48 protein-coding genes and 2 tRNA genes are annotated in these 50,059 nt (G+C 58.6%); 25 read left to right on the top strand and 25 right to left on the bottom strand.

Features of this window, described 5'->3' with window-relative positions; translation table 11 throughout:
* A partial coding sequence (locus AC2FPW_RS17535) for a hypothetical protein (protein ID WP_496814769.1) occupies positions 1-247 on the top strand: 247 nt, incomplete at its 5' end.
* 61 nt (positions 248-308) lie between these two features.
* Here AC2FPW_RS17535 and uvrB read toward each other — a convergent pair.
* Positions 309-2,495 (bottom strand): excinuclease ABC subunit UvrB, encoded by a 2,187-nt coding sequence (gene uvrB / locus AC2FPW_RS17540; RefSeq protein ID WP_496814770.1) that lies wholly within the window; start codon positions 2,493-2,495, stop codon positions 309-311.
* A 270-nt stretch (positions 2,496-2,765) separates the two neighbouring features.
* Between uvrB and AC2FPW_RS17545 the strand changes: the two genes are divergently transcribed.
* The 12 genes from AC2FPW_RS17545 (at position 2,766) to AC2FPW_RS17600 (ending at position 13,816) form a co-directional block, all read left to right on the top strand.
* Positions 2,766-3,077 carry an ETC complex I subunit gene (locus AC2FPW_RS17545; RefSeq protein ID WP_496814771.1) on the top strand — a complete coding sequence of 104 codons (312 nt, stop codon included), beginning with the start codon at positions 2,766-2,768 and terminating at the stop codon, positions 3,075-3,077.
* Positions 3,078-3,554, top strand: coding sequence for a GNAT family N-acetyltransferase (locus AC2FPW_RS17550; protein WP_480899323.1), 477 nt, complete (start codon positions 3,078-3,080; stop codon positions 3,552-3,554).
* A 21-nt stretch (positions 3,555-3,575) separates the two neighbouring features.
* Positions 3,576-3,652: transfer RNA gene (locus AC2FPW_RS17555), tRNA-Arg, on the top strand.
* A 388-nt stretch (positions 3,653-4,040) separates the two neighbouring features.
* A complete protein-coding gene (gene iolG / locus AC2FPW_RS17560; RefSeq protein WP_496814772.1) occupies positions 4,041-5,054 on the top strand; it encodes an inositol 2-dehydrogenase in 1,014 nt (337 codons plus the stop codon).
* Between the two features lie 124 nt (positions 5,055-5,178).
* Entirely contained in the window at positions 5,179-6,099 is a 921-nt protein-coding gene (locus AC2FPW_RS17565; RefSeq protein ID WP_496814773.1) for a sugar ABC transporter substrate-binding protein, read from the top strand.
* 68 nt (positions 6,100-6,167) lie between these two features.
* The gene (locus AC2FPW_RS17570; RefSeq protein ID WP_480585733.1) at positions 6,168-7,274 is read left to right on the top strand and encodes an ABC transporter permease; all 1,107 of its coding nucleotides are present in this window, start codon (positions 6,168-6,170) and stop codon (positions 7,272-7,274) included.
* 1 nt (position 7,275) lies between these two features.
* A complete protein-coding gene (locus tag AC2FPW_RS17575) occupies positions 7,276-8,097 on the top strand; it encodes an ATP-binding cassette domain-containing protein (RefSeq protein WP_480475274.1) in 822 nt (273 codons plus the stop codon).
* Between the two features lie 151 nt (positions 8,098-8,248).
* Positions 8,249-10,081, top strand: coding sequence for a 3D-(3,5/4)-trihydroxycyclohexane-1,2-dione acylhydrolase (decyclizing) (gene iolD, locus AC2FPW_RS17580; protein ID WP_496814774.1), 1,833 nt, complete (start codon positions 8,249-8,251; stop codon positions 10,079-10,081).
* Positions 10,078-10,977, top strand: a complete 900-nt coding sequence (gene iolE / locus AC2FPW_RS17585) for a myo-inosose-2 dehydratase (RefSeq protein WP_496814775.1) — start codon at positions 10,078-10,080, stop codon at positions 10,975-10,977. Before iolD ends, iolE begins: the two co-directional genes overlap by 4 nt.
* Before the next feature lie 47 nt (positions 10,978-11,024).
* Positions 11,025-12,206 (top strand): phytanoyl-CoA dioxygenase family protein, encoded by a 1,182-nt coding sequence (locus AC2FPW_RS17590; protein ID WP_496814776.1) that lies wholly within the window; start codon positions 11,025-11,027, stop codon positions 12,204-12,206.
* Positions 12,207-12,254: 48 nt separating this feature from the next.
* Positions 12,255-13,061 carry a 5-deoxy-glucuronate isomerase gene (gene iolB / locus AC2FPW_RS17595; RefSeq protein ID WP_480506798.1) on the top strand — a complete coding sequence of 269 codons (807 nt, stop codon included), beginning with the start codon at positions 12,255-12,257 and terminating at the stop codon, positions 13,059-13,061.
* A complete protein-coding gene (locus AC2FPW_RS17600; protein WP_496814777.1) occupies positions 13,058-13,816 on the top strand; it encodes an SDR family NAD(P)-dependent oxidoreductase in 759 nt (252 codons plus the stop codon). The genes iolB and AC2FPW_RS17600 overlap by 4 nt, the downstream gene beginning before the upstream one ends.
* A 15-nt stretch (positions 13,817-13,831) precedes the next feature.
* Here AC2FPW_RS17600 and AC2FPW_RS17605 read toward each other — a convergent pair whose 3' ends face one another.
* The 3 genes from AC2FPW_RS17605 to iolC are packed head-to-tail and all read right to left on the bottom strand — an operon-like array spanning position 13,832 to position 16,482.
* Positions 13,832-14,671, bottom strand: a complete 840-nt coding sequence (locus AC2FPW_RS17605) for a class II fructose-bisphosphate aldolase (protein ID WP_496814778.1) — start codon at positions 14,669-14,671, stop codon at positions 13,832-13,834.
* Positions 14,668-15,504 (bottom strand): 5-deoxy-glucuronate isomerase, encoded by an 837-nt coding sequence (locus tag AC2FPW_RS17610; RefSeq protein WP_480773277.1) that lies wholly within the window; start codon positions 15,502-15,504, stop codon positions 14,668-14,670. The genes AC2FPW_RS17605 and AC2FPW_RS17610 overlap by 4 nt, the downstream gene beginning before the upstream one ends.
* Positions 15,505-15,513: 9 nt before the next feature.
* Positions 15,514-16,482 carry a 5-dehydro-2-deoxygluconokinase gene (gene iolC / locus AC2FPW_RS17615; RefSeq protein WP_496814795.1) on the bottom strand — a complete coding sequence of 323 codons (969 nt, stop codon included), beginning with the start codon at positions 16,480-16,482 and terminating at the stop codon, positions 15,514-15,516.
* Between the two features lie 124 nt (positions 16,483-16,606).
* On the opposite strand from iolC, the gene AC2FPW_RS17620 reads away from it, so the two are divergent.
* Both AC2FPW_RS17620 and AC2FPW_RS17625 read left to right on the top strand, forming a co-directional pair.
* On the top strand, positions 16,607-17,710 hold the full coding sequence (locus AC2FPW_RS17620; RefSeq protein ID WP_496814779.1) for a Gfo/Idh/MocA family protein: 1,104 nt from the start codon (positions 16,607-16,609) through the stop codon (positions 17,708-17,710).
* Positions 17,711-17,747: 37 nt separating this feature from the next.
* Entirely contained in the window at positions 17,748-18,881 is a 1,134-nt protein-coding gene (locus AC2FPW_RS17625) for a Gfo/Idh/MocA family protein (protein WP_480558922.1), read from the top strand.
* Here the strand turns inward: AC2FPW_RS17625 and AC2FPW_RS17630 are convergent, their stop codons facing one another.
* The 5 genes from AC2FPW_RS17630 to AC2FPW_RS17650 form a co-directional block, all read right to left on the bottom strand.
* Positions 18,882-19,880, bottom strand: a complete 999-nt coding sequence (locus AC2FPW_RS17630) for a LacI family DNA-binding transcriptional regulator (protein ID WP_480585759.1) — start codon at positions 19,878-19,880, stop codon at positions 18,882-18,884.
* 225 nt (positions 19,881-20,105) lie between these two features.
* Entirely contained in the window at positions 20,106-20,888 is a 783-nt protein-coding gene (locus AC2FPW_RS17635; RefSeq protein WP_496814780.1) for a dimethylarginine dimethylaminohydrolase family protein, read from the bottom strand.
* A gap of 3 nt (positions 20,889-20,891) precedes the next feature.
* On the bottom strand, positions 20,892-22,496 hold the full coding sequence (locus AC2FPW_RS17640) for a 5-guanidino-2-oxopentanoate decarboxylase (RefSeq protein WP_496814781.1): 1,605 nt from the start codon (positions 22,494-22,496) through the stop codon (positions 20,892-20,894).
* On the bottom strand, positions 22,493-23,677 hold the full coding sequence (locus AC2FPW_RS17645; protein ID WP_496814782.1) for a pyridoxal phosphate-dependent aminotransferase: 1,185 nt from the start codon (positions 23,675-23,677) through the stop codon (positions 22,493-22,495). Before AC2FPW_RS17645 ends, AC2FPW_RS17640 begins: the two co-directional genes overlap by 4 nt.
* Positions 23,674-24,330: a TetR/AcrR family transcriptional regulator gene (locus AC2FPW_RS17650; RefSeq protein ID WP_480585771.1), complete on the bottom strand. Its 657-nt coding sequence runs from the start codon at positions 24,328-24,330 to the stop codon at positions 23,674-23,676. The genes AC2FPW_RS17645 and AC2FPW_RS17650 overlap by 4 nt, the downstream gene beginning before the upstream one ends.
* A 77-nt stretch (positions 24,331-24,407) precedes the next feature.
* Here AC2FPW_RS17650 and AC2FPW_RS17655 point away from each other — a divergent pair, with 77 nt between their 5' ends.
* Genes AC2FPW_RS17655 through AC2FPW_RS17670 form a run of 4 tightly spaced genes read left to right on the top strand, consistent with a single transcriptional unit; the run spans position 24,408 to position 27,570 of the window.
* Positions 24,408-25,205, top strand: a complete 798-nt coding sequence (locus AC2FPW_RS17655) for an ABC transporter ATP-binding protein (RefSeq protein ID WP_480495549.1) — start codon at positions 24,408-24,410, stop codon at positions 25,203-25,205.
* A gap of 44 nt (positions 25,206-25,249) precedes the next feature.
* Positions 25,250-26,014 carry a transporter substrate-binding domain-containing protein gene (locus AC2FPW_RS17660; protein WP_480475308.1) on the top strand — a complete coding sequence of 255 codons (765 nt, stop codon included), beginning with the start codon at positions 25,250-25,252 and terminating at the stop codon, positions 26,012-26,014.
* Between the two features lie 9 nt (positions 26,015-26,023).
* The gene (locus tag AC2FPW_RS17665; RefSeq protein ID WP_480475310.1) at positions 26,024-26,776 is read left to right on the top strand and encodes an ABC transporter permease; all 753 of its coding nucleotides are present in this window, start codon (positions 26,024-26,026) and stop codon (positions 26,774-26,776) included.
* Complete coding sequence (locus AC2FPW_RS17670) at positions 26,773-27,570, top strand: ABC transporter permease (RefSeq protein WP_480538898.1); 798 nt, start codon at positions 26,773-26,775, stop codon at positions 27,568-27,570. Before AC2FPW_RS17665 ends, AC2FPW_RS17670 begins: the two co-directional genes overlap by 4 nt.
* A 327-nt stretch (positions 27,571-27,897) precedes the next feature.
* On the opposite strand, the gene AC2FPW_RS17675 is transcribed toward AC2FPW_RS17670, so the two are convergent.
* From AC2FPW_RS17675 to AC2FPW_RS17690, 4 genes are all read right to left on the bottom strand, one after another.
* Complete coding sequence (locus tag AC2FPW_RS17675) at positions 27,898-29,313, bottom strand: FAD-binding oxidoreductase (protein WP_496814783.1); 1,416 nt, start codon at positions 29,311-29,313, stop codon at positions 27,898-27,900.
* A gap of 103 nt (positions 29,314-29,416) precedes the next feature.
* A complete protein-coding gene (locus AC2FPW_RS17680) occupies positions 29,417-29,674 on the bottom strand; it encodes a DUF4242 domain-containing protein (RefSeq protein ID WP_209504668.1) in 258 nt (85 codons plus the stop codon).
* A gap of 26 nt (positions 29,675-29,700) precedes the next feature.
* Positions 29,701-33,297 (bottom strand): adenylate/guanylate cyclase domain-containing protein, encoded by a 3,597-nt coding sequence (locus tag AC2FPW_RS17685; RefSeq protein WP_496814784.1) that lies wholly within the window; start codon positions 33,295-33,297, stop codon positions 29,701-29,703.
* Positions 33,298-33,443: 146 nt separating this feature from the next.
* A tRNA-Val gene (locus AC2FPW_RS17690) sits at positions 33,444-33,519 on the bottom strand.
* A 243-nt stretch (positions 33,520-33,762) separates the two neighbouring features.
* Between AC2FPW_RS17690 and modA the strand changes: the two genes are divergently transcribed.
* Genes modA through modC form a run of 3 tightly spaced genes read left to right on the top strand, consistent with a single transcriptional unit; the run spans position 33,763 to position 36,337 of the window.
* Complete coding sequence (gene modA / locus AC2FPW_RS17695) at positions 33,763-34,542, top strand: molybdate ABC transporter substrate-binding protein (protein WP_496814785.1); 780 nt, start codon at positions 33,763-33,765, stop codon at positions 34,540-34,542.
* Between the two features lie 5 nt (positions 34,543-34,547).
* Positions 34,548-35,240, top strand: a complete 693-nt coding sequence (modB, locus tag AC2FPW_RS17700; RefSeq protein WP_209598758.1) for a molybdate ABC transporter permease subunit — start codon at positions 34,548-34,550, stop codon at positions 35,238-35,240.
* Positions 35,237-36,337: a molybdenum ABC transporter ATP-binding protein gene (modC, locus tag AC2FPW_RS17705; protein WP_480832178.1), complete on the top strand. Its 1,101-nt coding sequence runs from the start codon at positions 35,237-35,239 to the stop codon at positions 36,335-36,337. The genes modB and modC overlap by 4 nt, the downstream gene beginning before the upstream one ends.
* Positions 36,338-36,339: 2 nt before the next feature.
* Here the strand turns inward: modC and AC2FPW_RS17710 are convergent, their stop codons facing one another.
* Both AC2FPW_RS17710 and AC2FPW_RS17715 read right to left on the bottom strand, forming a co-directional pair.
* Positions 36,340-37,266, bottom strand: coding sequence for a Hint domain-containing protein (locus AC2FPW_RS17710; protein ID WP_496814786.1), 927 nt, complete (start codon positions 37,264-37,266; stop codon positions 36,340-36,342).
* Positions 37,267-37,779: a toxin-activating lysine-acyltransferase gene (locus tag AC2FPW_RS17715; protein ID WP_496814787.1), complete on the bottom strand. Its 513-nt coding sequence runs from the start codon at positions 37,777-37,779 to the stop codon at positions 37,267-37,269.
* Positions 37,780-37,961: 182 nt separating this feature from the next.
* Between AC2FPW_RS17715 and AC2FPW_RS17720 the strand changes: the two genes are divergently transcribed.
* Positions 37,962-38,369, top strand: coding sequence for a hypothetical protein (locus AC2FPW_RS17720; RefSeq protein ID WP_480585809.1), 408 nt, complete (start codon positions 37,962-37,964; stop codon positions 38,367-38,369).
* Between the two features lie 3 nt (positions 38,370-38,372).
* On the opposite strand, the gene hemF is transcribed toward AC2FPW_RS17720, so the two are convergent.
* Genes hemF through clpS form a run of 4 tightly spaced genes read right to left on the bottom strand, consistent with a single transcriptional unit; the run spans position 38,373 to position 41,452 of the window.
* Positions 38,373-39,257 (bottom strand): oxygen-dependent coproporphyrinogen oxidase, encoded by an 885-nt coding sequence (gene hemF / locus AC2FPW_RS17725; RefSeq protein ID WP_496814788.1) that lies wholly within the window; start codon positions 39,255-39,257, stop codon positions 38,373-38,375.
* A 5-nt stretch (positions 39,258-39,262) separates the two neighbouring features.
* Positions 39,263-40,063, bottom strand: coding sequence for an SDR family NAD(P)-dependent oxidoreductase (locus tag AC2FPW_RS17730; protein WP_480773264.1), 801 nt, complete (start codon positions 40,061-40,063; stop codon positions 39,263-39,265).
* A gap of 37 nt (positions 40,064-40,100) precedes the next feature.
* Complete coding sequence (locus tag AC2FPW_RS17735; RefSeq protein WP_496814789.1) at positions 40,101-41,066, bottom strand: class I SAM-dependent methyltransferase; 966 nt, start codon at positions 41,064-41,066, stop codon at positions 40,101-40,103.
* Positions 41,067-41,110: 44 nt separating this feature from the next.
* The gene (clpS, locus tag AC2FPW_RS17740) at positions 41,111-41,452 is read right to left on the bottom strand and encodes an ATP-dependent Clp protease adapter ClpS (protein WP_209598551.1); all 342 of its coding nucleotides are present in this window, start codon (positions 41,450-41,452) and stop codon (positions 41,111-41,113) included.
* Positions 41,453-41,545: 93 nt separating this feature from the next.
* Here clpS and AC2FPW_RS17745 point away from each other — a divergent pair, with 93 nt between their 5' ends.
* Positions 41,546-42,247, top strand: a complete 702-nt coding sequence (locus AC2FPW_RS17745; protein ID WP_480773262.1) for an HAD family hydrolase — start codon at positions 41,546-41,548, stop codon at positions 42,245-42,247.
* A 279-nt stretch (positions 42,248-42,526) separates the two neighbouring features.
* On the top strand, positions 42,527-43,921 hold the full coding sequence (locus tag AC2FPW_RS17750; RefSeq protein ID WP_480773261.1) for a D-alanyl-D-alanine carboxypeptidase family protein: 1,395 nt from the start codon (positions 42,527-42,529) through the stop codon (positions 43,919-43,921).
* 55 nt (positions 43,922-43,976) lie between these two features.
* On the opposite strand, the gene AC2FPW_RS17755 is transcribed toward AC2FPW_RS17750, so the two are convergent.
* The 6 genes from AC2FPW_RS17755 to AC2FPW_RS17780 form a co-directional block, all read right to left on the bottom strand.
* Positions 43,977-45,224: a hypothetical protein gene (locus AC2FPW_RS17755; protein ID WP_496814790.1), complete on the bottom strand. Its 1,248-nt coding sequence runs from the start codon at positions 45,222-45,224 to the stop codon at positions 43,977-43,979.
* A gap of 472 nt (positions 45,225-45,696) precedes the next feature.
* Entirely contained in the window at positions 45,697-46,710 is a 1,014-nt protein-coding gene (locus tag AC2FPW_RS17760) for an Acg family FMN-binding oxidoreductase (RefSeq protein WP_496814791.1), read from the bottom strand.
* A gap of 297 nt (positions 46,711-47,007) precedes the next feature.
* Positions 47,008-47,769, bottom strand: a complete 762-nt coding sequence (locus tag AC2FPW_RS17765; protein ID WP_480518628.1) for a LamB/YcsF family protein — start codon at positions 47,767-47,769, stop codon at positions 47,008-47,010.
* A 12-nt stretch (positions 47,770-47,781) separates the two neighbouring features.
* On the bottom strand, positions 47,782-48,780 hold the full coding sequence (locus AC2FPW_RS17770) for a 5-oxoprolinase subunit C family protein (RefSeq protein ID WP_496814792.1): 999 nt from the start codon (positions 48,778-48,780) through the stop codon (positions 47,782-47,784).
* Positions 48,777-49,526, bottom strand: coding sequence for a 5-oxoprolinase subunit B family protein (locus tag AC2FPW_RS17775; protein WP_496814793.1), 750 nt, complete (start codon positions 49,524-49,526; stop codon positions 48,777-48,779). The genes AC2FPW_RS17770 and AC2FPW_RS17775 overlap by 4 nt, the downstream gene beginning before the upstream one ends.
* A gap of 326 nt (positions 49,527-49,852) precedes the next feature.
* The coding region (locus AC2FPW_RS17780; protein WP_496814794.1) for a hypothetical protein at positions 49,853-50,059 on the bottom strand (207 nt) is incomplete at its 5' end.

Below are 50,059 nucleotides of genomic sequence, written 5' to 3' on the forward strand. Positions count from 1 at the left end.
GACCAACTGCTCATGCACCATTGCTACCCCACTGGATTCAAACAGGGAATCCCTCACGCCATTTGTGCAACAAAGCCTATTACAATCAAAAAATGCAAATTTTTCAAGCGTAGTAACGTTTGCGAAGACAAGAAACCAGAACGGCTTCCAGTTTAGTATGAAAACAGAAATAGCAACTGAACCGAGAAGTGGGCTTTTGACCCTTTGGGCCCATGCCTCTGAGATGTCTTTCAAAAACTCCATGTAAAACTAATAGACCTTGAGTAACATACGAGAAACCTGTTTGTTTGATAGCCGTCTGACGGCAACTACCTCTTCCGCCTCTTCACATTCCCACCCCGTTGCCCGGGTCGTCCAGCCGTTGACCGACCGCGTGACTTCACGGCGGCTTCCGAGGCTTTCTCGACCGCCCATTGGCGGGCCATGGGGTCGTCGGCGATGGCCAGATCGACCGCTTCCAGACGTTTGATTTCATCGCGGATATTGGCGGCCTCTTCGAATTCCAGATTCTCGGCGGCTTTGCGCATCTGGTCGCGCAGCCCGTTCAGGTGCGCCTCGAGGTTGGCGCCGTGCATCGGTTTGTCGATGGTGGCGGTGACGCGGTTCATGTCGACGTCGCCCTCATACAGCCCGGCCAGAACGTCCTCGACATTCTTTTTCACAGTCGCGGGCGTGATACCGTGTTCCTCGTTATAGGCCATCTGCTTGGCGCGACGGCGGTCGGTTTCGGCCAGCGCGCGTTCCATCGAACCGGTGATCTTGTCGGCATACATGATCACCCGGCCATCGGCGTTGCGCGCGGCGCGGCCGATGGTCTGAACCAACGAGGTCTCGGACCGCAGAAAGCCTTCCTTGTCAGCGTCCAGAATGGCGACCAGCCCGCATTCGGGAATGTCGAGCCCTTCACGCAGCAGGTTGATGCCGACCAGAACGTCAAAGGCGCCCAGACGCAGGTCGCGCAAAATCTCGATCCGTTCCAGCGTGTCGATATCGGAATGCATGTAGCGCACCTTGATACCCTGTTCGTGCAGGTATTCGGTCAGGTCCTCGGCCATGCGTTTGGTCAGTGTCGTGACCAGCGTGCGATAGCCATCGGCGGCGACCTTGCGCACCTCGTCCAGCAGGTCGTCGACCTGCATCGACACGGGGCGGATTTCGACCTGCGGGTCCAGCAGGCCTGTGGGGCGGATCACCTGTTCGGTGAAGACGCCGCCGGTCTGGTCCAGCTCCCACGCGGCGGGGGTGGCCGAGACGAAGACGGATTGCGGGCGCATGGCATCCCATTCCTCGAACTTCAAAGGCCGGTTGTCCATGCAGGACGGCAGGCGGAACCCGTGTTCGGCCAGCGTGAACTTGCGCCGGTAGTCGCCCCGGTACATGCCGCCGATCTGCGGCACGCTGACATGGGATTCGTCGGCAAAGACAATGGCGTTGTCGGGGATGAATTCGAACAGGGTCGGGGGCGGCTCGCCCGGCGCGCGGCCGGTCAGATAGCGCGAATAGTTCTCGATCCCGTTGCAGACGCCGGTGGCCTCGAGCATTTCCAGATCGAAATTGGTGCGCTGTTCCAGCCGCTGCGCTTCCAGAAGTTTGCCTTCGCCGACCAGCTGGTCGAGGCGCATCCGCAGTTCTTTTTTGATCCCGATGATCGCCTGCTGCATCGTCGGTTTCGGCGTCACGTAGTGGGAGTTCGCGTAGACCCGGATATGGTCCATCGTGTCGGTTTTTTCGCCGGTCAGCGGGTCGAATTCGGTGACCTGTTCCAGTTCCTCGCCGAAGAAGGACAATTTCCAGGCGCGGTCTTCAAGGTGGGCGGGCCAGATTTCCAAACTGTCGCCCCGCACCCGGAACGAGCCGCGCTGAAACCCCTGATCGTTGCGGCGGTATTGCTGGGCCACCAGATCGGCCATCACCTGCCGCTGATCGTATTCGTGACCGGCCTTCAGATCCTGCGTCATCGCCCCGTAGGTTTCGACCGAGCCGATACCGTAGATGCAGCTGACCGAGGCGACGATGATCACGTCATCGCGTTCCAGCAACGCCCGCGTGGCCGAGTGGCGCATCCGGTCGATCTGTTCGTTGATCTGGGATTCTTTTTCTATGTAGGTGTCAGAGCGCGGCACATAGGCTTCGGGCTGGTAATAGTCGTAATAGGACACGAAATATTCCACCGAGTTTTCGGGGAAGAAGCCCTTGAATTCACCGTATAGCTGCGCCGCCAGCGTTTTGTTGGGGGCCAGGATGATGGCGGGGCGCTGGGTTTCCTCGATCACCTTGGCCATGGTGAAGGTCTTGCCCGTTCCGGTCGCGCCCAGCAGCACCTGATCGCGTTCCCCGTCCAGCACGCCGCCTGCCAGTTCCTTGATCGCCGTGGGCTGATCGCCCGCCGGGTTGAATTCGGTATGCATCACGAATTGCTTCCCGCCTTCCAGTTTCAGGCGCGCGCGCACGTCTTCGGCGGTCAGTTGGGTCTTGTCGGAATGGGCGTATGGCATAGGCAGGCTCCGGGCGTCAGGCCCTTACATTTGTTCTTATTTTGTCCAACTGCAAGGGCCGATCCGGATTCAATGCCCGCTTTGCGGTCTGAGGCCGTGCGACGGGTGAGTCGTTGTATTGTTCTTGCGTTTGTTTCGCGCGACCTTATCCCAGCCTGATGACAGTTTCTGGCATGAGTTCGAGGGCGAGGGCCGCGACAATTGCAATCTTGCCCCCGGGCGCGCTCTGACGCATAAACGGGCTCAGCCAAGTGAGTACGGAGAGGCGACATGCGCGCACGGATTTACCAGCCCGCAAGAAATGCGATGACCTCGGGGATGGCCAAGACCCGCAAATGGGTTCTGGAATACGCCCCGGCCTCGGCGCGCGAGGTTGATCCGCTGATGGGCTGGACGTCGTCCAGCGACACGCAGGCTCAGGTGCGCCTGAAGTTCGACACGCGGGAAGAGGCGCTGGATTATGCCAAGGCCCACGGTATCGATGCGCAGGTCAGCGAGCCGCACAAGCGCAAACCCAATCTGCGCGCGCGGGGCTATGGCGAGAATTTCGCAACCGACCGGCGCGCCCCCTGGACGCACTGAATGATCGAAATCCGAGAGGCTGACCCGACATCGGACGTATTGCGCCCGATTGTCGATGCGCATTTTGCCCATGGTGAAACTGCGGGACCTGCGGAAAGCAACCACACGATGGACGCTGAAGCCTTGGCTGGGCCGGGGGTGCGGTTCTGGGCCATTTTTGACGGACAGGAGCCATTGGGATGCGGTGCGCTGAAAGCGCTGCCCGATGGAACCGCCGAAGTAAAATCAGTGCATATTCTGGCGCAGGCAAGAGGGCGCGGGCTGGCGCGCGTGCTGATGGTGCATCTGGCTGAACAGGCTGGCGCAGAGGGGTGCGAGGCTTTGGTTCTTGAGACCGGGGCGAGCCATCTTCGCGAATATGATGCCGCCCGCAAGCTGTATGAGTCTCTGGGATATTCCTATTGCGGGCCTATCTTTGGGTATGTTGACGATCCCAACAGCGCATTCATGCGCTTGCCTCTTGAACCCCGCGGGTAAAAACCGCAAGAAGGGCGCAGCGGTCCCTTAGCTCAACTGGATAGAGCAGCTGACTTCTAATCAGCAGGTTGAGGGTTCGAGTCCTTCAGGGATCGCCATTTGCAAACCAGATCAATACCAGACATGCGCCTGCTTTGGTCGGCGCGTCGTGATCTTGTGGCTGTTTGGTGTGGTATGAGGGGCTGGACGAGGGGGTCATGCCAGCCCCTCTAAGGGGGTCACAGAGTGGTAGTATGTGTTCCTTACGTACAATCTAACGTGATTCACCGTGCGGCGATATTGGGGGATTCCCGTAGGTTGGCATTTGCGCGGAAATATGCGTGTCAGGCAGTGCAATCCTGTTGAGATCAGACCGGTTTTTTGCGCGGTATTCGTGTTGAGGTTGCGGGAACCGCTGGCAAATCCGGGGGTGATGCAAAAAATATATTGCAACCGGTTGCAAAGAAAATCATTGTTACGCACAACAACAAGATTCGGGAGAGCTGCATGTTGAGGGTCGGATTGCTGGGTGCCGGGCGTATTGGGCGCGTTCATGCGCAGGCCATATCTTCCCATCCGGGGAGCAGGTTGTGTGCGGTATCCGATGCGCTGCCCGAGGCGGCGAACAGCCTCGCGGATGAATATGGGGCCGAGGCACGCAGTTCAGAAAAAATTATCGCTGATCCCGAGATTGACGCGGTTCTGATTGCAACACCAACGGATACGCATTCCGACCTGATTGAGGCGGCCACGGGCGCTGGCAAAGCCGTTCTGTGCGAAAAGCCCGTCGATCTGAGCCTTCAGAGGGCACAGGACTGTCTGAGCGCCGTAGCGGGGCGCGGCAAACCTGTCATGATCGGGTTTAACCGGCGGTTCGATCCTAATTTTGCGGCTTTGAAGGCCGGTTTGGACGCGGGTGAAATCGGCAAGGCCGAACTGTTGTCGATCACGTCATTTGACCCGGCCCCGCCACCGGTCAGCTATGTAAAAGTGTCCGGAGGACTGTTTCGGGACATGATGATCCACGATTTCGACATGGCGAACTTTCTGATGGGGGATGTGCCCCAGACCGTCACGGCGGTGGGATCGTCGCTTGTGGATGCAGAGATCGGCGCGGCAGGCGATGTGGACACGGCTGTGGTCACAATGACTTACGCAGACGGCCGGATTGCGGTCATCAAGAACTCGCGCCGGGCGGCCTATGGCTATGACCAGCGGGTCGAATTGCTGGGCTCGGAAGGGTTGTTGCAGGCGCATAACATGCTGGAAAACACCGTCGTGAAATCGACGGCAAATGGCGTTGTGGGCGCGAAGCCGACTTATTTCTTTCTGGAACGCTACATGCCGGCTTACCGCGTGGAATGGGCCGCATTTGTTGATGCTGTCGGCGGCGGTTCCGACGTTCCCGTCACGTTGCAGGATGGTGTGGCGGCGCTGGCGATGGCCGAGGCCGCGACCCTGTCAGCGCAGACGGGAATGCCCGTCCGGATGGAGGAACTTTTGAAACCGGTTGCAAAATGACCAAAATTCTTCAAACTAACGACAGCTCGGCCCTGAGCCGCAGCCACTGAGATTCGGCACAGCCGGATGATTGGGGCCGGTACCCCAACAGAAGATCAGACTGAACCAATGGGAGGAAACTGAAATGAAGAAATTCGTTAAAGGTGCACTTGCCGCGGGGGCACTGGCCCTGGCGACGCCCGCTTTTGCGCAGGACATCGTGGTCGTATCGCATGGCCAGGCCAATGACGCATTCTGGAACGTCGTGAAGAACGGTGTTGAACAGGCTGGCAAGGATGTCGGAGTGAATGTGGAATACCGCGCTCCGGAAACTTTCGACATGGTGGCCATGTCGCAGCTGATCGACGCTGCCGTGAACCAGGAGCCCGATGGCCTGATCGTTTCGATCCCGGATGCGGATGCGCTTGGCCCGTCGATCGAACGCGCCGTTGCCGCAGGCATCCCGGTGATCTCGATCAACTCGGGGTCGGATGTGTCGAAACAGCTGGGTGCGTTGCTGCACGTGGGTCAGGACGAGTTTGACGCCGGGAAAGCTGCGGGCGAACAACTGGCTTCGATGGGGGGCAAAACCGCGATCTGTGTGAACCACGAAGTGGGCAACGTTGCGCTGGACCTGCGTTGTGCAGGTTTCGCGGAAGGCTTTGGCGGTAATGTCGAAGTTCTGCCGACCTCGAACGATCCGTCGGAAATCGAGTCGAAGGTCTCGGCTGCTCTGGCTGCTAATGAAGCCGTCGATACGGTTATGGCGCTGGGTGCAAGCTCGGCCGGAGAGCCGACTGTTGCCGCTGTCAAAGCATCGGGCCGTGACGTGAATGTTGCGTCCTTCGACCTGTCGGCCAACTTCCTGCAATCGATTGCGGATGGCGACGCGGCCTTTGCCATCGACCAGCAGCAGTATCTGCAAGGGTACCTGTCGGTGAACTTCATGGGCCTGCACGCCAAATACGGCCTGATGCCCGGCGGTAACGTTCCTTCGGGTCCGAACCTGATTACTCAGGATAAGGCCGCGCAGGTGATCGAGCTGTCCGCGCAGGGCATCCGCTGATCCATACCGCAACCTGAACAAAACGGGGCGGCGCGGTGGCGCCGTTCCCATCCAAGTGGGAGGAAACGATGAGTGACTCAGCGCAAATCGCCGGGGACGAAAGGGTCAAGAAAGAACCTTTCATGACCAAGCTCATGAAACGGCCCGAACTCGGTGCGATGGCGGGCGTCGTTCTGGTGGTCATCTTCTTTGCCATCACAGCAGACGATTCGATGTTTACCCTGGCCGGGGTCATGAACTTCATGACACCTGCGGCACAGCTGGGCATTCTGGCAATCGGTGCGGCCCTTCTGATGATCGGCGGCGAGTTTGATTTGTCCATCGGTTCCATGGTGGCGTTTGCGGGCCTGTTTTTCGGCGTCTGTGTGGTGACATGGCAGTTGCCACTGATCATTGCGATCCCCATGACATTCGTATTCGCGGCATTTGTCGGGGCAGTAAACGGAAATATCGTCATAAGATCCGGCCTGCCGTCCTTTATCGTGACGCTGGCTTTCCTGTTTATTCTGCGCGGTCTGTCGTTGGTTGGCCTCAAGGCGGCGACCGGAGGATCGACCCAGTTGCGCGGGGTGCGTGACGTGGTTGAAAACGACTGGCTGGCACCGTTCTTTTCGGGCGAAGCCTTTGGCAGCCTGTTTACCTGGCTGGCGGCCAACGGCATGATTGACACCTTCAAAAGCGGAGCACCCAAGGTACCCGGCGTACCGGTGGAAATCCTGTGGTTCATCGTGCTGGCATTGGCAGCCACCTACGTGTTGCTGCGGACCCCGGCCGGAAACTGGATATTCGCGGCGGGCGGTGACAGCACTGCGGCATCGAATTCCGGTGTTCCCGTGAGCAAGATCAAGGTGTCCCTGTTCATGCTGACCGCCTGCTGTGCTGCACTTGTTGCCATCATTACGGTGATCGACGCGGGCTCGACCGACGCGCGGCGCGGTTTCCAGAAAGAATTCGAGGCGATCATCGCCGCCGTGATCGGGGGCTGCCTGCTGACGGGCGGATATGGCTCGGCCATCGGGGCGTTCTTTGGGTCGATCATCTTTGGCATGGTTGTCATCGGACTGACCTATACTGATTTCGATCAGGACTGGTTCCAGGTGTTCCTGGGCGCGATGCTGCTGATTGCCGTTCTGTTCAACAACGCGATCCGCAAACGCGTAACCGGGGAGCGCTGATATGACCGAAGATACCAAGTTCCACCACGGCGATGCGGCGGGCGATCAGGCCCCAATCGTGGAAATGAAGGATATCGAAAAGCACTTTGGCAACATCATCGCATTGGCGGGCGTCAGTTTCGACGTCAAACCGGGTGAATGCCACTGTTTGCTGGGCGATAACGGCGCGGGTAAGTCGACCTTCATCAAGACCATGTCCGGGGTGCATAAACCCACCAAGGGCGAAATCTTTTTCGAGGGCAAGCCGCTGCATTTCGACACCCCTCGGGATGCGATGGAGGCAGGCATCGCGACCGTGTTCCAGGATCTGGCGATGATCCCGCTGATGAGCGTCACGCGCAACTTTTTCATGGGGCGCGAGCCGACCAAGGGTAAGGGTCTGCTGAAGCGGTTCGATGTTGAACACGCAAATGAGGTCTGCATGGAAGAGATGCGCAAGATGGGCATCAACCTGCGCGGCCCGGATCAGGCCGTTGGCACCCTGTCTGGGGGGGAACGGCAGACCGTCGCCATTGCCCGCGCCGTGTATTTCGGGGCCAAGATCCTGATCTTGGACGAACCGACCTCGGCCCTTGGTGTGCGCCAGACCTCGAACGTTCTGGCCACCATCGACAAGGTGCGCAGTCAGGGCGTCGGCGTGGTTTTCATCAGCCACAACGTGCGTCACGCGTTGGCGGTGGGCGACAGGTTCACCGTTTTGAACCGGGGCAAGACGCTGGGCACAGCAACGCGTGGCGAGATCACGCCAGAGCAGTTGCAGGACCTGATGGCGGGCGGTCAGGAAATGGCCGAGCTTGAAGGATCGCTGGGCGGCACGGTTTAAAGTTCAGAACTTGGATGCCCCAATGGGGCATCCATCGGGCGGTGGCACGTGACGCCACTCTGTTTTCAGGCTTTGATACAAAAGCTGGCACCTTCGCAAATGAGAAAACCCGCAGGCCGCCAAAGGCGGAGCTGAGTTGAAAGGGATCATGATGAGCAAGACAGTCCGACTGACCGCGGCGCAAGCTCTGGTGCGCTATCTGGGCGCGCAGATGAACGAGGCTGGAGAGCCCTTTATCGCAGGTGTCTGGGCGATTTTCGGCCATGGCAATGTGGCTGGTTTGGGCGAGGCGCTGCACGGTGTGAAAGACAGCCTGCCCACCTATCGCGGTCATAACGAACAAACGATGGCACATTGTGCGATTGCCTATGCCAAGCAGTTGGGGCGCAGGCGGGCGATGGCGGTCACCTCGTCCATCGGGCCGGGGGCCACCAACATGGTTACCGCTGCTGCGCTGGCCCATGTGAACCGCCTGCCGGTTTTGTTGCTGCCCGGTGACGTGTTCGCCACGCGTGGCCCTGACCCGGTTTTGCAGCAACCCGAAGTATTCTCGGACGGAACTATTAGTGCGAATGACTGTTTCAGACCGGTCAGCCGCTATTTCGACCGCATCACCCGGCCGGAGCACCTGTTGACGGCGCTGCCGCGTGCCTTCCGCACCATGACGGACCCGGCTGATTGCGGTCCGGTGACGCTGGCCTTTTGTCAGGATGTGCAGGCCGAGGCTTATGATTATCCCGTAAGCTTTTTTGAGCCGCGCGTCTGGTATCAGCGCCGCATTCGCCCGGATGAGGGTGAATTGGCACGAGCCGTGGCCGCAATCAAGGCAGCCAAGCGCCCTGTGATTGTGGCCGGGGGTGGTGTGCATTATTCGGATGCGACCACCGCGTTGCAGCGCTTTGCCGAAGCGCACAACGTGCCTGTGGCCGAGACGCAGGCCGGTAAGTCCGCGCTGGCCTGGGATCACCCCCTGAACCTTGGTCCGATTGGCGTCACAGGCGGTGAGCCTGCCAATGATATCTGCGCCGAGGCTGATCTGGTGCTGGGCGTCGGCACCCGCTTTCAGGATTTCACCACCGGGTCTTGGGGATTGTTCGCAAACCCCGAGCGGGAGTTGATCAGCCTGAACACCGCCGCCTATGACGCGGCAAAGCACGGCGCGATGCCGCTGCAGGCTGACGCCCGCGTTGGGCTGGGTGACCTGAGCAGTGCGTTGGGCGGTTACCGCGCGCCTGATATGCCCGCGACGCTGAAGTCGGAGTGGTTTGCCAAGGTCGACGCGTTGACCGACGCGCCAGCGGACAGCAATGCGCTGCCCACGGATATGCAGGTGATTGGCGCCGTGCAGCGGGCGGCCAATGAAAACACCGTTGCCATGTGTGCCGCAGGCACGATGCCGGGTGAGCTGCACAAGCTGTGGAAGGCACCGCGCCCCGGTGCTTATCATATGGAATATGGCTTCAGTTGCATGGGGTATGAGATCGCCGGTGCCATGGGCATCAAGATGGCCCAGCCCGACCGCGACGTGATCTGCTTTACCGGCGACGGTACTTACATGATGGCGAATTCCGAAATGGCGACGGCGGCGATGATGGGGATTTCGTTCACCGTTGTGGTCACCGACAATCGCGGCTTTGGCTGCATCAACCGTTTGCAGATGGGAACCGGCGGGGCCGAGTTCAACAACCTGCTGGATCACGCGGTCGGCGGAGAAAATTCGGCGATCGACTTTGCCAAACATGCCGAAGCAATGGGGGCGACCGCGGTCAAGGTCAGCTCGATCGCCGAGCTTGAGGCGGCACTGGCCAAACGCGCCGAGGTCAGAGGCCCTTATGTGGTGGTGATCGACACCGATCCCTACCCATCCACCGAATATGGCGGAACGTGGTGGGACGTGGCGGTGCCCGAGGTCAGCATCCGCCCGGAAGTTAACGAAAAACGTGCGGCCTATGAGGTCGCCATCAAGGAAAGAAACACCAAATGAGCGTGAAGATCGGTATCTCTCCGATTGCCTGGCAGAATGACGATCTGCCGGACCTGACCGCAGCCTACACGATGGAGCAGGCGCTGAAAGAAGCGCGCGAGATCGGCTATACCGGTGTTGAACGGGGTCAGCGGATGCCCGGCGACACCGAAGGGTTGCGCGCCTATCTGGAGGCCAATGACATCGCGCTGTGCGGCGGCTGGTGCTCGGGTAGTACTCTGGTCAATGACCTGGACGCCGAAATCGCTGTCGTGCGTGAACAGGTCGAACAATTTGTTGCGCTGAACAGCCCCTGCATCGTTTACGCCGAGTGTTCCAATACCGTCCAGGGGCAGATCGGAACGCCGGTCAATGACCGCCCGAAGCTGTCCAAAGATGAGGTTCTGGCCTATGCGGCCAAGCTGACCGAGCTTGCCAAATGGATGGCAGATCAGGGTATGCCGATGGCCTATCACCATCACATGGGCACGATCATCGAAAGCGAAGATGAGGTGAACTGGCTGATGCAGGGTTCCGGCCCCGAGCTGAAGCTGTGTTTCGATACGGGCCATCTGCTATTTGGCGGTGGCGACGTGATGGCCACGCTGAACCGTTGGGGCGACCGGGTGCACCATGTCCACTTCAAGGACATCCGCCCGGACAACGTGCAGGACACGCGCGAGAACAATCGCAGCTTTCTGGATGCCGTAATTGCCGGCGCGTTCACCGTGCCGGGTGATGGGTGCATCGACTTTCAGGCCGTAGCCAGCGCGTTGAAAGCAATGGATTACACGGGCTGGATCGTGGTCGAGGCCGAGCAGGACCCCGCCAAGGCGCCGCCCTATGAGTACTCCAAGCTGGGCTATGACCACATCGTCGAGGTTTGCGGCAAGGCAGGGTTGGAGATCACCGTTTAATCACCGCCCCTCGGGGCAACACCGAAGCCATGAAAGAGGAGTTTGTCATGGTACATCAGGAACTTGGATATGTCGGCTATTTTGACCGGGAATCCTGCGATCTGGATGAGTTCAAGGTGTTGACCTCGCAAAACCTGACAGCCGGTGCGGTGCCTCATGCCGCATCGGTGCAAAAGAACGTTCCGATCTATGATATGCGTGCGCTGCGCCCGGCGTTGGAGAAGGCTGATCAAAGAAAAGCGCTGCTGGCGGAATGGGCGTATGTGCTGGACAAGTCGGCGGGCGTGATCGTTCTAAAAGGCGCATTTGCGGATACGTCCGTGATCGACCGGGCGACCGCTGTGTTCCATCAGATCATCGAGGAAGAACGTCAGGGCGGGGCGGGGGAAGGCGACCACTTTGCAGCCTCGGGCGCGAATGACCGGATATGGAACGCGTTACAGAAACAGTGCTTGCGCGATCCCGAGGGCTTTGCGCTCTATTTCGGGAATGTGGCCATTGCAGCGGCTTGCGAGGCGTGGCTGGGGCCGAACTATCAAGTGACCGCGCAGATCAATCAGGTGCGCCCCGGCGGCAAGGCACAGCAGGCGCATCGGGATTACCATCTGGGCTTTCAAACCGCCGACAGCGCCGCCCGGTATCCGGCCCATGCCCATCTGGTGACGGCTTCGCTGACCTTGCAGGGGGCGGTTGCGCATTGCGATATGCCCGTGGAAAGCGGTCCAACCAAATTGTTGCCCTTTTCGCAGCTTTATGCGCCGGGATACCTGGCCTTTCACGATGCGGCACACCGGGCGTTTTTCGAAGAGAACTACATTCAGTTGCCTCTTGAAAAGGGGGATGCCGTTTTCTTCAATCCGGCGCTGTTCCACGCTGCCGGGGAAAACAGCAGTGCGGATATTCAGCGGATGGCGAACCTGTTGCAGGTCTCGTCTGCCTTCGGTCGTGCGATGGAGATGGTTGACCGGCAGTCCATGTCGCAGGCGGTGTTTCCGTCGCTGGTCGCCCTGAAACAACGGGGGGCGCTGAGTGCGGCAGAGCTGAATGCTGCGATTGCCGCAACGGCTGAGGGCTATCCGTTCCCGACCAATCTGGACACCGACCCGCCGATTGGTGGCAACGCGCCTGAAAGCCAGGCCGACATATTGCACCGGGCCGTATCGGAAGGGTGGGCCGAGGCCCGACTGTCTGAGGCGCTTTCGGCCCTGCAAGCACGGCAAGCGGCCTGAGGGCGATACAGGCGGGCCGTTTAGGCCCGCCCAATAAGGAGAACAAGAATGGCAGACCTGCTGAAGAAGCCTATTGGAACCCGTGGCAAGGTACATGACATCACCCCGGACAGTGCCGGATGGCGATATGTGGGTTTTGGGCTGTATCATCTGCAAGCGGGCGACAGGGCGGCCGAGGCGACAGGAGACCGCGAGATCATTCTGGTGATGGTCGAAGGCAAGGCACGGATCACCGGGGCCGGTCAGGACTGGGGTGTATTGGGCGACCGGATGAACGTGTTCGAAAAGACACCGCCGCATAGCCTGTATCTGCCCAACGGAACCGAGTGGGAGGCTGTGGCGGAAACCGACTGCGTTGTGGCGGTGTGCTCGGCCCCGGGCAAGGGCGGCCACAAAGCGCGCCGGATCGGGCCGGATGGCATCACGCTGACCGAACGCGGCAAGGGTGTGAATACGCGGTATATCAACAATATCGCGATGGAGAACGAGGATTATGCCGACAGTCTGCTGGTGACCGAGGTCTTTACGCCCAATGGGCACTGGTCCTCTTACCCCAGTCATCGACATGATGAGGATGATTTTCCCCGCATCACCTATCTGGAAGAGACGTATTACCACCGGCTCAACCCGGCCAACGGGTTCGGAATTCAGCGGGTCTATACCGATGATGGCCAGTTGGATGAGACGATGGCTGTCTCCGATGGCGATGTTGTGATCGTTCCGCGTGGCCATCACCCTTGCGGCGCGCCCTATGGGTTTGAGATGTATTATCTGAACGTCATGGCGGGCCCGCTGCGCAAATGGCGGTTTGCCCTGGCCCCCGAGGTCGAATGGATCATGGAGCGTGACGGATGAGCCAAGACTTCGCCAATTACCCTAGCCTTGCGGGCAAAACGGTTATCATCACCGGCGGGGCCGGGGGAATTGGCGCTGAAACCGTTCGGGCCTTTGCCGACCAAGGGGCAAAGGTCGGCATTCTGGATTTGAATGCAGACGCGGGGCTTGCGTTGCTGTCCGATCTGGATGGTGAGCACGCTTTTGTCCAATGCGACCTGCGCGATATCGTAGCGATGCAAGAGGCTCTGGGGCAACTGGTTGAGGAGTTGGGTGACGCGGATGTGCTGGTCAACAACGCCGCTCATGATGATCGCCACGACTGGCGTGAGGTGACGCCAGAGTATTGGGACGAACGCATGGCGACCAATATCCGCCATATGTTCTTCGCCATTCAGGCGGTGGCCCCCGGCATGATTGCCAAGGGCAAGGGATCAATCGTCAATATCGGCTCGAATTCCTGGTGGGAGGCCGGGGCGGGTTTCCCGGCCTATGCTACAGCCAAATCCGCTGTGCATGGCCTGACCCGAACCATGGCGCGCGAATTGGGCGATCACCGCATTCGCGTGAACACGGTTGTGCCGGGCTGGATCATGACCGACCGCCAAAAAGACCTTTGGGTGACGCCCGAGGCGCTGGCCAAACAGGTGGACCGTCAATGCCTGCCCGATCCGATAGAGCCTGTCTATGTCGCGCGCATGGTTCTGTTTCTGGCCTCAGATGACGCCGCCATGTGCAGCGCGGGCAACTTCATGGTCGAGGGCGGCTCGATCTGAAGGCGAAAGCGCGCGTTAACGTTGCGGTGGTGCGCCAAAGGCACGGATGACCATGCGCGCGGCGGCTTCGACCGGATCATGGGTTTCTTTCAGGATCGTCACGCGGTCAAACCGCTCGGGATCGCGATTGACAGCGTCTCGCAGGGCATTGCCGAAGGCCATGCGCAGCTCGGTCCCGATGTTGAATTTGCAGATTGAGGTTTCGCGGGACAGCTTCACGCGCTGATCTACCGGCACGCCCGACCCGCCATGAATGACCAGAGGCACTGTGGTCATGGCGTCGATCTCGGCGATGCGGGCTTCGTCCAGACCGCCTTCCTTGTTTTGTTGTAGATGGACGTTGCCGACCGATATCGCCATCGCATCCACACCGCTTTCACGTGCGAACCGGGCCGCTTCTGCCGGGTCGGTGCCGTTCGATCCTTCACCGCCCGAGTACCCGACAAAACCAATCTCGCCCTCGCAGGAAATCCCTGCCGCATGGGCCATCTCAGCAATTGCGGCGGTTTCATCGATGTTTTGCTGCAAGGGTTTGCGCGACCCGTCGAACATCAGCGAGGTGAACCCGCTGTCCAGCGCGATCTTGCAGTCCTCGAAGGTATAGCCGTGGTCCAGATGCGCCACGACGGGCACCGAGGCGTTTTCGGCCAGATACCGGAACATCTTGCCCAGGATCGGCAGTGGCGTGTGCTCGCGGCAGCTGGGTCCGGCTTGCAGGATCACGGGCGCATTCTCGGCCTCGGCCGCGGCTACATAGGCGCGCATGTCTTCCCAGCCGAGTGTGACCAGCCCGCCGACGGCATAGCCCTGTTCATACGCGGGTTGCACGACGTCTTTCAGTGTGACGAGGGTCATTTGAATTTCGCAATCATGTCTTTGATGCCGGGAATGGTCTCGATCTGATAGGCATGTGTGGGCTGGAAATACTGCACCAGAGAACGCTGGGTCAGGCCGCCGAGGATGGTGAAATAATACATCTCGTACCCCGGCAAAACGCAGCAGGGGTGATAGCCCTTGTCGATGCAAACGGTCGATCCATCCACGATGTGATAGGCGTCACCCGGCTGGTTATCCTCGCGCTGCAACATCTGAAGGCCCGAGCCCCAGTTGGGTTTGAACCGGAAATTATAGGTCTCATCGTGGCGGGTTTCGTCCGGCAGGCGGTTGGTGTCATGCTTGTGGCTGGGAAAGCCCGACCAGCCGCCCTGACCGACGGTGAACAGCTCGCTCACCAATAGGCGGCCGACCTTGTCGTGTTGCTTTTGGCCAAGGATGTGTTTGATTTTGCGGTGGGTTTTGGTGTCGTCGCTGCCATATTGCACAAGGTCGTGTTCGCGCACATCGAACGGGTCCAGCACCTTGTCGTATTTCGCACCGGCAATGAACACCTCGGTCGCGTCAGAAACGCAGACCATCTGTACCTTTGCGCCGACGGGCACATAGACGCCCTCGGGCTCGCCATCCCAGACATCTTCGCCCCGGTTGCCCAGACTGGGGAAGGAAACGCCTTCGACATCCACATCGACGCTGCCGGTTGCAGGGACGATGCAGGTCTCGTAGCCCGGCACCTGGTATTCGAACGCCTCGCCTTTTTTCAGTTTGACGATGTTGAAATAGTTCAGCGGAACGGTCGGATCACCGGCGTCAACGATGGGCTTGTTCTGATTGTCATAGGGCGCGATATGCATGGGATACTCCTATGTGGTCGGGCCGGGGTGAGAGGCGAGGAACGCGTTTAGTTCGGGGGTCGTCGGCATGGCGGGGGCGCAGCCGGGTTTGGAAACGACAATGGATGCGCAGGCGGAACCGCGCATCACCGAGTCTTTCAGCGAGTGCCCCGCCGCGATCGAAGCCAGAAGCCCTGCCATGAAACTGTCACCAGCCCCGACTGGCTTGATGGCGTCCACTGGGTAGATCCCGGTTCTGATTTCCTGCCCATCCGCCAGCGTCACGGCGCCTTTTTCGCCCATCTTGTAAATGACAACCCGGCCCGGTTTCCTGGCTAGGTCCTGTGCCTTGGCAAAGCCCTTTTCCAGACCTCCGGCCATGAAGCCGAACTCTTCATCATTGCCGACAATCAGGTCACAGGCTTCGCCCGCACGGGACAGAACGTCAGCGGCAATTTCCGGCGAAGGCCAGCTGTAGGGGCGGTAATCAACATCGAAAATGATCGGAAGACCAGCTTTGCGCGCGTTTTCAAACCCTTGGAATGTGGCGCTGCGCGAGGGTTCCGACGCAAAGACGGTGCCAGCCGAGATCAGGGCCGAGAAGGATGAATAGTCAACCCTGTCGACATCCGCGTCAGTAACCTGAAAATCGACCGCACCGTTGCGGTAGATGACATTCTGAAAATTCTCGGTCCGGCTTTCATACAGGGCCAGAGAGGTGCGATACTCACCCCCCAACACGCGGATGTAAGAGGTATCCACCCCGTAATGTTGCAACCGGTTGAGGCAGAACCGACCAATAGCATCGTCCGAGACGGAGGTGATCAAGGATGCCTGACTGCCCAGCTTGACCAGACCGGTGCAGATATTCGCGGACGAGCCGCCAAGATCGGCATGGAACGTATCGGCCTCTTCGCTTTTGACACCGATCGGGTCTGCGTAAAGGTCCATACCCGCACGCCCCAGAACGGCAAAGCGGTTTCCTTTGATACCCTCCATCAAAGCGCTCACGTCATGTCCTCCGGCAAAGTGGGGTGGGCAAAGTTTGGACCTTGCGTTGAATCGATTCACACGATACTGATTTTGCAACCGGTTGCAAACACAATGTGCGAGGCCATAGCAGATGCCTGAAATCGGAGTGGGAATCGTGGGTGGCGGTTATATGGGCAAGGCCCATTCCGTTGCCATGTCGGCCGTCGGTGCGGTGTTCAACACGGCGTTGCGCCCCCGGCTTGAGGTCATCTGCGCGTCGAGCCCGGACAGTGCCGAACGCTACCGGGCGGCCTATGGATTTCAGCGGGCAACCGATGACTGGCGCATGTTGGTTGAAGACCCCAGGGTCGAGGCAATCGTTATCGCCTCGCCTCAGTCAACACATCGTCAGATTGCCGAAGCGGCTTTTGCCTTGGGTAAACCGGTCTTGTGCGAGAAACCATTGGGCGCATCGCTTGAAGACAGTCGGGCGATGGTTGCCGCGGCAGAGGCTTCGGGGGCGGTGAACATGGTGGGGTTCAACTATATCCGCACACCCGCCAGCCAATATGCCCGCCAGTTGATTGCCGATGGCGCGATTGGTGACATCACGTGGTTCCGGGGCGAGCATACCGAGGATTTCTATGCCGATCCGCAGGCCCCGGCCACCTGGCGCACAACCGGTAGGGCCAATGGCACAATCGGCGATCTTGCCCCGCATATGGTCAACGGCGCATTGGCGCTGATCGGGCCCATTGCGCAGGTGATGGCCGATGTTGAGACCGTTCACAAAACCCGCCCCGGTGGTGAGGTAACAAATGACGACCATGCCCAGATGATGTGTCGGTTTGAAAACGGGGTGATGGGAAACCTGTATTTCAGCCGCGTCGCGACGGGTCGGAAAATGGGCTATGCCTATGAAATATCAGGCACAAAAGGTGCCATCCGGTTCGATCAGGAGGACCAGAACGCGCTGTGGTTGTACAAGCGCGAAGGGCCCGAAGCCGCGCGCGGGTTCACCAAGATCCTGACCGGCCCCGCGCACCCGGATTATGAGCCGTTCTGTCAGGGTCCGGGTCATGGAACCGGCTATCAGGACCAGATCATTATCGAGGGCAAGGACTTTCTACAGGCCATCCACACCGGCGAGGCGATCTGGCCCACGTTCCGCGACGGGCATGAAGTCAACCGCGTGCTGGCCGCTGCGCTGGCCTCGTCCGATCAGCGGCAGTGGCAGGACATAAGCGATTTCTGATCGCTCTACGTGACAATTCCAATGAGAGACAATGACCATGGCTAAGTTGAGATGGGGCATGATCGGGGGTGGTGAAGGCAGCCAGATTGGCCCTGCACATCGCCTTGGGGCGCAGGCGGACGGGTTGTTCGAATTTGCAGCTGGCGCGCTGGATCACCGGCCCGACGTGGGCCGCGAATACGCGCAGCGATTGGGTGTTGCTGCCGATCGTGCCTATGGTGACTGGCAAGAGATGCTGGCGGGCGAAAAAGACCGCGAGGATCGGGTTGATCTGGTAACCATCGCGACGCCCAACTCGACCCATTTTGAGATTACCAAGGCGTATCTTGAGGCAGGTTTTAACGTGTTGTGCGAAAAGCCGATGACCATGACGGTGGAAGAGGGCGAAGAGATTGTGCGCGTGGCCGAAGCCTCGGGCAGGATCTGTGCGGTGAACTACTGTTACTCTGCCTATCCGATGGTGCGTCAGGCCCGCGCGATGGTGCGCGCAGGCGATATCGGCAAGGTGCGTCTGGTGGTGACCAATTTCAGCCACGGTCATCATGGCGACGCCACAGATGCGGATAACCCGCGCGTGCGCTGGCGCTATGACCCAGCGATGGCCGGGGTTTCGGGGCAGTTTGCCGATTGCGGTATCCATGCGTTGCACATGGCCAGTTTCATCTGTGACGATCAGGTGAAAACCCTGTCTGCCGACATGGCCTCGACCATCGCCAGCCGTGAGTTGGAAGATGATGCAATGATCAATTTCCGGATGGAGGGCGGCACGGTTGGGCGCCTGTGGACATCATCAGTGGCGATCGGGCGGCAGCATGGCTTTGACATTCAGGTCTTTGGCGAAACCGGTGGGCTGCGCTGGGCATCCGAACAGCCCAACCAGTTGATCTATACTCCGGTCGGGGGGCGTACTCAGATCATCGAAAAGGGTGAGGGCGGTTTGCACGACGAGGTGCAACGCCTGTCGCGTGTCGCCATTGCGCACCCCGAGGGGTTTCCTCTGGCGGTCGCCAACATCTATTGCGATCTGGCGGATGCGATCCGCGGTGAAAGACGCGACGGTCTGCCCGGTGCGGCAGATGGGCTGCGGTCCATTGCGGCCGTTCACGCGGCTGTTGCATCGGGCAAGGCCGATGGCGTGTGGAAGGACGCGCGACCGCCGATGTTTCGCTGATCAGGGGCGGGGCCGCAATGTGCCCCGTTCAATCACGCGGCAGGGGAAAATACGGGCCTCGGGATAGCGCTGAGGCTCTTTCAGCATCTCGACAACCAGATCGACGGATGAGGTGATGATCTGCTTGATCGGCTGGTGGATCGTTGTCAGGTTAACGCTTTCCCAGCGCGACATTTCCATGTCGTTCAGGCCGATGATTCCAATGTCCTGACCCGGTTTCAGCCCGTGATCGGCCAGTGCGGACAATGCGCCAACAGACAGGATGTCATCGCCACAGAAATACGCTTCGGACGGGGTGTTGGCCAACAGGCGCAACATTTCGGCGCGACCGGCTTCGAAGGAATAAGCCCCTGCGAAACAATGGCTTACTTCGATATCGGGATGATCTGCCAACTCCTCCATGAACCCGCGATACCGGTCGAGCGCCGAGGTTGCATCTTCAGGCCCGCCCAAATAGCCGACACGCTTATATCCGCGCGCCAAAAGCTCGCGCGCGGCCATGCGCCCGCATTCGACATTGTCGATTCCCACGACATGCACTTCGGGTGAGGTGGCCGAGCGGCCAAATGTATGCACCACCGGTACGCCCGCATCGTGAAACGCCTTGGCAAAGCTGGGTGGCAGCGTCGATGAGGCAACGATGGCCGCGTCAACCGAATACTGGCGCAGCATGCGGACCGAGTTTGCGGGCTCGGTCTCGTCCGTCAGGTTCACGATCAAAGGGCGTAGCCCGCGTTCCTGCAAGGCGCGGGTGAACTGATCGAACACCTCAAGAAAAATCGGGTTGTGAAAGTTGTTCGAAATCAACCCGATCAACTTGGTGCGCCCGGTGGTCAGGGACGAGGCGAGGGCGTTGGGACTGTAGCCAAGCTCTCGCGCGGCCTTTTCAACTTTGCTGCGTGTTTTCGCAGAGACCGAGGCGCCTTCGGTAAAGGTGCGCGACACCGCGGATCGCGATACACCAGCCAAGGCTGCGACGTCTTTCAGGGTCACGCTCACGCAGTGCGGCTCCGGTCGTTGATGGTCAGAGATATCAAGGTGTTTTGCATCAGAGATTCATTATGCACCATCGCAAAAGTCTTGCAACCGGTTGCAGGTCGCACTAGGCGGACGAGATCATCGGCGGCCACCTATGTTTATGAGCGAATGGCGGGAAAGGAAAGACCGGTACAGGCGACGGTTCTCGCAAGAAACACCAAGGATCGAACGCTACCGGTCACGCCCTTAGAACCTTAACGAAAGGCAGGACATTCCACCATCCAGCTTTGCGCAGTCGGTGTTGTCGATTTCTACGACCTCATACCCTTCGCGATCCAACATCTCAGCGGTGCGTGGGAAGCCGGCGGCCATCAGCACCAGATTGTTGAAGCGGATCGCATTGGCGGCAGCTTCCTCTCCGTCCGCAACATGCAGCACCCGGTAGCCCTCAAAACAGCCCGATGCATCCAACCGTCGGGTCGACAGTATTGTCTCGGCGTCCATCAGCGAACAATCTGTCTTGAAGTGTAGGACGCCCTCGGGCGTGAAAACTTCGCGCAGTTTGTGCCCCCACTCCGAGGTGATTTTCGCCAGCTCGGCGACACCTTCCGCGTCAGTCCGGTCAGACCGGCCCACCAGAATTTCTCGACCGGTAACAAGGATATCTCCACCCTCGACATGGCCGGGTCCCTGAATTTCCAGAACCGTGTCGTAGCAGTCGCGAAGGGTCGGCGCCATTTGAGCCACTTCACCCATCCGCGAAGGTGCGCCGGGCCGCATCAATATCGCACCTTGCGGCAGGCAAAGGGCTGTATCCTCAACAAATTGCGCGTCGGGAAACGCGTTCAGGGGATCCAGTTCGATCACCTCTGCTCCGGTGCTTTTCAGTGCTGCCACATATGCCTTATGCGCCGCTGTCATCCCGTCGAAATCCGGGTTTCCGATATCTTCTGCACGCAACCCGCCTGCAATAGTCGGAGCCGGACGGCGGGTGATGGCGCGGGAAAACTCAAAGGTTGGGTCTGACATGTTTCAATCTTTCTGAGCTGCGAATTTCGGAGCGGTGACTTCGATCATTACCGGCCCGTTCTGGGCGGCAGTTTGGCGCAATGCCTGCGCGACAGCCTGCGGTTCAGCTGGAACCGAAGCGAATGGAATACCGTATGACTTGGCCGTCGCCGAAAAATCAGGAGGCGAGGGATCACATCCTATGACTGTCACGCCCGCATCCTGCATTGACGTGGCAATTTCCTGGTATCCGTGGTTGTTCCAGATCACGAAGGTGATCGGCAGGTCTTCGTCGACCGCGGCCATAATTTCAGGCAGAGAAAACTGCGCGCCCCCATCGCCCGCGATGCATATCACACGTGCCGCGGGATCGGCGACCGAAGCACCGATGGCTGCGGGGATTCCATAGCCCAGCGCGCCGTACCCGGTTGCCGCGTTAAACCAGCCTCCGGCGCGGTCGTGATCGTAGAAAAGATTGCCGGCATAGATCGGTTGGGTGGAGTCTCCGACCATCAGGGTGTTGGGGACCGCAGAACGCATTGCGTTGAGGATTTCCACCTGTTTGCGATAGCCCGGACCAATTTCCGCCCAGGCGGCGTCACGTGTTTTGCCTGCACGTTCCGCGCCATCGCTTTGCTTTGGCTTGTGCGGCAAGGCGTCAACCAGCGCTGATACAGCCAAGTTGACGTCACCTTGAATGATGAGCGCTGCCTCATGTCGCGTCAGTTGCTCGCCGCACTGATCAACCCGTATCAACCCTGACATTTTAGCAATTTGGCCGGTGGCATACATATCATAGTCGGTTGGGCCCAGCTCGGTTCCCAGTGCAAGGACGCAATCGGCGCTTTCTATCAAGCCGCGTACGGCGTTCAGGCTGGGGCTTGCCGGAACAGTCAGTGGATGCCTGTGCATCAGGCCGCGCGCGTTGACCGTTTGCACCACGGGCGCATCGAGAGCTTCGGCCAGAGCCTGCAATCCAGCCTCGGAACGTTTTGCGCCGCCGCCCGCCAGAATGACAACGTTCTTCGCTTTGGCCAGTTGCTGTGCGGCTTGTGTAATCAAAGCCGGGTCATTCGGAGAGGCTGAGACAAGCGGTTCGACCTGTGTTTCCTGATAATCAGCCGCTGCAATATCCAACGGAACTTCGATATGCACCGGTCCGGGTCGACCGTTGGCGAGGGTGTGGAACACGCGGTCCAAGGCCGGGTCCAGAGCGTTGGTGGCGGAAACGTGTTCGGACAACAACGCAACGGTCCTGGCCAGTCCCAACTGATCTGGCAATTCATGCAGATGCCCTAAACCCCTGCCAAGCGACGCGGTTTTGTTGACACCAGACACCACCAGCATTGGTATTGAATCCGCGCGGGCCTGCGCCATCGGCGTCAATGTATTGGTTAATCCGGGCCCGGTGATCACAAAGGCCACACCCGGTTTGCCTGACACGCGCGCATAGCCGTCGGCCATAAACCCTGCACCCTGTTCGTGTCTGGGTGTAACGTGACGAATGCCCGAGCCTGCAAGCCCGCGGTAAAGCTCGACCGTATGAACGCCCGGAATTCCGAAGACGCAGGTCACATCCCTTTGGCGAAGCCTGGCAACCAATGCTTCGCCCACGGTCATTTCACTCATGCAACCTCGCGTGATTTTCTGTTGGCGTGATCGATGATGCGAGAGACCGCAGTGGCAAAGTCGGTATCGCGGATCGTCAGGGCGACCCGCACCCAGTCTTTCAAGCTGTCCCCAAAGGCGGAACCCGGCATGACAGCCACCCCGGTCTGCAACAGGTCCCAGGCATAGGCTTCGCCGTCCAACCCGGTGGCGGAGACGTTGATCATGGCGAACATTCCCGCCTGAGGCCGGTGAACGGTCAGATCCGTTTCTGCTTCGAGGCGATCAGCCAAAAGCGTGGCGCGCGCCGAAAAACGGGCGGCCATGCCGGAGGCAACCTCGGACCCGTCACGGATCGCCTTTTCAGTCATATCCGCGATGAAAGGCTGATTGCCAAAGAGCATGGTCTCGGAATAGGGCAGCAGCGCTTCGCAAAACGCGGCTGGCCCGACACACCAGCCACTGCGGAACCCCGGCGCGGCATGTGATTTCGAGATGGATGATACGCCTATTACACGATCCGCCAGTTCCGGGTCTGCCAGTGGCGACACAAATCTGGCCCCGTCAAAGATCAGTTCTTCATAGACCTCGTCCGAGATAATCCACAAGTCATGTGCAATCGCGAGCTGTCCGATCTCGGATAGCTCTTTGGTCGTCAGGATCGCGCCCGTTGGGTTGTGTGGCGTTGTCAGAAGAATGGCGCGGCTGCGCGGTGTAAGGCGCTCGGCGATATCTTTGGCCTGTATGCGAAACCCGTGATCCGGGCGCAGCGGTACAGGCACTATTTCCGCCCCGGACGCACGCACGACCCCTTCATAGGTTGCATACATCGGATCACCGACCAGAACTTCGTCACCGGCCTCGGCAACGCCAGCCATGGCTGCGAACAGAGCGGTCTGCGTTCCGGGAAAGCACAGAAAATTCTCGGGCCCGAAAGCCCGTCCGCGAGAGGCCGAATAGCGGGCGGCAAGCGCGTCAAGCAAGCCAGCTTCGCCATGTCCATTCGAGTACCCGGTTCGCTGGGCCCGTAATGAGGTTACGGTGGCTTCGATCAAGGCGTCCGGGACGGGTACATCCGGTTCTCCAATCGTCATTTCGACGATATCGGCTCCGGCTTTGATAAGGTCGCGCGCTTTCAGATGTACGCCCCATTTAGCGCCACCCAAACCCGCTAATCGTTCTGTCACAGATGTGGTCGTCATGGTTGCTCTACTTCTTTGATCAATGGGATACCGACGATAGCGCTGACTGAATCCAATCCGATCTGCGCCAATTGACCTTCGGAAAACGCATCCGGAAGCGCACCGCCTTCCAGCCAAAGACCGTCGATAACCGCGTTACAGGCAATGGCCAGTTGCGCCGCTTGCGACGCGGTGACGGGACGCCCGGTTTCTTGCAATGCGGCGACGATCAGCTTTTCAAGGTGATCCCGGAAATAGTTATAGGTTTGCTGGTGGATGCGTTGCATTTTCGGATCCCGCTGCACCTTGTTCAGGAAGCCGGCCCACAAGGCCACAGCGCTTGGATCAACGATTGGCGGTCGCAGCGACGCATCAACGAAGTTGGTCAACTGAGATACTGCGCTGCCTTTCCCTGACGACGCAGCTGTCTGATCGGTCAGCGTATTCATGTGATGTTCGTACGCGGCCTGAACCAGTTCCTCCTTGGATGAGAAATAGTGCCGGATCAGCCCTTGGGTCACGTTCGCGCGGGCCGAGATCTGACGCACAGTGGCACCCCGAACACCCATCTCGGCGATCAGGTCCAAAGTCGCCAGGATCAGCGCCTCGCGCCGAAACTCGGCAGATTCACGTGTAAATTTACGGCTGTCGTCCTGCACGTCCGGGTCATCCATGGTACGGAATTATTATACACTTGCATAATTGCGAGATTCGAGGCTTACTGCAAGCTGAAATCAGAAGATTCTTGGATATGGACACAGCCAAAGCAGCATCACCCGCACGCGAAACAACCACGTCTGAAGAGGCGATAAGGGTTGAGGACCTGCACAAGTCTTTCGGCACGCTGGAGGTTTTGAAAGGTGTCTCGTTGACAGCGAACAAGGGCGATGTCGTTGCCATCATTGGGGGTTCGGGCTCGGGCAAATCCACCATGCTGCGCTGTATCAACTTTCTGGAAACACCAAGCTCGGGAAAGATCACCATCGGCGGTGAGCTGGTTGAAATGCATGCCGATGGCAGCCCCTCGAACCGCCGCCAGATTGAACGTATCCGTACGCGGCTTGCGATGGTTTTCCAGCAGTTCAACCTGTGGACACATCGAACGCTTCTGGAAAACGTGATCGAGGTGCCCGTGCATGTCCTTAAGGTACCAAAGGCCGAAGCTGTCGCGCGGGCGCATGACCTGCTGAAAAGGGTGGGGCTGGGGGACAAGGCCGACACCTATCCGGCCTATCTTTCAGGCGGTCAGCAACAGCGCGCCGCCATCGCACGCGCGCTTGCGGTGGATCCTTCGGTGATGCTTTTCGATGAGCCAACTTCAGCGCTTGACCCAGAGCTTGTCGGCGAGGTTCTGACCGTGATCCGGGATCTTGCAGCGGAAGGGCGCACCATGCTGCTTGTGACCCATGAAATGAAGTTTGCGCGCGAAGTCGCGAACCATGTCGTCTATCTTTTCGAGGGCCGCATTGAAGAGCAGGGTCCACCTGCCGAGGTCTTCGGAAATCCAAAATCAGAACGATTGAAGCAGTTCCTCAGCTCGGTCGCCTGATCCACTACAAAAAACAACAAAATAAACCTAAAGGGAGTAACAAAATGAACGTCAAAAAACTGCTCGCGTCCGGTCTTGCCGCCGCTGTCCTTTCGGCTGGTGTTGCCAGTGCAGAAGAGGTCAAGATCGGCATCGCGGCCGAGCCTTATCCGCCCTTCGCGTCGCTGGACAGTTCAGGCAACTGGGTTGGTTGGGAGATCGATGTCATCAATGCAGTTTGCGCTGCTGCGGAACTTGACTGTGTTATCACGCCGGTGGCCTGGGACGGTATCATCCCTTCGCTGACGGGGCAGCAGATCGACGCCATCATGGCCTCGATGTCGATCACCGAGGAACGGTTGAAAACCATTGATTTCAGCGATCCTTATTACAACACACCTGCGGTTATCGTTGCCGATAAATCGATGGATATCGAAGCAACCCCGGAATCGCTGGCGGGTAAAGTTATTGGCATTCAGGCTTCGACGATCCACCAAGCTTATGCGCAGGAATACTTCAAGGATTCCGAACTGCGCGTCTATCAAACTCAGGATGAGGCCAATCAGGACCTGTTTGCCGGTCGGATCGACGCCACACAAGCTGACAGCATTGCGATGGCTGATTTTGTGAATTCGGATGCCGGTGCTTGCTGCGAAATCAAAGGTGCCGTGAAGGACGATCCCGCCATTTTGGGGCGTGGCGTCGGTGCGGGCGTTCGTAAAGGGCAGGATGACCTGCTTGCGGCGTTGAACAAGGGCATCGCGGCAATTCTTGCCGATGGCACGCATGAGAAGATCACGTCGAACTATTTCTCGACCAGCATCTACTAAGCCGTTGCCGTGACCGGATTTCTGGAATCACTTGGTTTGGCGCAGAGCGCAGAGCTTCTGTCGCTCTCGCCGCCGGGGTGGGGGGCCAATCTGCTACGCGGATTGTCCCACTCATTGCAGATCGCTTTTGGCGCATATGCGCTGGGCCTCGTGATCGGATTGTTCGGAGCGTATGGCAAACTTTACGGCGGGAAGGTCACGCGCGACCTTCTTGCCATTTATACGACCGTGATCCGCGCCGTGCCGGAACTGGTCCTGATCCTGATCCTGTATTACGTGGGATCCGACATTATCAACAAAATATCTGCTGCCATGGGTGGTGGCCGCGTCGAGATCAACGGCGTTGCCGCAGGCATTTGGGTGCTGGGCGTCGTTCAGGGCGCGTATGCGACCGAGATTCTGCGCGGTGCCATTCAGGCGGTTCCGCCCGGTCAGATCGAAGCGGCGAAATCCTACGGGATGCCGGCCTTCATGACCATGCGGCGCGTCACAATCCCCGCCATGATGAGCTTTGCGGTACCGGGTCTGGCCAACTTGTGGCTGATTGCAACCAAAGACACCGCATTGCTGGCCGTTGTCGGCTTTAACGAGCTGACGCTGGAAACGCGCCAGGCGGCCAGCAGCACGCGGGCCTACTTCACCTTTTTCCTGGCGGCGGGCTTCCTTTATCTGATGGTTACGCTGTTTTCGGGTGGGATCTTTGCGCGGATTGAGAAATGGGCCCGTCGCGGCCAACCCGCTCTGAACGGAGGCAGCAGATGATCGACCTCAGATCTCTGATGCAACCTCATCGTATCGTGATGATGCTGATCTTTGCCGGGATCGCGGTTTGGTGCGCGATGACATTGCGGTGGGACTGGATACCCAATTATGCGCCGCTTGCATTGAAGGGTATCTGGACCACGCTTTGGTTGCTGGTTGTCACGATCGTTCTTGGATTTTTACTGGCTGTACCGCTTGGATTAGCGCAGGCCGTTGGGCCGTGGTACCTAGCGGCACCCGCCAAGGCGTTCTGTACCATCATTCGCGGCACACCGCTGCTTTTGCAGCTTTGGTTGCTGTATTATGGCCTCGGCTCTCTGTTTCCGCAGTTCCCATGGATACGATCATCTGAACTTTGGCCGTACCTGCGTCAGGCTTGGCCCTATGCGGTGCTGGCGTTGACACTTTCTTATGCGGGTTATGAAGGCGAGGTCATGCGCGGAGCCTTCAAGGGCGTTGCCAAAGGACAGCTGGAAGCGGCCAAGGCATTTGGTATGCCAAGGCTGACGATGTTTCGCCGCATCTGGTTACCGCAGGCAATCCGCAATGTTCTGCCGACTTTGGGCGGTGAAACTATACTGCAACTAAAGGCAACACCGCTGGTCGCCACAATAACCGTGGTTGATATCTATGCCGTGTCGTCCCGTGTGCGTGCCGATACGTTTATCGTCTACGAACCGCTTATCCTGTTGGCTGTATTCTACATTCTCGTAGCGGGCGTAATTGCATTGGTGTTCCACTGGCTCGAGGTGAAGGTTCTGGGAACCGGACGCCGCAATGGGCTTGTCGGATAGTTTCGGCCAGTAGTCGAAAGAAACTTGCTCCGCGAATTCCGAGGCGGTTATTCGATGAATTGTGCCTAGCGACCCAGATTGCAGGCTTAAGCGTAAAACAGGTGTTTGAAACGGGATCAGGAAAGTTGGTTCGGTCGCGCCCCGCAAGTTCAACGCTCTAATGATACAGCATCTTGGGTAGCTGCACGACAAGAGGGCATGAGTGCCAGCGCGGCCATAGGGGAGAGAAACCGCCTGGCGCGATAGCCGAACAGCGAGACAAATTGCGTGATGCCAGAACAGCGGTCCCAACATCAATGCAGTTCGGGAATTGCCTCTCTGGTTGTCTTACGTTGGTAGAATATTGTGGTTCATCCTGAACAAGTTGGTGGGATCGTACTTTCCTTTGATCTTGGACAGCTTTTCGCCGTTCACACCATAGGCGCCGGTCATGTGGTCTGCCTGGTCTTCAGGCATGAAGTTCACATAAGCACTGCCTGTTGAGTACGGTTTCATCTGTTCATACAGCTGGCGTGCCCAACCGATGCAGGTGTCATCCTTGTCAGGGTCTTCCCATCGTGTGTGGACATTCATGATGAAATGCGCAGATCTTTGCGGGTAGGCGGTAGAAGCGGACTCAACGCGGGCCATCGCGCCACCGACATGAGCAATGAATACCTCGCAAGCGGGATCAGGAAGGGTGGAAATCGCGCCCAGCAGGTCCGTGATGGCGGCCGGGGGCAGCGTGTTGAAGTCATGACTTTTCCAATAGTTGCGGACGCCCGGCGACAACAGGGGATCAAAAGCCGCTTGCCAGTCCACGAATCTGTGCGGTGAAATGACATCCACAATCGGCTCACCCAGCGCGCGCAAGGCCGACATCGCTTTTTCACCTTCATCCATCGGGCCGCTATAACACGCTGCGAAAATCAGCACCTCGCGCCCGTGCCACTCTTCCGGCAGGAACGGGAGCGGCGGCGCTTTTCGCATCACGCTCCAGACGGTGAGCTCATCGGGGGACGTGTCCGCAATGGCCACAAATTCAGAAAGCAATTCTGGTGCCTTTTCGATCGGGTGCACGATCAGGCCGGACAGGACATCCGGCCCAAGATCATGCAACTGGAATTCGAATGAGGTAACTACACCAAAGTTTCCGCCACCACCACGAATGGCCCAGAAAAGTTCCGGGTGGCTCGTGGATGATGCGGTGACAATCGCGCCATCCGCTGTGACGACTTCTGCCGACAGAAGGTTGTCGATTGTCATGCCGAATTTCCGGGTCGTCCAGCCGAAACCGCCGCCCAGTGTCAGTCCGGCGATGCCGGTGGTCGAATTGATGCCTGTGGGGACGACAAGACCATGGGCCTGTGTTTCGCGATCAACGTCTCCAAGCAACGCACCGGGTGCAACGCGGACAGTTTTGCGGGCAGGGTCCACGTGAACCGAACGCATCTGGGACAGGTCCAGCATGACGGCCTTGTCCGCGACGGCGTGCCCTGCAATCTGGTGCCCACCTGATCGAACGGTCATCATGAGGCCTGCTTGTCGGACGAAGTTAATTGCCTTCTGGACGTCGCTCGCCCCCATCGCACGGATCACGAAGGCGGGGAAACGCTCGAACATGCTGTTCCAGGTAATCCTGGCTTCTTCGTATTCCGGGGTTCCCGGCAGGTAGACCCCGCCGCGCAGTGAGGCATCAAGCGCGTCCAAATCGCCTTGACCCACAGTTGCGATATGTCCGTCGAGTGCTTTCAGGTCAAACATGCTTAGGCCTCCCTTGTTTCAGGAAAGGTTTCGCGCACGGCTGCCTCGTGAGTTTGTTATTGCCCTGGGAAGGGGATATTTGGTTGTGGGAGAAAGCTGGTCGTCAGGCAAATATTCCCGGATCGATCCGATCTACCGGCGTGATGACATCGGCTGGAATGTTCAGACGTTCGGCCGCTTTTCGCAGGCTTTCTTCATCCGGGGCTTCGTAAAGGCAGTATGTCTTGCGCTTATCTGCGCTGAGGAAGGAAAATATCCATTCAATGCCGACTTCGTCGTTGATTTCTTTGATGTGAATTTTGTCGTTGTCGCTGATATTAAGCTGTTCCGCAAAATTTCGTTCAATGATGTATCGTGGCATTACGCCCCCCAAGCATTTTCCGGGCCTTAACTGGCTACCCCTTCGAGCTTTGACTTAAGGGAAACCATACTCAATTTCTGTGATATTGCCAACGCTTCCCCTTCCAGTTGAAACGCCAGTTCCAAATCGCTGGCGCGGCCCTGTTGTCTGAGTGCGGATGCATACGCTGCCTTGGAATGTGCAATCCAGGGCGGGCAATTCATCCTCGTGTCAATCTCGATGGCTTTCCGGAACATCTTCCCGGCAATTTCCCAGTCTTTCAGCACCGTTGCCAGGTTCCCCAAGCGTCGGGCTGCGGCACCTGTGCAGACTGTGGTTGCCCCTGCGGTGATCGTCAGGTCCTCGTAGGGTTGCAGCATACCGTAAAGCGACTGGGCATGATCCGGATGCCCGACTGCCACGCAGATGTCGGCAAGATAGGACAGTGTTGTTGAATACATGGCATCTGGCGGCAGGTCGAAGCCGTTTTCCGCCATTTCATTCAGTATTTTTTCGGCTGGTTCCGTGTACCCCAGTTCGGCTGCGATAAGGCCAAAACCCGGCTTCCACGAGATGTCTTCGGGGCTGTCGGTCATCAGTTTCTTGATCACAGGCGCGACCTCGTGCAGGCGGTTCTGCTCGCGGCGGATGGTGAACATCTGAACGCCGAAAACGCCCTCGACATGTTCGCCGTGCGTTTTTCGGCCGATCTTGACCGCTTCGGTGGCGTGCTTTTCAGCCTGAACAAAGTCGCCGTCCATGATTGCAACCATGGCGCGTGCGTGTTTCTGAACCCAATAGAGTTGCAGATGATTGTCCTTTTCGGAAATCGCTGTCAGCAATTCGAGTGAGTTGTCCAACAGGTCGCGGTCGGCCATTTCAGCACCGACAAACAGGTTGAGCGTCCGGTCGCGGCCCTGATCAATGGTGCCAAGCTTTTCTGCGACCCGATGCATGGCATCCAGGTTTTCACGCCAATGGCGCGCCTCTCGCCCGTTGCGCGCGATGAATGGCGCCCCAAAATGCATCATCATTACCGAAAACTGGGATTTATGATCCCCAAGCTTCGCTGCCAGTTCCATGGATTGCTGACCAAAGCGGGTGCCTTCGGAAAACTGGCCGACAAACATATACGCCCGTGCTAGTTGGCTCATCAACCGGCACCGCCTGACTTCGTCATTGTCAGACAGGTCTTTCAGCGCCTTTTCACAAAGGTCAATGGCCTCGTGATGTCGCTTGCTTGTCATCATGCACGAGTCAGCAAAATGATTGGCTGCATCGGCTGACAACTGCACATCGTGGAGTTTCCGTGCAGCGTTAGATGCACTTTTCAGAACCGCCATCGCCTCGGACAACTGACCCTGGCTGTCATGGCTGCGGCCAACCAGGATCATGCCCCTGACCATTTCCGGGCTGGTTTCCGAGTTCAGCCGCTTAGCCGCTTTGAGCGTCTCCTGGGCATTGGTCATCGCTTCCTGGCTGGCTGACCGGGCCAATGCCATTTCCGCCGCAGCTTCCCATTTGTCGAATGCGGCGCGCCAATCTTCTGCTTCTGACAGATGGCGGGCCACCAGTTCGGGGCGGCGATCGATTTCAGCTGATCGCATCGCGATCAGTGCACGGGCAACGTTTGAATGTTGCTGCCTGCGGGTAGAGCTCAGCATGGATTGATATGCCGTATCGCGGATAAGGGCATGGCGGAACACAAAATGCCCGCGGTTGTTTCCGCTTTCAAAGATCAGTCCCGTTCGCGACAGTTCTTCGAGGCGAAGATTGATATCCGCGCGTTCCAGCCCCATGGCGGCCCTTAACAAATCTGGTTCAAATTCCCGCCCGATGACTGACCCCGTCAACGCGACCTGTTTGGCCTCGGGCGAAACTGCATCAAGCCGCGCCATCAAGGCGCCCTTCAGCGAGGATGGTATGCGGACTTGTCCCTGCTCATCAGCATTCACGATCGCCTGGGTCAATTCTTCGACAAACAGGGGCACACCGTCCGTTTTTTCGATGATCGTCGCGATCAAGGCATCGTCCGGGTCCTTGCCAGTGATATTTCGGACCAGATCCGAGACATCAGCAGAACCGAACCGGCGCAGCAGGAGTGTTTGAACATGCGTGTCCCCGTCATCGCGGGCCAGGTCCCACCCGGGTCTGTGGGTCATCAGGATCATCAGGGGAAGATCGGTGCAAATCGCCTTGAACCGCTCCAGCAGGGCTTGCGTCGAGGGATCGATCCAATGTGCATCTTCAACACACAGAATAACCGGGCGCACGCTTGCCCGGACCTGCACCGCATGGATCAGGGTTTGGATCGTTATGTCGCGTTGCTCCTGCGGCGACATCTCGAGAACTTCACGAGCCAGCGCGCTGCGCGGCGCAACCAGCGCTGCAAAGACAGGCAGAACCTGTTCCCAGTCCAGACCTTCCCGGCCTTCCAGCAGCTTCCTGACATGTTCCAGAATTTGATTGTCGTCAAAATCCGGTTCAACGCCCGCATCCTGTGAAATTCGCTGGGTGACCGGATGAAAGGGGCTGCTGGTCAGATAGGGCGAGCAGTTCAGCCTTATCACATCGGCCTGTCCGGTTGCTGTAACGTCCGCAAGAAACCCCTCAGTCAGGCGCGACTTTCCAATCCCCGCCTCCCCCGACAGCAGAACGACCTCACCATGACCGTTTTGGGCACGTTGCCACGATTGCAACAGGATACCCTTTTCGTAGTCCCGGCCAATCATGGTGCTGCCAGCGTCATCCTTGTATGACGCGCGAAACCGGCTTTCCGCGCTGCGTTCCGATACGACCTTCAACAAGGTCCGAGGGTCTTTGAATCCCTTCAACTGAGTTGATCCAAGGGTCTCGAACTCGAATATCCGGTGCAAGGCGGCTTCGGTTTCTTCTGCAGACAAAACCACCGAGTTTGGCAGGGCGTGTTCCTGTATCCGCGCCGCCAGATTGACCGCCGGCCCGGTCATGGCACCTTCTTCGTACGAGTTTTCGCCGATCGTGTCACCGACCACGACATCGCCGCTGGCAATACCCAGTCTGGCTGACAAACGCTCACCGTCAGGGGTGTTGAGCTCTTCAACCCGACGGACGCACTCAAGCCCCGCCTTTATCGCGCGAATGGCGTGATCTTCGTAGGCTGTTGGCCAGCCGAAAAACACAAGAAGACCGTCGCCAAGATATTTCGCGACATAGCCACCATACCTGCTCACTGCCCCCGCGACGGTATCCTGATAGTTCTGTAGCAGATCCCGCATGTCTTCGGGATCAAATCGGTTGGTCAGCTCCGTCGAGCCGACCAGATCAGCGAACAAGACTGTCAGATGACGCCGCTCAGCCGCAGGTGCGATGGGCTTTTTCGCTGGTGCAGCTTCGCCATGCACATCATCAAGGGCGGATGGCTGAGTTTTCTCGCTGGTTGGCTCCCTTGCGGCTGGCGCTGATGAAGACAGGCGCCCAGAGCCAACCAAATCCTGAACTGCCGCAAGGATGATCTTTCGGTGACCAAGGCTTACCCCAAGCTCTTTCAGGTCGTCGCCTGTCAGCAATGGCAAAACCCGCGCATCAATGTCGTTTTCCGCAAAGGCACTTGCGTACTGACCCAATCCGAGGTCGTTCAGCCACGTGTCCATTTCAACCAACATATCCGGATCATGCTGAGATACGCGTCACTAATCAAGAAAACGCTATTTACTCAGCCGGGCGATCAATGCGCAGCGGACGCAGTTTCACGCGCAGCACAGCAAAATGTGCCAGTCACGTAAGACCTTGATACATTGTGGGGAAAGGATGGTGGGTGATGAGAGACTCGAACTCCCGACATCTTCGGTGTAAACGAAGCGCTCTACCAACTGAGCTAATCACCCGTGACGCTGCATGTAGCCAAGCCAGCGGGCGGGCGCAAGAGGGTCTGTGAGATTTTTATTCCGCGATGGGTTGCGGATAGGAAATGCCGCCCTCAATGACGCCAGCCTCGGTGAGAATGGGCTAATGAGGCAGGTCTGCGTGGGTTTCAGGCGTGTGGTCTGGAAAAGATCAAAGGCGCTTGCAAGCGCCCTATGGCCTCCGATATGCCCGAAGAGACTGCAACTTTCCGGTTGGGAGCACACATGATCCTACCTTTCGCCTGCCGTATCTGGATGGTGGCACTGGTCCTTGGCGCATTTGTGCTGGCTCCGGTCCGGGCCGGGGCAGAAGGGGTTTTGGTTTTCGCCGCAGCCAGCCTCAAGACCGCTTTGGACGAAATCGCAACGGAATACGCAGAGCGGACGGGGCAGGATGTCACCGTGTCTTACGCAGCGTCTTCGGTGCTGGCGCGGCAGATTCACCAGGGCGCACCTGCGGACATTTTCATCTCGGCCAATGCCGACTGGATGGATTTTCTGGAACAGCAGGGCTTGTTGCGGCCTGGGACACGGTCGGATTTGCTGGGCAACAGTCTGGTTCTGATCGGCGCTGCGGGGCGTCCTGTTCTGGGCGACATTCGGGTGGTTCATGACCTCAGGGCCGAGCTTGGCGAAGGCTTTCTGGCCATGGCGCTGGTCGATGCGGTGCCCGCCGGTATCTACGGCAAGGCGGCTTTGCAGGGGCTGAACCTGTGGGAGGCGGTGCAGGACCGAGTGGCACAAACCGACAATGTGCGCGCTGCGCTGGCCCTTGTGGCAACGGGTGCTGCGCCTCTGGGGATCGTCTATCGATCGGATGCGCAGGCGGAACAGCGGGTCAGTGTTGTGGCCAGTTTTCCGACCGACCTGCACCCTCCGATCATCTATCCGGCGGCGATGACAGGTAATGCCACGGGTGCGGCGCGGGCTTTTCTGGATCATCTGCACAGCGATGCGGCTTTGGCTATTTTTCAGGAGCAGGGATTTTCCCTGCCGGGCGGGTGATCGCGTTGGAGTGGTTGGGTCCCGCCGAAGTTGAAGCGCTGAAGCTGTCGCTGCGCGTGTCTTTCTGGGCGACGCTGGCGACCTTGCCGGTCGGGATTTTCGTGGCCTACATTCTGGCCCGCTGGCGGTTCCCCGGGCGGCAGGTTCTGAATGGTCTGGTGCATTTGCCTTTGATCTTGCCGCCGGTTGTGACGGGGTATCTGCTGTTGCTGACCTTCGGCATTCAGGGGCCGCTGGGGCGGTTCTTGGCCGAGTTCGGCATTGTGGTTGCCTTTCGCTGGACTGGGGCCGCGCTGGCCGCTGGTATCATGGCGTTTCCGCTGATGGTCCGGGCGATACGTCTGTCGATCGAGGCGGTGGACCCGAAGCTGGAACAGGCGGGGGCGACGCTGGGGGCGTCGCGGCCTATGGTGTTTCTGACCGTGACCTTGCCGATGATCCTGCCCGGTGTCATCGCCGGGGCCATTCTGGCCTTTGCCAAGGCCATGGGTGAGTTTGGGGCCACGATTACATTCGTGTCGAATATTCCGGGGCAGACGCAGACATTGCCATCGGCTGTTTACGCCTTTTTGCAGGTGCCGGGGGGCGAGGCTGCTGCAACGCGGCTGGTCCTGATCTCGATCGTCATCGCCATGGGCGCGTTACTGCTGTCGGAATATGTGGGACGGCGCGCTGCCGCGCGGGTGGCCGGATCATGAGCCTGTCCGTTCGCTTGCATCATCAGCTGCCGGGGATCGATCTGGAGGTCAGTTTTGACGCGCCACCCGGTGTGACCGTGCTGTTTGGGCGTTCCGGGTCGGGCAAGACCACGATTGTCAACGCGGTAGCCGGATTGCTGCGGCCGCGCGCGGGCAGGGTGGCTGTGGATGACTGGGTGTTGTTTGACACCGAACGCGGGCATTGGCTGCCACCGCACCGGCGGCGGTTGGGCTACATCTTTCAGGAGGGGCGGTTGTTCCCGCATCTGACCGTGCGCCAGAACCTTGCCTATGGCCGCTGGTTCGCCCCAAAAAGCGCGCGGCGGGAAGACCCGGAAAAGGTCATCGAGATGCTGGGGATCGGCCACCTTCTGAATCGCCGTCCAGCCGGGTTGTCAGGGGGCGAAAAACAGCGCGTGTCGATAGGCAGGGCGTTGCTGGCCAGCCCGCGGCTGATCCTTGCGGATGAACCGCTTGCGGCGCTGGACGAGGCCCGCAAGGCGGAGATCCTGCCCTATTTCGAGCGTCTCAGGGATGAGGTATCTGTCCCGATCCTGTATGTGACCCACTCAGCCGACGAGGTGGCCCGTCTGGCCACATCGGTTGTCGCTTTGCAGGATGGCAGGGTCGTCCGCCATGGCCCCGCGTCCGAGGTTCTGTCCGACCCGTCCGTAGCGCCTGCAGGTGTGCGCGCGGTCGGGGCCGTGCTGGAGGTGCAGGTGCTGAAGCACCACGCCGACGGGTTGACCGAGCTGAACGCAAATGGCGCGCGTCTGTTTCTGCCACGTATCGGGCAGGAGGTCGGCGCCCATCTGCGAATTCGCATTCCGGCGCAGGAGGTGATCCTGTCCGTCCAAAAACCCGAAGGTCTGTCGGCATTGAACGTGCTCAGCGGGACGGTCGACTCGATCCGGTCGGGCGAAGGTCCCGGCGCGATTGTGTCGGTCAGGACCCCAGCGGGTAATGTTCTGGCGCGGGTCACGCGCCGGTCGGTGGCGGCGTTGAACTTGCAGCCCGGCAGCACATGCCATGCCGTGATCAAGACGGTTGCGCTGGCCCCGCAGAATGTCGGTGGCCGCATCGGGACCGGCACCTGACCTCAGGCAAGTGCGCGGGCTTCGTGTTCCAGCAGGATAAGGCGCGCGGCGCGTCCAAACCCCTGATGGCCGGAGGAGGGACGGTCGGGAAATATTGCGGCCAGTTCCTGGAGCGCGTCGGATGAAAGGGTATGTAGCGCCTCTTCCCCCAGAAACAGGCTTTCCGCCTGTGCCCCATCCGCCGAAAGGATTTCGTGCCGATCCAGCAGGATGTGCAGATACTCGACCGTTTCAACCAAGGTATCGAGCCCTATTCCGGGCCATCGGCACAGGTGCTTGGCGGCAACCAGTGCTTCGGTGGTTCCGAAAAGCAGCTCAACCCGGGGGCCCTTCACCAGAATACGGTGCTGCTGAGACACCAGCAGATCCCGCGAGGGTGTGTTGGGGCCCAGACTGCCTGCCGAGATGCGAACGGGCCACATTGTGGGTTCGTTGCGTAATCGGTCGGGTGGGATCGTGCTGCTTTCAATCCAGCGAACAGGCTGCAACCCGTGATCGGCTGTCGCCACCTTGTCCCCGACCTTCAGGGTCTCGATGGCGCGGGGGCCGTTTTCGGCCTCGATCAGGGTTCCGGCTACGAAACACACGCCTTCGATCCTGATGACCACCTCTACCGGGTCCGGAGAGCCGGTAAACGGAAGTGTAATCGGACCATTTTGCGTTGTCCCTGAGACGCTGATGAAGAACGAGTCAAAAACAACTTCACCATTGTCGAGGCTGTCGAAATACGTCGGATCGACCGTATAGGTCCACTCTCCGGTATTTGGGTCGATCGTGGCTGTACCGTTCGCAGGGGGTGTCGCAATCGTCCAGGTTTGGGTCAGCGGTGTAAAGTTTCCGTTGTTCAGCGTGGGTTGCCCCATCGCCACATTGGGTGGGGACCCGGTCACGTCGCCGGTCAATTCACCAGTGATCGGAACTGAAACCAACTAGACCTCGCCTTGTTGCAACACCCGTTCAAATTCCTTCTTTCGGTACAGGCGCAAATGAACCTCGCCTGCTGCGTCCCGCGTCCATTCGACAATCCGGTTGCGTGTCATGTCGCTGTCCATTCGGTTGGTGCGCACGCGCGGATGCGGGATCTCTTGCTTGAGGATATCAACAATCTGACTGGTCTGTCCAAACGGCGCGACAAGGTCGATGATCCAGAAGGATGACCCGCTGGTAAAATCCTTGTCCATCAGCGGATATTCTTTCACCGCATAGCGATACTCGGCCTCGGGGCTGAGACCGGCAAAAGTGACAAATCCGCGGGGAAAGCCATTCTGCCTGAAGATCTGGTATTGGCCCAGCCGAAACGGGGTTTCAAACGCATAAAGAACTTGTGCCAGATTACGTTTCTGGTGCGTTTTCGTCAGACCCGCGAGATAAAACATCGCACCCAGATCCGCATATTTCTCGGGCGGGAAATCGAACCAGTCTATTGGAAAGCTCTTGGTCAACGGAATTGCCGATAGTTTGATGCGTTATAAATGCTTTCGGGTAGTGTACTCGTTTCCGGCGATATGAATAGTGGAAATTCCCCAAATAACTGTGCCCGCGCAGCTGGTGTGTCCCACTTTACTCGCAGGGTGTCGTGGTTATGCTATCGGTATTGGTGCCATTGTTTTGGGATATCTGGATCATGCGTTTTCTCAAGCCATTCATCACTGCCACACTTGTTTTAGCGCCAGCGGTGGCTGGGGCGGTGGGGTTCGGCCTGTCAGTCCGGCCGCAGTTCCGTACCGAGATCACGCCCTTGCCGAACGGCGTTTACGAGGTGAAGGCTGTCGGATCATCCGCGCCGGTCAATTATTGGTGCGGGATCGGAGATTATGCCATTCGCACACTGGGTGTTCCGAACTCGCAGAGGATTTATATCTGGCGGGCGTATGAGCCCGGCGTGCGAACGGTGCAGTTTTCCATGACCCCGCCGCCGGGGGCCGATACGAAACCCGGCTATTCGATCACGGTCAAGAAAGTCGGAGCAAACATGTCGGCGGTGTCGGCGCAGAACTATTGCTACGACAATTTCATCATGGACCCGTTCTGATCGTCAGACCCATTTTGCCATCGGAGGCAGGCTCATCAGAACGGCATCCGGGTCATGCCCGGTTTCCAGACCGAATTTTGTGCCCCGGTCATAGACGAGGTTGTATTCCGCATAAAGGCCGCGATGCACCAGTTGGGTGGTCTTGTCCGCCTCTGAGAAGTTCTGAACGCGGCGCTTTTCAACCAAGGGAAGGAAGGCGGGCAGAAAGGCCCTGCCAATATCCTGTGTCAGGGCAAAATCCGCCTGCCAGTCACCGGTGCAATAGTCGTCCATGAAGATCCCGCCGACGCCACGCGCGCGTTTGCGGTGAGGGATATAGAAATACTCGTCAGCCCATTCCTTGAGGCGCGGGTAATGGGCGGGTCCGTGCGGGTCCAGATGCGCCTTTTGCGTGGCGTGGAAATGCGCGGTGTCCTCGTCATACTCGATGCAGGGGTTGAGGTCCGAACCGCCACCGAACCACCAGGCATGGGGGGTCCAGAACATGCGTGTATTCATGTGGACAGCCGGGGCATGGGGGTTCTGCATATGGGCCACAAGGCTGATACCCGACGCCCAGAAGCGCGGGTCTTCGGTCATTCCGGGGATGCCTTTGCGCGCCGCCATCGCTTTTTGCGCACGTTCGCCCAGCGTGCCGTAGACAGTCGAGACATTGACACCGACCTTTTCAAACACACGCCCGCCGCGCATGACCGACATCAGCCCGCCGCCCGCGTCCGACCCATCGTCCGACTGGCGTTTGGTTTCCTTGACCTCGAATCGACCGAGTGCGGCATCGGCAAACGGCCCGTCGGTGTGGCTGTCTTCAAGGGCTTCGAACGCTGCAACGATGTCATCGCGCAATTGGCGAAACCAGGCGGAGGCGGTAGATTTTTCTGTTTCGAACATGGGTCTTAATGTGCAGGGGCTGCGACCGGGTCAAGCAGGGTACGGCCACCATCGATTGTCAGGATCTGCCCGGTGACGAAACCAGCTGCATCAGACGCAAGATATTGCGCGGTTTCCGTCAGTTCCGTGGCCGAGGCGATACGGGCCAAGGGCGTGTGCTTTTCGATATCGACGCGGTAGTCGCGATTGTCCTTGAGGGTCGATTGTAGCGATGCGCTCATGACCGAACCCAGCGCAATCGAGTTGACGCGGATACGTTTCGGAGCCAGCGCAACCGCAAGGGACCGGGTCAGCTGATCCAGCGCTGCGGTCGAGACGGAATAGGCCATCAGATCGGGGTGGGTCCGCCGGGCCGCGATCGAGGACAGGTTGATGATCGTCCCCGCCGGGCTTTCGACATCGCCGTCGGCCTGTTTGATCATGCGCTTTGCAACCAGCTGGCTGAGCCGCAGGGCGGGCATCAGGTTCTGGTTCAGCAGGGTGCGCATCGAATCGTCATCCGGATCCAGCGGATCAGACGGGATCACCTGCCGTGCGCCGTTGACCAGAATATCCACCTGGTCGAACGCATCCAGCGTCGCAGATAACAGGTTGGCTATGGTCAGCTTTTCGCGCAGATCGCCCGCAAAGTACCGGATATTGCTGCCTTCGGCCTGTTCTCCAAGCTCGTCGATCAGGCGTTTTTCATCTATGTCGGCAAACATGACATTTGCGCCCGCATCCGCGAAATGCCTCCCGATGGCCAGGCCAATGCCACTGGCCCCGCCCGTTACGATTGCTGTCTTGCCAGCGATGGAAAAGGACATCCGAATCCTCCTGAATTGGGGCGCAGGTTAACGGGCCTTAACGCCGAGGGCGAGAGGCCTGGAATACCTTGAACCGGTTGTCGCCGGCAATTTCACCGACCTGAGCGAAATGTTCGTTCAGTGTAGCTTCGTAGGGAAGGTGCCGGTTGGCGACCATCCAAAGGGTTCCGTTGCGTGTCAGATTGCGGGCGGCGGAGGTTATAAACCCTTGCCCCAAGGTGGGATCCGCGCTGCGAGACGTGTGGAATGGCGGGTTCATCACAACGGTGTCGATAGGTTCCGGGGCGGTCCAGGATACGGCATCGCTCCAGTGGAAATGCGCCTGGGATTGAGTGACATTAAGCCGCGCGCAGGTCAGGGCCGCATGGTCAGCTTCGACCAGATGCAGCGAGGTTATCCCGCCGCGCTTCAGGATTTCCGCAGACAGATACCCCCATCCCGCACCCAGATCGGCCACGCAGGGGCCAAGCCGGTCAGGCAGAGTCTTCAGCAACAGGGCTGAGGCAGGATCAATTCCGTCCGCTGAAAACACACCCGGTGCCGTGTGGTATCCGCCAACCATCTGCTGTTTCGGCGCGGCCCAGTCCGCAAAGACCAGATCATCGGCCTGAAACCAGAAAATCTTGCCATGTGCTTTGGAAAGCGGTCCCTCGACCGGAACCCGCTTGCGCACATCCTTCAATATGCTGTCCACACCATCGGTCTTGGCACCGTCGATGACAACCAGGCCGTTCGCCCGCGCACAGGCCTGCTGAATGAGCGACCGGGCCAGTGCCTTGGCGCGGGGCAGAAAGACAATGGCGTCCTGACAGGGGCCATCTGCGTCGGGAACCGTTTCAAAACCCTGCGCGGCGAAATGGTCGTGAAAGGGTTTGAAGGGCTGCACAATCTGCGCACCGTCTGCCAGAGCAGACAGATCATGGTCGGGCGTGGGGCAGATCACGCTAAGAGGGGGGGACAGCGTCAGGCCGTTTTGCAGGGCAAGTTCCAGACGAGGGGACATGGGCAATTCCGGCTGAGAGAGGCGCGCGCGTCAGGCCAAAGGCCTTACTCTTCGCGTTCCATTGTGCATTGCAAAGGGTGCTGGTGCCTGCGGGCAAAATCCATCACCTGACCAACTTTGGTCTCGGCAATTTCGTGGCTGAAAACACCGACTACGGCCACGCCTTTCTTGTGAACGGTTAGCATGATCTCGAACGCCTGCGCATGGGTCATGCCGAAGAAGCGTTCAAGCACATGCACCACAAACTCCATCGGTGTATAATCGTCGTTCAGCAACAGGACCTTGTATAGAGGCGGACGCTTGGTTTTTGGGCGTGTCTGTACCAGGACGGACGCGTCACTGTCGTCGTCCGGCTTGTCAGACATCATCCAGATCATTTCAAGCATCGTGTGCAACTGTCCGATTCAGGCTTGGGGTTTATCTTGGCGCTTATATAACGTGTGCATGGCCAGTGAAAAGAGCAAGCGGACGTAAACGGGATGACGACCAAGCTGACGACAATCGGGTTTGATGCAGACGACACCCTTTGGCATAACGAACGGTTTTTTCAGCTGACGCAGGCTCGTTTTGCTGAACTCTTGGCCGATCATGCTGATCGTGATCACCTGATGGACCGTCTTCTTGCGGCTGAAAAGCGCAACATTCAGCGCTATGGGTACGGCATCAAAGGATTTGTTCTGTCGATGATCGAAACGGCGATCGAAGTTACCGAAAGCCGCGTTCCGGCCTGGGTCATCCGGCAGCTGATCGAAGCGGGGCAAGAGATGCTGGCCCATCCGATCGAGCTGTTGCCCCATGCCCGCGAGGCCGTCGAAGGTGTTGCCGATGCGTATCGGGTTATCCTGATCACCAAGGGCGACTTGATCGATCAGGAACGCAAACTGGCCCAGTCCGGGCTGGGTGATTTGTTCGATGGGGTGGAAATCGTTTCCGAAAAGACCCCCGAAACCTATCGGTTCGTGTTCGACCGTCATGGTGATGGCCCGACTGCCGCAATGATGATCGGCAATTCGATGCGGTCAGATGTCGTAGCCCCGATTCAGGCCGGGTGCTGGGGTGTCTACGTGCCCCACGGTCTGGTCTGGGAGGTGGAACATGCAGAAGCCCCGGTCGAAAGCCCCCGATTCCGCGAGTTAAGGGATTTGGGTGATCTGGCCGATCTGTTGCGCGACCTGAAGTGATGTTGCCTTTTCGCCTCAGTTTCACATAAACCCTGCCGCAACCGGGCGCAGTTTTGCCTTTTTCGCACATCTGGTGGTTCTGAGGGGGAAATTCGCAAAATATAGCCTCAGCCCAGAGGCAAAACGAAACTGCGAAAACCTCAGCTTTCGGTTTATTTCATTGGGTCGCTGTGATAGCCTTGGAGACAATAAAATAAATATTGCTGACCGGGAAAACCCGGCAGCGTGAGGCAGACAGAGGCAAAGATCGTGCAGATTCGGCGGACAGTTCCGGCCCGAATGGGCTTTTTCCTTATAGCGTTGCTATGTGTGCTGGCGTTTGCGCCGCTCAGGTCAATGGCGGCGCCTTATGCAGCTATGGTGATTGACGCCCGAACTGGCGAGGTGCTGCATTCACGAAATGCGGATGCGCGGCTGCACCCGGCCTCGCTGACCAAGATGATGACGCTCTATATCGCGTTTGAGGCGGTGCGAAACGGCGAGATCACACTGGATACACCCGTTCGGATTACCCAGAAGGCAGCCGCAGAGCCCCCGTCGAAGCTGGGCCTGCGCGCGGGCCAGACGATTGCGTTCCGCTATCTGATCCGCGCCGCTGCGGTAAAATCGGCCAACGACGCGGCCACGGCGATCGGCATTGCCATCAGTGGCTCGGAAGCGGCCTTTGCCCGCCGTATGACCCGAACCGCCAAAGCGATGGGGATGAGCCGCACAACCTTCAAGAATGCGCATGGTCTGACCGAGGCAGGGCACCTGTCCAGCGCGCGCGACATGACCACGCTGGGACGGCATCTGCTGTATGATTACCCTCAGTATTACAACCTGTTCTCGCGTCAATCGACGGATGCCGGTATCAAAACTGTTCCCAACACCAACCGCCGCCTGCTGGCTGCCTACAAAGGCGCGGACGGGATCAAGACCGGATACACACGTGCGGCGGGGTTCAACCTGGTGGCGTCGGCCAAACGCAAGGATGAGCGTATCATCGCAACTGTCTTTGGCGGTAAATCCGGGGCGTCGCGGAATGCCAAAGTTGCGGAACTGCTGGATCTGGGGTTTCGCCGTGCCCCGTCTCGTGCACCTATCCGCAAACCTGAGCGCCCGGTCTATGCGGGCAATGTCGGGTTGGGGGGCGATACCCAAGTTGCAGCGCTGAGCGGAGCACCGAAATCCAGCCTGCGCCCGCTTGGGCGCCCGAGTGCCACAACACAGGTTGCCAGTGCGGTCGCGGTCGTGGCGGACCAGAACAGCGACCGTATCAGCAGCGGCATTGCCGCAGCGATTGCCGAAGCGGATATTGCTCCAACCGCCCCGCCGGTTGAAACGTCGGACACCCGCCCGGCATTGCGCCCGGACAATCTGGTGCTGGCCTCGACCGAGCCCGCCAGCCCTCCAGAGCCCGAGCAGGAAGTGATTACCCGCCTGTCCTCGTCCGGTGGGCATCTGTGGGGGGTCAATGTGGGCCGCTACACCACACGATATGAGGCCGAGAAGATCCTGCTGAAAACGGCGCTGTCGGAAATGACCACGCTGGATGGCAGTCTGCGCAAGGTCAGTCAGAGCTCGCGCGGATTTGATGCGACATTCCAGGGCATGACGCGGGAACAGGCCGATCTGGCGTGTCGCCGTCTGCAAGCCCGCAATGTCACCTGTTTCATGATCGGGCCATCATAAGGTCCGGCATAATCTCTCCTGTTGGGTCTGGGCTGCGGTCATCCGCGGCCCTTTTTTAATCGAAGACGTGACCGTGCTGATATTGTTCGTCCTGTCCCGCGGCGGCAGTCAGGGCGGCGACATTGTCCTTGGTGAAGAACCCGTCATACTTGTGACACCGCTCGATATATTCGGTGATCAGAAGCGTATTCTGCGAGTGTTTCGAGAAAATCTGTTTCAGGTTCGGGTCGTCTTTGCATTCGCCCACCACATGGGCCAGGAACGGCACGCCCTTGTCCTTCAGCGTGTTCACGACAAAGTCGACATTCTTTTCCCCGGCGCCATGGTCGCCATCCTTGATCTCGACGGCCATGTGATGCAAGCGGCGGCCAAAATTGCGCACAAAATCCTCGGTCGGCATCGGCAGCTTGGCGAATGAGTTGACGAAGGACGGCGTGTTGTTGGCGGTGAAAACCTTGGCCGGAGATTTCTTGTCATCGTCCACATTGGCGTTGCGATTCACATTGGTGGACGAGTTCATGTCGAAGATGTTGTAGGCCCCCCAGAAATAATAGGGCACCATGGTCAGGAATTCGAGGATCGCATCCTCGCGCTCACCCGCCAGCACGCGGGTCGCCAGATGATCGATGCCCAGCATCAAAGGCGCGATTTTGCTGTCCGATCCGAACGCGGCTGCCTGATCCAGCCGGGCTTGTTCCGCGTCGCTCAATAACACGCGATCACCAAGACCGAGGCTGTCTGTGTCGTTGAAATCATGCGTCGAATACCCGACCCGGTTGCAGGTGAAATCGGACGGGGTCGTAAAGCGGAAGCCGTCCAATGTGTAGAACGGGTTTTCTGTGTCTCCCGCATATTCGAAGCGGATATTCTGATCCTCAAGCGTCCCGGTCAGCGCCTTCAGATCGCTGGCGCCGAAAACCTCGCCAACATACCGCGTTTGCGGCGTGTTGCGGGCCAGCGGGTACATGCGATTGATGCGGGGAATGAAATCCTCGAAACCGGGGCTGAGCGGGGCCATCACGATCAGCGCGGGATAATCGGGATGCGAATGCAGGACCGAAAATTTGTGGGTCTGCCCCAGATAGCTGGCGGTGTGGCGATAGGGTGTCATCACGTAAAGCTCGACCAGCGTATCGAACAGCGCGCCGGTTTCGACCTGCATACAGATCGCGCGCATTGACCCGACCTGATCGGCAATTCCCGAGCTTGTCCGGCGCTCGTAGATTTTCGGCAGGTATTCCGCAAAGAAGTCCGAGTTCTTCTTGTCGCCCCGGGGTTGATAGGACATCAGATCAAAGGACATTCGACTACCTCCGTGCACGAAGCCCTGACTGCAGCAAGGCATCGCTTGAAATTGTGGTTTTCAGAACATGTGCTTGCCCGCCATGCTAGGCGCTGAGACCTGTGCGGGCAACAACTGAGAAACTGGGCACGAAGGTTTAGAGCTGCCCTCTCAATAATCTCCCTTTGGCGCTATCAGTTTCCGCGTAAAATCAGAGTCGGTATTTCTGACAAACGCACCTGAGTTTCCATTCCGGCAGCATAGTTGTTCCCCTGAGCAATGCCGGTCACGTTCTGAAGAGTTGGAACTTGCCCAAGCCACAACAGCCGACATTCGACAACAGGTCAGCGATCAACACTGCGAAGACGAAGGGGACGTTCACCACAACTGCACTAAGGTCTGGATTCGGGATTTTCGAGAAGATGAAAACACCAGAGACTCCGACGCATTACTTCTTGTGCAGGTCGCCCACGTTCTGCGGTACCTTAGTCCTTCACGTAATGATCACGTCATCTACCGGACGGCGCAATGACATAGGCATCGGTTCTGCACGCCCAATCCTGATGACCAAGTCTGGTCTACGTCCCTCGATTCCAAGCCACTTTGCGAAGTCCGGACGAACCGTTGGGTCCTCAACAGGCATGTTTACATGAGCATGGCAAAGACCCATGACCGTTGCTGTCAGTGCAAACTTTTCAAAGCAGCGCCCAACGTTTATCCATCCCTCTTGGGTTTCATTGTCAGCCACGAAGACTACCAATCCGGCGGAAGACCGTAATTGTTTGGCAAGTTTTTCGTTCTCTTTCTTTTTCCTGAACACGAGACGAAAGAGGAATGAACCAAGCCAGTCTGGCGCACTCGGGTTTCCCGCAGGAGGCCCAGACAACCCGTCGCCTGCCTTGATCGATGTATCGGTGCTGAAGCGTATCCAGCTCTTCAACTCCTTTACAAACTCCGGGTCATCCATTTGCGCGCTGTTGCCTGCCTGAATGAACTCTAGCGCTTGTTCCATCTTTGTACGGTCCGTGATGAAATGAGCATTTACACCTTGGCACACAGCCGAGCTTTCAAGCGCGCGCAACTCAACTTCGGACAGCGACGTTCCATCGTACTCGGACTTCGTAGACTGTCGTTTCGGGATTGCATCGCACAGCGCACAGTTGGTCTTGGGACCATTACCCAGCGTGATCCTGACAAAGGTATTGTCCGCCTCATCCTTCTGGATTGTCGCTTTTGCGGCGCGGCCACTCGCGTTTGCTGCAATCAACAAATTCTCTGCGGCACATCCAAGCGTGACATAGAGGTGATGGTCATCGGGATCGACTGTCGGGGTCCGCCTTGTGAAATCTGGCAAGATATCAATGGCGTCTTCGGCAATCCGAAATTTCCATGGCTGCGTATTGTGTGAATTCGCGGCAAGTGTGGCAAACCTTATTAAATCGCGTAGGTCAGGCACAGTGGGTAAATCTTGTCGAACTCTTTTTGCTGCCTGTGAATATCGGTTCATAGTTGGTCCACGAAAGTGAGTGTTTCGGCGCTTGTCCCGCAGATTGTTCGAAGTTGAATTCTCGGAGTGCTCTGATGATCCTTTTCAGGCAATGACGGGTTTGACATTGATGTCAGTCAAACGGTCAGCGATGAGGCGCACCCCATGCAGAAATCCATGCCGCGCGCCGCATCGAATTCTTTGGGCTCTATCTCCAAATCTCTGCACATTGCTCAGAGGTCTGGTTCTGGCCGCAAGGGAAACTCCTGCTGCCAAATTGGAAGAACTGCGTATAGCGAATCCGCTTGGCCAAGCTGACTAGCGGGTGAATTTTGTGACCTCGACACCGCCCCCGATCAGGTTGTCGCGAACCGAGCGGGCGATTTGAACCGCGGTCGGGCCGTCGCCGTGCAGGCAGATTGTGTCGATGGACGTTTCCAGCCGCTTGCCGCTTTCGGTGATGATCGCACCTTCGCGGACCATGTTCAGGATGCGAGGTCCGGCGACGTCGGCGTCGTGGATGACGGCGCCGGGCAGGCTGCGATCAACCAGTGTTCCGTCGTCGTTATATGCACGGTCAGCGAAAATCTCGCCCACCCAATTGCACCCGAGCTCACGCACGGCTGCTTCCTGTTTTGTCGCGGCCAGCACCATGACGATGATATCGGGATCAACATCCAGTGCACCCTGATAACAGGCGCGCGCCATATTGATATCGGCTGAACACATATTGGCCAGCGCCCCGTGCAGTTTCAGGTGCCGTACCTTGGTACCAACCGCCGTGGCCATGCCGATTGCGGCCCCCAACTGATACCGGACCAGATTGCGCAGGTTGTCATGGGGCAGCTTCATGTTCCGCCGGCCAAACCCCTGCAGATCTGGAAAGCCGGGATGCGCGCCGATGCCTACGTCGTTTTCGGCCGCCAGTTTCATCGTTGATGCCATCACATCCGGATCACCGGCATGAAACCCACAGGCGATGTTGGCCGAGGTGATGATTTTCAACAGGCTTTCGTCATCGCCCATCTTCCAAGGGCCAAAGCTTTCCCCCATATCGGCATTCAGATCGACGCTTGGCATTGGCACATCTCCTTAGTCGGTGGCAGAGATCACTCCGCCGATCAATTGGTAGGACAACAGGTCCGGTATGTCATGGGGATCACGCACCAGTGCCTCGACTTTTGAGGGCAGGCGCGCAAGGTCTGACAGGAACGCTTTGTGCATTTCTTCAGCTTGTTCCATGCTGACAAATTCGAACCGGATGTCGCCGCCTGCGGGTGTCTGTGCCGCGCGGGGCATATCGCATGGCAGAACGGTCGCGATACGAGGGTACCCGCCCGTGGTCTGACATTCCGGCAACAGGATGAACGGGTCGCCAGTGCCGGTCATCTGGATATCGCCGGGGGTGATCACCTCGGACAGGATATTCAGCTGGCCCGAGGCGGCAAAGCCATCGCCGTCGCTATCTACCTGCATGCCCATCCGGTTGGCGCGTGCGCCGCGCCGGAAATTGGTTTGGGCAAACCGTTCAAGCGTCGCGCCGTCAAACAAAGATGTCTGAAAACTGGCAACCACATGCAGCACCCCGCCCGAAAACCGCTCGGCAGCGGCCAGTTTCATCCCGCTGTTGCCTGCATCCGGTCCACAGGTCAGCCTGTCACCCTGCTGTAACGCCCGGCCAATCCGCGCTGTCAGATGGGTGGAGCGGGACCCCAGAAAAACCTCGGCATCAATACCGCCGCCCAGATGCAGATAGCCGTAGTTTCCAGCCAGCGTCGCCCCGATGACCAGCCTTTGCCCGGCGCTCAGTTGGTGCGAGGCGTTCCAGGCGACAGGGCTGCCATCAATGCTGGCCTGCATTCGTGCGCCAGTCAGGGCGATGCGCGTGTTATGCGTCGCCTCGAACTCGCCTCCCATCCCGGCCATCTCCAGCGCCGCAAGGTTTGGGCTTTGATCCAGCAACGCCGCCCCTTCGTGCAAGGCCAGAATATCCGCGGCCCCTGATCGGGACAGCCCCTGATCCAGAAAACCTGTGCGCCCCTGATCCTGAATGGTGCAGGCCGGGCCAATCCGGTGGACGATCAGGCTCATGGCGCGATCTCCTCACAGGTTGCGCCGCCTGTGCCGTCCTCGTTGTTGACTCTGATGTGTTCCAGAACGTCGCGGGAAACGGGCTCGAACAACAGTTCATCGCCGGGTCTGAGGGTAAAGGCCTCGACCCTTTCGGGACGGAAACACCGAAAGGCGGTCTGCCCGATATGCCGCCACCCGGTTGGCGTCGGCCCGGAAAACAGAACAAATTGCGAGATCGCCAGAACCAAAGCCCCTTCCGGCACCATGGGGGTCAGGCTTTGCAGCCGGGGAATGTTGAATTCGGGCCCCAGAGGCCCAAGATAAGGCTGCCCCGGAGCGAAGCCGATGGTCAGAACCCGCACGCGGGATTGTCCAAGCCGACGTATTGCTTCTTCCGGTGACAGGCCGGCAGCAGCGACGGCATCGTCAAGCTGGGGCGCAAGGTCGGTCCCGTAAACCGTCGGAACGCGCCACAACCTGCGACCCGCGGGCAGGGGTGTAGTGTACCAGTCTTTCTGGTCAACCAGATCCCGAAGCTTTTGCTGCATTTTCTGATGAGAGATGCGCTGCGTGTCGAACCGAACAAAGGCCGAGCCCAGGGAGGCTGACGACTCGGTCACCTCATCCCAGTGCAGACGATCGACTTCAGACCGAAACGCCAGTGCTGCCCGGTTCGCGGTGTCGCTCATCCTATCCGCAAAGGTCACCAACGCGCCGTCAAATCCGACGGTTCTGACCAAAGGAAACTGAATGTTGCGCGCCATTGCTGATCTGCTTTCGGATCGAAGAGTGAATTGGTGGAACCTGACCGCATCTTTAGGGGATGCGCAAGACAGGGCGTTCAATAGCGGACATTGTGCCTGTTCCGTCCACATCCCGGCAGGGAGCGACCCGCAGTATTAGGCGTCCGGCGGGGGTGAGAGGTTTCTGACCGGATTCTGGTCGCAGTTCCGACTCGTTTTCCCGTTTCGAGTCGCCCTGACTTGTATCTTGAAATCGCGGAGTCTCTATATCTTGTGTCGGCCCATTTTGTCTTATGGGGCTTGCCAGTCAGATCGTGCCCAAAAGTACCCGGACAGAAGGGTGGAGGTCAATTTTGAATGATTGTAAGCTGTTGAAATAAAGCAATAAACAAAGAAAATTCAAAAAAAAGACCAATAACGTCATTTTCCGCTTGCGGGTTTTGAGAGTAATACTTAGAACCCCCTTCACCGGCGCAGCTGAGGTTGGCCTGACGGACTGGAAAGACGGTTGAGACGCGCCGGAGAGACGGTGGGCATCTGAGGTTGAGGTTTAG

The organism is Ruegeria sp. SATB027 (assembly GCF_059613825.1).

What these genes read in the sequence shown, in the direction of transcription:
- AC2FPW_RS17750 (WP_480773261.1), top strand. Translation starts at nt 42,527, where the DNA reads ATGGGCTTTTTCCTTATAGCGTTGCTATGTGTGCTGGCGTTTGCGCCG.
- AC2FPW_RS17755 (WP_496814790.1), bottom strand. Translation starts at nt 45,224, where the DNA reads ATGTCCTTTGATCTGATGTCCTATCAACCCCGGGGCGACAAGAAGAAC.
- AC2FPW_RS17550 (WP_480899323.1), top strand. Translation starts at nt 3,078, where the DNA reads ATGATCGAAATCCGAGAGGCTGACCCGACATCGGACGTATTGCGCCCG.
- AC2FPW_RS17720 (WP_480585809.1), top strand. Translation starts at nt 37,962, where the DNA reads ATGCGTTTTCTCAAGCCATTCATCACTGCCACACTTGTTTTAGCGCCA.
- AC2FPW_RS17760 (WP_496814791.1), bottom strand. Translation starts at nt 46,710, where the DNA reads ATGAACCGATATTCACAGGCAGCAAAAAGAGTTCGACAAGATTTACCC.
- AC2FPW_RS17735 (WP_496814789.1), bottom strand. Translation starts at nt 41,066, where the DNA reads ATGTCCCCTCGTCTGGAACTTGCCCTGCAAAACGGCCTGACGCTGTCC.
- AC2FPW_RS17600 (WP_496814777.1), top strand. Translation starts at nt 13,058, where the DNA reads ATGAGCCAAGACTTCGCCAATTACCCTAGCCTTGCGGGCAAAACGGTT.
- AC2FPW_RS17645 (WP_496814782.1), bottom strand. Translation starts at nt 23,677, where the DNA reads ATGACGACCACATCTGTGACAGAACGATTAGCGGGTTTGGGTGGCGCT.
- AC2FPW_RS17660 (WP_480475308.1), top strand. Translation starts at nt 25,250, where the DNA reads ATGAACGTCAAAAAACTGCTCGCGTCCGGTCTTGCCGCCGCTGTCCTT.
- AC2FPW_RS17575 (WP_480475274.1), top strand. Translation starts at nt 7,276, where the DNA reads ATGACCGAAGATACCAAGTTCCACCACGGCGATGCGGCGGGCGATCAG.
- iolD (WP_496814774.1), top strand. Translation starts at nt 8,249, where the DNA reads ATGAGCAAGACAGTCCGACTGACCGCGGCGCAAGCTCTGGTGCGCTAT.
- AC2FPW_RS17610 (WP_480773277.1), bottom strand. Translation starts at nt 15,504, where the DNA reads ATGCATATCGCGCCCTATGACAATCAGAACAAGCCCATCGTTGACGCC.
- AC2FPW_RS17545 (WP_496814771.1), top strand. Translation starts at nt 2,766, where the DNA reads ATGCGCGCACGGATTTACCAGCCCGCAAGAAATGCGATGACCTCGGGG.
- hemF (WP_496814788.1), bottom strand. Translation starts at nt 39,257, where the DNA reads ATGTTCGAAACAGAAAAATCTACCGCCTCCGCCTGGTTTCGCCAATTG.
- AC2FPW_RS17685 (WP_496814784.1), bottom strand. Translation starts at nt 33,297, where the DNA reads ATGTTGGTTGAAATGGACACGTGGCTGAACGACCTCGGATTGGGTCAG.
- modC (WP_480832178.1), top strand. Translation starts at nt 35,237, where the DNA reads ATGAGCCTGTCCGTTCGCTTGCATCATCAGCTGCCGGGGATCGATCTG.
- iolE (WP_496814775.1), top strand. Translation starts at nt 10,078, where the DNA reads ATGAGCGTGAAGATCGGTATCTCTCCGATTGCCTGGCAGAATGACGAT.
- uvrB (WP_496814770.1), bottom strand. Translation starts at nt 2,495, where the DNA reads ATGCCATACGCCCATTCCGACAAGACCCAACTGACCGCCGAAGACGTG.
- AC2FPW_RS17765 (WP_480518628.1), bottom strand. Translation starts at nt 47,769, where the DNA reads ATGCCAAGCGTCGATCTGAATGCCGATATGGGGGAAAGCTTTGGCCCT.
- AC2FPW_RS17680 (WP_209504668.1), bottom strand. Translation starts at nt 29,674, where the DNA reads ATGCCACGATACATCATTGAACGAAATTTTGCGGAACAGCTTAATATC.
- iolB (WP_480506798.1), top strand. Translation starts at nt 12,255, where the DNA reads ATGGCAGACCTGCTGAAGAAGCCTATTGGAACCCGTGGCAAGGTACAT.
- AC2FPW_RS17675 (WP_496814783.1), bottom strand. Translation starts at nt 29,313, where the DNA reads ATGTTTGACCTGAAAGCACTCGACGGACATATCGCAACTGTGGGTCAA.
- AC2FPW_RS17565 (WP_496814773.1), top strand. Translation starts at nt 5,179, where the DNA reads ATGAAGAAATTCGTTAAAGGTGCACTTGCCGCGGGGGCACTGGCCCTG.
- AC2FPW_RS17650 (WP_480585771.1), bottom strand. Translation starts at nt 24,330, where the DNA reads ATGGATGACCCGGACGTGCAGGACGACAGCCGTAAATTTACACGTGAA.
- AC2FPW_RS17620 (WP_496814779.1), top strand. Translation starts at nt 16,607, where the DNA reads ATGCCTGAAATCGGAGTGGGAATCGTGGGTGGCGGTTATATGGGCAAG.
- AC2FPW_RS17570 (WP_480585733.1), top strand. Translation starts at nt 6,168, where the DNA reads ATGAGTGACTCAGCGCAAATCGCCGGGGACGAAAGGGTCAAGAAAGAA.
- iolC (WP_496814795.1), bottom strand. Translation starts at nt 16,482, where the DNA reads ATGGAGGGTATCAAAGGAAACCGCTTTGCCGTTCTGGGGCGTGCGGGT.
- AC2FPW_RS17640 (WP_496814781.1), bottom strand. Translation starts at nt 22,496, where the DNA reads ATGAGTGAAATGACCGTGGGCGAAGCATTGGTTGCCAGGCTTCGCCAA.
- AC2FPW_RS17770 (WP_496814792.1), bottom strand. Translation starts at nt 48,780, where the DNA reads ATGAGCCTGATCGTCCACCGGATTGGCCCGGCCTGCACCATTCAGGAT.
- AC2FPW_RS17670 (WP_480538898.1), top strand. Translation starts at nt 26,773, where the DNA reads ATGATCGACCTCAGATCTCTGATGCAACCTCATCGTATCGTGATGATG.
- modA (WP_496814785.1), top strand. Translation starts at nt 33,763, where the DNA reads ATGATCCTACCTTTCGCCTGCCGTATCTGGATGGTGGCACTGGTCCTT.
- iolG (WP_496814772.1), top strand. Translation starts at nt 4,041, where the DNA reads ATGTTGAGGGTCGGATTGCTGGGTGCCGGGCGTATTGGGCGCGTTCAT.
- AC2FPW_RS17635 (WP_496814780.1), bottom strand. Translation starts at nt 20,888, where the DNA reads ATGTCAGACCCAACCTTTGAGTTTTCCCGCGCCATCACCCGCCGTCCG.
- AC2FPW_RS17775 (WP_496814793.1), bottom strand. Translation starts at nt 49,526, where the DNA reads ATGGCGCGCAACATTCAGTTTCCTTTGGTCAGAACCGTCGGATTTGAC.
- AC2FPW_RS17605 (WP_496814778.1), bottom strand. Translation starts at nt 14,671, where the DNA reads ATGACCCTCGTCACACTGAAAGACGTCGTGCAACCCGCGTATGAACAG.
- AC2FPW_RS17745 (WP_480773262.1), top strand. Translation starts at nt 41,546, where the DNA reads ATGACGACCAAGCTGACGACAATCGGGTTTGATGCAGACGACACCCTT.
- AC2FPW_RS17590 (WP_496814776.1), top strand. Translation starts at nt 11,025, where the DNA reads ATGGTACATCAGGAACTTGGATATGTCGGCTATTTTGACCGGGAATCC.
- AC2FPW_RS17655 (WP_480495549.1), top strand. Translation starts at nt 24,408, where the DNA reads ATGGACACAGCCAAAGCAGCATCACCCGCACGCGAAACAACCACGTCT.
- AC2FPW_RS17730 (WP_480773264.1), bottom strand. Translation starts at nt 40,063, where the DNA reads ATGTCCTTTTCCATCGCTGGCAAGACAGCAATCGTAACGGGCGGGGCC.
- AC2FPW_RS17625 (WP_480558922.1), top strand. Translation starts at nt 17,748, where the DNA reads ATGGCTAAGTTGAGATGGGGCATGATCGGGGGTGGTGAAGGCAGCCAG.
- clpS (WP_209598551.1), bottom strand. Translation starts at nt 41,452, where the DNA reads ATGCTTGAAATGATCTGGATGATGTCTGACAAGCCGGACGACGACAGT.